This window comes from Phaeobacter sp. S60 (genome assembly GCF_000826845.1).
GTDB classification, from domain to species: Bacteria; Pseudomonadota; Alphaproteobacteria; order Rhodobacterales; family Rhodobacteraceae; genus Phaeobacter; species Phaeobacter piscinae.
The window spans coordinates 1-54,998 of sequence record NZ_JSWJ01000021.1 but is presented as its reverse complement, the minus strand read 5'-3'; the positions used below and the strand labels follow the sequence as shown (position 1 = coordinate 54,998).

Genomic DNA, 54,998 nt, shown 5'->3' with positions numbered 1-54,998 from the left:
GCGTAAGCGGGTGCCGGACCAACCACGGCGTTGGCTGTCGCTGTTTGGTTTTGGTGTCCTGAGCTATGCGGCGCCCTTTGCTTTCTACGCGCTGGGACAGCAGCATATTGCCAGCGGCGTGGCCGGGATCCTCAATGCGTTTACCCCGGCGCTTGCTGTTATGGTGGCGCATTTCTGGCCGGGTGGAGAGCGGGCGACCTGGCAGAAATCACTGGGCGTGGTTTTCGGCTTTCTTGGTATTCTAGTCTTGTCGTGGCCGCTGCTGCATGGCGGACGCCAGTCCGAGGTCTGGGCTGTGCTCGTTACGCTTTGTGCGCCGTTGTGTTACGCGTTTTCGGTCAATATTGCCCGCCAGTTTCGTGACATCGATCCAGTGGTCCTTGTCGCTGTTGCCTTGACCGGGGCCACTGCGGCCATCACGCCGCTGGCGATTTGGGCTGAAGGTCTGCCGGTGATCACTCGATTGGAGACTTGGGGCGCGTTGTTCATCATCGGTTTCATCCTGACGTCCGCAGCTTTCATCCTGTTCTATTGGGTGCTGCCTCGGGTTGGACCGACCAATATCACCTTGCCGACGCTGATCGCGCCGGTTTCCGCCCTGGCGATGGGGGCCTGGATCTTGCAGGAGCCGCTCAAACTGGAGCACCTGACAGGGATGAGCCTGATCCTGATCGGACTGGTGCTGATCGATGGTCGCCTGCTGCGTAAAATTCGGCGTCGACCGGCCCTCTGATAAAATCAACCTTTTGGTTGAATATGGATTTTGACCGGAAAACCGTCGCCTGCTCCTCAGACGTGCAGGAGGTGATGCGGTAGGCTTCAGACATAAATTAATAATTACAATGAGTTGCGCTCGGCGTCGCAGGGCTCTCAGGGTTGTTGACTCTGAGGCGAGGACTCCTTAGCACCGCAACAGAATTCACGTGAGGATGGCGACCGTGTCACAAGAGCCAGACAAGCAGCGCTTGGCGCAGCTAGAGGCCAAGTTGGCAGAGGCGCGTAAGGCCCAAGAGCCCAAGCCGCGCGTGGATGAGCATTATTCGACAGCCAATCAGGCTTGGCGGATGGTGATTGAGTTGGTGGCCGGTCTGATGATCGGCTTTGGTATCGGATACGGGTTGGACCTTCTGCTTGGGACCATACCGATCTTTCTGGTGCTGTTCACGATGCTGGGTCTGGCGGCCGGGGTGAAGACAATGCTCCGCAGCGCGCAAGAGATCCAGGAAAAGAAACTGGCCGAAATGGCCGAACAAGATGCGCAGGACCGGGACTGATCCCCCGGCGACAGGAGAAACGGGACAATGGGCAAACTAATCTTTGGTGCAGCTTTTCTGCTGGTACTTGCGTCTGGGCTGTTCTTTGCCCCCGCTATTCCGGGCCTCCAGATCCATCCGACTGACCAGTTCCTGGTCAAGCCACTGGGTGGCGCAGGTGAGCTGAACTTCTACACTCCGACCAACGTGACCCTCTGGATGGGTCTTGCGATTGTCGCGATCTTCGCGCTGATGGTTCTGGGGTCTGCAAAACGCGCGATTGTCCCCTCGCGCATTCAGTCGGTTGCTGAACTCGCCTATGGCTTCATCTATAAGATGGTCGAAGATGTGACCGGCAAAGACGGTCTGAAGTTTTTCCCCTATATCATGACCCTGTTCATGTTCATCCTGACCGCGAACATGCTGGGCCTGATCCCGGGCAGCTTCACCACCACATCGCATTTTGCCGTGACTGCAGTTCTGGCCATGCTGGTGTTCGTGACCGTGACTGTGACTGGTTTCGTGCTGCACGGGACTAAGTTTCTGGGCCTGTTCTGGGTTGGCTCCGCACCGCTGGCATTGCGCCCGGTGCTCGCGATCATCGAACTGATTTCCTATTTTGTGCGTCCTGTCAGCCACTGCATTCGTCTTGCGGGTAACGTGATGGCGGGCCACGCGGTTCTGAAGGTATTCGCAGGTTTTGCAGGCGCATTGGGCCTGTTCAGCTTCCTGCCGATCTTTGCCATCACCGCGGTTTACGCACTCGAAGTTCTCGTGGCCTTCATTCAGGCCTACGTGTTCACCATTCTGACCTGCGTGTACCTGAAGGACGCGCTGCACCCGTCGCACTAAGACGCGGTCAGGTCCGAACAATAAGATCCTCAACTTCCAATCGTAAGGAGATACACAATGGAAGGCGAACTCGCACACATCGGCGCTGGCCTGGCTGGCATGGGTACTGGTATTGCTGCACTGGGTGTTGGCAACGTTGCTGCTAACTTCCTGGCAGGCGCTCTGCGCAACCCCTCCGCGGCTGCTTCCCAGACCGCAACCCTCTTCATCGGCATCGCATTTGCAGAAGCTCTGGGCATCTTCTCGTTCCTGGTCGCTCTGCTGCTGATGTTCGCCGTCTAAGACCCTTCGGAACCATTTTCCTTACGGCCGGGCGGTGTGGATGACCGCGCCGCCCGGTGTAACGGCAAGTTCCCTAGGAGGACGACATGGCAACTCAGACGCAGGACGCAGGTCACGGTGCCGCAGAGGCCGCCCACGGTTCGGGCGGTATGCCGCAGCTGGACTTCTCGACCTATGCGAACCAGATCTTCTGGCTCGTGGTCACGCTCGTCGTGATCTATTTCATCCTGTCGCGCATCGCGCTGCCCCGCATTGCGGCAGTGTTGGCCGAGCGTCAGGGAACCATTACCAACGACCTCGCCGCGGCTGAAGACCTGAAGGCCAAAGCCGTAGAGGCCGAAACCGCTTATAACCAAGCTCTGGCAGATGCCCGTGCAGAGGCTCAGCGCATCGCTGCTGAAACCCGTGCGGAAATTCAGGCAGATCTGGATGAGGCCATTGCCAAGGCAGACGCACAGATTGCGGCCAAGGCAGCGGAATCAGAAGCCGTCATCGCCGAGATCAAGGCCGGTGCCATCGCCAGCGTCGAAGCCGTCGCTGTTGATACCGCCGCTGAGATCGTCGCCACCTTTGGTGGCAAGGCAGACGAAAAAGCCGTCGCAGCTGCGGTTGCCGACCGGATGAAAGGATAAGAACATGCGCTCTGTACTGGCTCTTGCTCTGACCTTTGGTGCCACCAGCCCCGCATTTGCGGCGTCCGGCCCGTTCCTGTCGATGAGCAACACCGACTTTGTCGTTACGCTCGCGTTCCTGCTGTTCGTCGGCATCCTGCTTTATGCAAAGGTGCCCGGTCTGCTGGGTGGCCAGCTGGACGCCCGCGCCGAAGGCATCAAAAAGGACCTCGAAGAGGCCCGTGCCCTGCGTGAAGAAGCCCAGACCATTCTGGCCTCTTACGAACGCAAGCAGCAGGAAGTTCAGGCGCAGGCTGATCGGATCGTTGCGTCGGCGCGTGAAGATGCTGCGAAAGCAGCTGACCAAGCCAAGGCTGACCTGGAAGTCTCGATTGCGCGTCGCATGACCGCTGCCGAGGAACAGATCACAGCGGCGCAGGACTCCGCGGTGAAAGAAGTGCGCGATCAGGCAATCACCGTTGCAATTGCAGCGGCGGATGCGGTGATTTCGAAACAGATGACAGCGACCGAAGCCAACAAGCTGATCGACGCTGCTATCGCCGACGTGGACGCCAAGCTGCACTAATCTGCTCTTGCATCGACGCTGTTAAAGAACCCGGCCCAAGTGGCCGGGTTTTTTGTATTCAAATGCGTTGCCTGCGATAACCGCGCACATCCTTACTTTCCCTAAAATGGTGGATTGAACGCAGGCTGAGCGATAGAAGAGAGCGCAAGACCCTGCCCGCTGGCGGGGCTTTCGGTTACCAGAGGAGTCACAGATGCGCGCCCATCCGACGGCCATTGTCAGCCCCAAGGCCAAGATCCACCCCAGTGTCGAAATCGGCCCCTTTTCGATCGTTCATGACAACGTCGAAATTGGCGCGGGGACCAACATCGGAAGCAATTGTGAGCTGGGCGTCGCAACCCGTCTGGGGGATGGCTCTCCGTTGCGCATCGGGGAAGAGTCGACGATCCGCTCCCATAGCGTTTTCTACGAAAGCTCAGGCTTCGGTGACGGCCTGGTGACCGGGCATCGGGTCACAGTGCGCGAACTCACCCAGGCTGGGCGCGGGTTTCAGATCGGCACGTTGAGCGATATCCAGGGTCATTGCACTATTGGCGACTACGTGCGGCTGCACAGCAATGTGCACATCGGACAAAAGAGCGTTGTTGAAGACTACGTTTGGATCTTTCCCTACGTCGTGCTGACCAATGATCCGCATCCGCCTAGCGAGGTCTTGCTGGGCGCGCGGATCAAATCATTTTCTGTGATCGCCACGATGACCACTGTTCTGCCGGGAGTCACTGTCGGGGAGGGGGCCCTGGTGGGTGCGTGCAGCGCCGTGACCAAAGATGTTGCAGACCATCGGATCGCAGTCGGAAATCCCGCCGTTGACCGGGGAGATGCCAATCGGGTTCGCTTGAAGGATGGCACTGACCGGGCGGCCTACCCGTGGAAATCCCATTTCCACCGAGGATACCCCGAGGCCGTCGTTGCCGAGTGGATGGCGTCATTGCCCGAGGCCTGATGGGGTTACAGGCTGTTTAAACCTGCGGATGGGCTCTCTCAGGTTTTGCTGATTTCATGCTGCAGACGTTGCTTGGCCACCTCTGCATTGCGCAGGGCGCGCTGATGGTCAGTCAGGGCCTGTTTCACATAGTCCAGATGGGTTTCAACAGCGGCCCGTGCTGCCGAAGGGTCGCGGGCCTGTAGCGCGGCGTTGATGGCGCTGTGCTGGGCCAAGAGGGCATCGCGCGTGGTGTGCTGTTGGAACATAACGCGACGATTATAGAAAACACCTTCACGCAGCAGCTCAAACATCGAGCGCATCATATGCAGCATGACCACATTGTGGCTCGCATCCATGATTGCGGAATGGAACTGGGCGTCGAGCGCGGCTGCCTCTTCTGAGATGGCGGGATCACCAGCCTGCTCCATCTTGTCGAAAATCGTCTGGATCACTTCCAAATCGTAATCGGATCCGTATTTGGCGGCGCGCTCGGCGGCCAGGCCTTCCAAATCTCGGCGAAAGCTGAGGTAGTCGAAAACCGCCTCGTCATGGCTTGCAAACAACTGAACCAAGGCCGGTGAAAACGCAGAGCCAAGCACATCGGCGACAAACACTCCGGCGCCCGCCCGCGAGACCAGTAGACCGCGATCTTGCAATTCGGCCAGCGCATCGCGCAACGAGGGCCGTGAGACCCCCAGACGCTCCGCCAACTCCCGCTCGGCAGGGAGCCGTTCGCCGGGTGTGAGGATGCCGCGCAGGATGAACTGCTCAATCTGGCGCACCACAGACGCAGAGAGTTTTTCGGGCTGTACTTTTTGAAAGGGCATGCTGTCAGTCTTTTGGATGCGCGATTGGTCAAAACATATGACCACGGGGCCAAGGCCATCGCAAGGGGATGTGCGCCCATTCAGCAGACAGCGCGCCTATTCCATGCTAGGTCGAAGGGACGAGCGAAGACACAGTCTCATTCGGCGCAGGGATACAGATGCGTGATTTTTTCAGGCGAGCGGTTCGATTCCGCCCCATTTTTATGTTCCTTCTTGCTGTTCCGCTTACAGCCTGCGATACGGCAAGCCCGCATTTCCGTGGTCAAGCGGTGCAGCGGATCACGGTGGAGGGCAGCGTATTTGAGGTGCGCCTGCGCGGATCACTCGCAGAGGCGGTGCGCGTCAATCCTCAATATGCGCCGCGCCTTGGCCCCATCCGGAAACGCGCGCAACGCGCTATGGAAATGGCAAGCGGCTGCCCGGTGCGCGATGTCCTGGGCGATCAGGCTGTCCTCGTCGGGCGCTTGGACTGCGGGAGCGGCGAAGCCGCGTAATGAAGAGTTATCCACAATATATGGTGGCGATATGACGCTGACCCAGCCGATTTGGGGGGCGGCCACATTGACAGTGGTGTAACAAACCCATGACACTTACATCCCAATGAATCACAGGATATCGGCTTGCGCTTCTCGAAACTCAGACTGAACGGCTTCAAGAGCTTTGTGGACCCAACGGATCTGTTGATCGCAGATGGCCTGACCGGGGTTGTCGGCCCAAACGGCTGTGGCAAATCCAACCTTCTTGAGGCGCTGCGCTGGGTGATGGGCGAAAATCGCCCAAAGGCAATGCGTGGCGGCGGTATGGAAGACGTGATCTTCGCGGGGACCAGTTCCAGGCCAGCCCGCAATTTTGCCGAGGTCAGCCTGCAGATTGACAACAGTGAACGGCTGGCCCCATCTGGTTTCAACGAGAGCGACAATCTGGAAATTCTGCGCCGTATCACCCGTGATGTCGGCAGCGCTTACAAGACCAACGGGAAAGATGTGCGCGCGCGCGATGTGCAGATGCTGTTTGCCGATGCCTCAACTGGCGCGCATTCTCCTGCCCTGGTCCGACAGGGGCAAATTGCTGAGTTGATTAACGCCAAGCCGAAGGCACGGCGGCGTATTCTGGAAGAGGCAGCAGGTATCTCCGGCCTCTACCAGCGGCGGCACGAGGCCGAGCTGAAGCTGAAAAACACCGAACAGAACCTGTTGCGCGTCGACGATGTGATTGAACAGCTCGCAGCACAACTCTCGCAGTTGGCCCGTCAGGCGCGTCAGGCACAGCGGTATCGGGATATCGGTGAACAGCTGCGACGGGCCGAGGGCATGTTGCTCTATCGCCGCTGGCGGGAGGCGGACGACGCGCGGCTGGAAGCTGAAGATATCCTGCGCAGCCGCGAGACCCAGGCGGCCAAGGCAGAGGCGCTGGCCCGTGTTGCCGACGGCAAGCGGCTGGAGGCTGAGAGCGCACTGCCTCCTCTGCGCGAAGAGGAGGCCATTGCTGCCGCGGTGCTGCAACGGTTGTTTGTGCAGCGCGATGCGCTGAGTGATCAGGAGGCGCAGGCGCGTCAGACCATCGAAACGCTGACTAACCGCGTGGCGCAGCTGGGCCGTGATATTGAGCGCGAAAGCGGGCTGAACCGGGATGCCGGCGAAACGATTGAACGGCTGGACTGGGAACAGCGTGAACTGGCGCGGGCCGCCATCGGTCACGATGATCGTATGGCTGAGGCTGCCGAGCGGTCGCGAGAAGCAGTCTCGGTGCTTCAGGCCCGCGAAGAACATCTGACAAGCCTGACAGAGGATGTGGCGCGGCTTGCGGCGCGCCATCAATCAGCGCAGCGTCAGGTCGAGGATTGCCGCCGTGCTTTGCTTCGTGCCGAGGAGGACGGGGGCAGCTCCCGCGACGCGATGGCCGAGGCCCGCGATACGCTGGCTCAGGCAGAGGCCGCGTTTGAAGCCGCGGTCGAGGCCGAGGAGGAAGCGCGCGCTGCTGCTGAGCTCGCGGATGAGGCGCTGGCCGCGGCTGATGAGGCGCGCAATGATACCCAATCGCGCGAGGCTGAGGCCCGCGCCCGCCGCTCTGAGGCGGAGGGCGAATTGGGTGCACTGCGGGCGGAGGTGACGGCGCTTGCGAAGCTTGTGGAGCGCGATACCGCCGAGGGCGGCCATGTTCTGGACGAGATGCGCGTTGCAGCGGGATACGAGAAAGCGCTTGGCGCGGCTCTTGCCGATGACCTGCGTGCGCCCCTGGCGGAGGTTGATGGGCCGAGCGGTTGGGTCACTTTGCCACCATATGACGGAGATGCGCCGCTACCAGCGGGTGCGGTGCCGCTCTCACTGCATGTCAGTTGCCCTGATGCTCTGCATCGTCGGATTTCTCAGGTTGGCCTTGTCGATGGGGATGCCGCGCGTGATCTGCATTCGCGGCTGATGCCAGGGCAGCGTCTGGTTACTCTGGAAGGCGATCTGTGGCGCTGGGATGGGTTCCGGGCTTGGGCTGAGGATGCGCCAAGTGCAGCGGCGTTGCGGCTGGAGCAGATGAACCGCCTTGAAACGCTGAAACAGGATATGGAGCATGTCGGCGCGCGCGCGGATGGGGCCAAGGCTGCGCATGAGGTTCTGATGCGCAAGCTGGCGGAGGTCACCACCGCAGATCAGGCTGCGCGTCAGGCGCGCCGGGTTGCCGATCAACGCGTTGCCGATGCGGCGCGCGCGCTGAGCCGGGCTGAAAGCCATCGCAATCTGTCCGAAGGCAAGCTGGAAACTCTTGGCATCGCGGTTGCCCGACATGAAGAGGACGCCGCCGCTGCGCAGGCACAGCTGACGGAAGCGGAAACCGCTGTCGAAGGGCTGGAAGACCTCGCTGAGGCGCGTGCCAAGGTAGAGGATGTAAAGCAGGCGGTGGAAGCGGCTCGGATCACCATGCTGACCCATCGGTCGACGCAGGATGAGCTGCGGCGTGAGGGAGAGGCCCGCACCGCACGTGGGCAGCAGGTCACCAAGGATCTCTCCGGGTGGCGCCACCGGCTGGAAAGCGCAGACAGGCGGATTGCCGAGTTGACGGAACGGCGTGCCGCAACCGAGGAAGAGCTGCAAGAAGCACATGCGGTGCCTGCCGAGATTGCGGAAACCCACGAGGAACTGAACCTTGCCATTGAAGAGGCAGAAGCGCGCAAAGCGGTTGCCTCAGATGCACTGATTGGTGCCGAATCCGTCCTGCGCGATGCCGTTCAAAACGAGCGTGAATGCGCTCGACTGGCCTCTGAGGCGCGCGAGGCACGGGCCCGGTCAGAGGCGCGTTGTGACGCAGCCCGCGAAGCCGTTGGTCATGCCGAGGCGCGTATTCGCGAAGAACAACAGACGGTACCTGACGATCTGTTGGCCAGCCTTAATGCCACACCTGAAGACATGCCGAACGCGGAGGAGCTGGAGGCAGAGGTCAACCGTCATAAGCGTCAGCGCGACGCGCTGGGAGCGGTCAATCTGCGCGCAGAAGAAGATGCGCGCGCGGTCCAGGACGAGCACGACCAATTGGTGCGCGAGAAGGCAGATCTGGAAGAGGCCGTGAAGACACTAAGGGCGGGTATCGCCAGCCTCAACCGCGAAGGCCGCGAACGGTTGTTGACCGCGTTTGAGGAGGTGAATGCGAGCTTTACCATGCTGTTCACCCACCTCTTCGGCGGCGGGGAGGCCAATCTGGTCATGGTTGAAAGTGATGATCCGCTGGATGCCGGGCTTGAAATCATGTGCCAGCCGCCGGGCAAGAAACTCTCGACGCTGTCACTGCTGTCAGGAGGCGAACAGACATTGACGGCCATGGCCCTGATTTTCGCGGTGTTTCTGTCCAATCCGGCGCCAATCTGTGTGCTGGACGAGGTGGACGCGCCGCTGGACGATGCCAATGTGACTCGCTTCTGCGATTTGCTGGACGAGATGTGCCGCCAAACCGACACGCGCTTTCTTATTATCACGCACCATGCGGTGACGATGGCACGGATGGACCGGCTATTCGGGGTCACGATGCAGGAAAAAGGTGTCAGCCAACTGGTGTCCGTGGACCTCAAGAAAGCCGAGGCGCTGGTCGCCTGACCCCTTGTTCCAATGCGGCGCAGGTTCTATCGTCGGCGCGCCAATGACAGGATTTACAATGAAATTTCTTTCTCTACTGACCGCCGCTGCCCTGTTTGTCCTCCCGGGCCTTGGGCATGCTGAAAACATTCTGGCCAAGGATGCGACCTCCCTCGCGCGTTTCTTCGAGACCGAAGGCGTTGAATTTGAGGTCACCACCGATGATGTCGGCGACCCAAAGCTGAAGGTCGACTACTACGGCAATGATTTCTCAATCTATTTCTACGGCTGCGAAAACAACAAGAACTGTGATGCGATCCAGTTCTTCTCCGGTTATCAGACAGATGGCGGCGTGCGTGTGGTCAAGATCAATGAGTGGAACACCGAAAACCGTTTTGGTCGGGCCTATATTTCGGACGAAGGGTCCGCTCGGGTCGAATTGGATGTGTATCTGGGGGACACCGGCATGAATCCCGACGATTTTGCTGAGCTGCTGGGCTACTGGTCGCGGATCGTTCAGGATTTCGAGGAATTCATCAACTGGTGATCGCGTCTGCCCTGTCACCGAAATGTGAGGTGGGGCTGGGAGAGAATTTCGCTAGGCTGGCAGCATGAGACACCACTTGCTGCTGGTCTTTTTTGTACTTCTCGGATCAATCCAAGTGCCACGTAATGTATTGGCGCAGGATGGGGCAATGCGGGCGGGTGATCAGCCCTACGACGAAGAGGCGCTTGCGGCGCTGCCGGGGCAATCTTTTGTTTTTTATGATGATGGGGAGGCGCTGTTCGGGGACGACGGAGCCTATTCCTACACTTATTCAGCGGCAAATGGCGGTGGCACTGCATGGGGCAGCTATCGTGTCGCGCAGGATGGTCAGGTCTGTGTGACTTTCGTCAATGGTATGTCCCGTTGCGATCAATATGTGACCAACCGGGATCGCACTGTGGTCATTACCTCTGAGGGGCAGAGGTTTCCGGTACGATCATCGCAAATTCCCTGAGACACAATCCTGCGGAAACCGCCCCCGGGGGCGATTTCCTCCAATAGATCAGAGACGCGACAACAGCGCTGGTGTTGGCCAGGCGTCAGCGGGGAGGCCAAGGCGTTTTTGTTCTTTTTGGACAGCAACACGTGTCTTGGCACCCAGGATCCCATCAACATCACCGACGTCATGACCGCGTGCCTGAAGCTTGCGCTGCAACTGTTCCATTTGTTTTGCCGCAAGGCCGGTGTCTGGATTGCCTGCATCGTAGCTCGCAGCGCCCGACAACCGGGTCGCAAAATATGCGGCAGTCAGCACATAGGTAAAGCTCTGGTTCCATTCGAAATAGACGTCGAAATTGGGGTAGGCGAGGAAGGCAGGCCCCTTATGCCCCTGCGGCAGGATCAGCGCGGCCTTTGTGTCATGCTCCGCTAGTCGACCCGCACGAGGGCTTACGCCCAGTGTTTGCCAGTCAGCAACTGTTCTCTTGTGGTGAACACCGCTAAGGCTCAGGTCGAGATCGGCAGGGATCGTCACCTCCTGCAACCAAGGCTCATTCGGGCGCCATCCCAGATGAGAGAGCATCTTTGCGCCGGACATCAATGCATCTGGGGCGGACGTCTTGAGGCTGACATGGCCGTCACCATCGGCATCAACACCGTTTTCCAGAATATCGCCGGGCAGCATCTGGACCATGCCGATTTCACCGGCCCAGGCGCCGGTGGTGCGGCGCGGATCAAAATTGTCCTGACGGAACAATTCCAGTGCGGCAAAGACCTGCGGACGGAACAACTCGGGCCGACGGCAATCATGGGCCAGGGTCACCAGCGCATTCAACGTGTTGAAATTTCCCTGCACGGTGCCGTAGTCGGTTTCAAAGGCCCAGAACGCGAGCAAAACGCTGCGATCAATGCCATAGGTCGTCTCTATCCTGCGGAATGTTGCGTCGTATTTACGCGACATCGCTTGACCACGGTCCAGGCGGCTCTTGGAGATCAACCTGCGCGAAAACTCGATAAAGGGTTTCTGGAACACGCCCTGCGCGCGGTCGGCCTTTAGGACTGCGGGATCTTGGCGCACGTTCTCAAAGAAACGATTGACCGTGGCGCTGTCATAGCCCCCCGTCAGCGCCTCTTCCTTCATCAGCTGAACGAAATTGCGAAACCCGCCACCACATTGCGCATGGGCCTGAAGCGGAAGCAGAAATGAGACAAGGGCGAGAATGCTTGGGCGCAACACAGGTAGCGTGTCCTTTTTGAGAGTGCTGCCCCTTGTTAGCTACAACAGCGCGGCAATGGCAACCGTTAGCGCAAGCCCGAAGGCCCAAGAAGCCCATAGAAGGTGTATGCAGCGCATGATGCTGTGGGCGCTGGCGCTTTTGGAGCCACTGGCGTTGACCCAGGCGAAGTCCTGCAGTTTCCCATCGTAGGATCGCGGACCGGCGAGCGCGATCCGCATCGCGCGCGCCATTGCGGCCTCGGGCCAGCCAGCATTCGGGGAGCGGTGGCAGCGAGCATCCTGAGTAATGTCAGGCCAGCTACGCAAGACCAAGCCAACGGTGGCAATCATCAATGCGGATAGGCGCGCCGGGATTAGGTTCAGCAGGTCATCCAACCTGGCAGCCGCCCAGCCAAATTCTCTGTGACGCGGCGTTCTGTAACCGATCATGCTGTCTGCTGTATTGGTGATCTTATAGATCATCAGGCCCGGGAGGCCGCCGATCAGAAACCAGAACGCAGGGGCGACTACGCCATCGGAAAAGTTCTCTGCCCCGCTTTCGATGGCAGAACGTGCGACCTGCGGCGTGGTCATACCAGAGGTGTCTCGGCTGACAATCAACGCAACCGCCTTGCGGCCTTTTGTCAGATCAAGACGCAGACCATCGGCCACGGCCTCTATGTGGTCGCAGAGCGACCGCTGCGCCAGCAAAATGGCCGCGACCAAGATTTGAACCAAGGGGCCGAACAGAGTCAGCAGCCAGCCAAGCCAGCCCGCTGATACTACAAGAAGCGTTATAGCCAGAACGCCACGCGCTTTGCGGTGCTTTGCGGTGTTCAGCGTCTGATCGACGAGGGACACGGCACGCCCCATCAGAACTGCGGGATGGGGCAACCGTGACCAGAGCCAGCGCGGCTCCCCAAAAATGGCATCCAGCAGCAGCGCCGGGATCAACAGGGCGGCAGTGGTCACAGAGCGGCCTCAAGCCGTGCCCAACCTTCACCCGTCGGCAGACCAAGCCGCAGATAGGTTTTAGAGTATGGGAAAATACGAGTCCAAATTTGAGCGCCGGCGAGCCGGGCCTGCCATGCAGCGGCATCGTCCACTTCATACAGGCGGAATAGATCGGTGCCGCCGACCAGTTTCGCTCCCTTTTCGGTCACTATCTTGTCCAGCCGTTTTGCATCCTGCTGCAACCGCGCCCGCGTGGTGTTTGCCCAGTCCACATCCTGTAGCGCTTGCGCGCCGATACGCAGGGCCGGACCGGAGACAGCCCATGGCCCCTGCCATGCGGCAAGATCGCCTATCAGACATGGATCGCCGATGGCAAATCCCAGCCTCAGCCCTGCGAGGCCCCAGAACTTGCCAAAACTTTTGAGGATGACAACGCCGGGGCGCTCGGCCAGGTGCATCAGACTCTCTGCAGGGCAGACGTCACAGAAGCTCTCATCGATCACGACCAGAGGGGCCTGCACATCTCCGGCGTCCCAGCGGCGGCCATCTGGGTTGTTTGGGTGAACCAGCACGCAGGCCTCTGCCGGGCCGGAAGTGACCGTCTGCCACCCGCGAGCAGTGAACGCGGCGGCGTGTTCGTTGTAGGTCGGTGGCGTTATCTGTACCCAGCGCGGATCTGCCAAGGCCGGAATTGCCGCGATCAGTGCCGAAGCCCCTGGCGCTGCCAGAATTGCCGCTTCTTTTGGTACTTGCCAGAAACTGCGCGCAGCAGTGATCAATCCGTTCAGCGCGGCTTGATCGGGCAGAGCACCCCAGTCTGCGACGGTCAGATCAGCCACCGGGTAGGGCACGGGATTGATCCCGGTCGAGATATCGATCCAGTCGCTGGCTACACCACCATATTCGGAAATTGCGGCGCTGAGGTTGCCGCCGTGGTCCCGCTGGGGGGCCTCTGTCAGATCCAGCATGCCAGTCATCTTGGGCCTTAAACAATGAACTAGAACCGAGGGCCACGCCATATGCTGACCCAGTACTGCCGTATGGAACAGCAGTCACGAGAAAGCAACCATAGCTCCTCGTGATCAACAACTCGCTAATTCCCGCGAGCCTCATGTTGAAGAAACATCTTATGGATGCAATTCGAGGAAGTCAGTATTGGGTGTTCTGCCCAAGTTGATGTGGTTCAGGAATAGAGCAATTGCTGAAGTTTTATTGATTCGAGCGCCTGTGCTTTCCCTATCAGAGTTGGTCGCAAGGGGGCTTCAGGCCAACACTTACAGCGCGTCAGGCGACAATCGCGTCGGACGCGACGGATTGTCGCTGCGGATATGGCGTACCTCGAATGCGTGAACGACCTGATGGCCAACCGGTCACTTTCTTTGGAGGTGGCTACCGAATTTCAGTCACGATGGTGTGGGGCCATCCAGTCGATACGCGGATTGGTTGGTATGATCCGATGAGGATTGATGGTGTCGTGACTGTAGTGATAGTGGCGCACGATATGTTCCCTCCCGACGGTGTCTGACACTCCCGGCCATTGATAAAGCGCACGCGTGTAGGCCCAGAGATGTGGATAATCGATCAAACGTCGACGGTTACACTTAAAATGCAGATGGTAGACAGGATCGAAGCGGACCAATGTGGTAAACAACCGCCAGTCCGCCTCAGTCAGCCTGTCACCCAGAAGGAAGCGGTGCTCTGACAGGATATCTTCCAGCCAGTCCAATGTGTCAAACAAAGGGTCGATCGCGGCATCATACGCTTCCTGTGTGGTGGCAAAACCGCATTTGTAGACACCATTGTTCAAGGTGGAATAGACCCGGCTGTTCACGGCCTCAATCGGTTCTCGCAATTCCTCCGGCCAATAGTCGTCGTGGTTGCCGGTGATCTCGTCAAAGGCGCTGTTGAACATGCGAATGATGTCGGCGCTTTCGTTTGAGACGATGGTATTTTCCTTTTTATCCCAAAGAACTGGAACCGTGACCCGGCCAGAGTATTGCGGGTCGGCGCGGGTGTATATCTGGTGCACATGGTCATATCCGAACAGGTGGTCCCCGGTGGCGCCATGGTGGTCCTTTTCAAAGCTCCAGCCCTTGTCCAGCATGTCCGGGTGGACAACGGAAACGGTGATGTGATCGGTCAGCGCTTTTAGCTGACGGAAGATGAGTGTGCGATGCGCCCAAGGGCAGGCCAGCGAAACATAGAGATGGTAGCGTCCGCTTTCGGCGGCAAAGCCACCTTCGCCGGATGGTCCTGCCTGTCCATCTTTGGTGACCCAGTTCCGAAACTGCGCCTGCGAGCGTTTGAACGCACCACCGGATGACGCAGTGTCGTACCATTGGTCGTGCCAGACGCCATCAATCAAGAGGCCCATCGAAAACTCCTATGCGCTGTGAATACATACTGTTCGCTGTAACCTAGGCGGCGTAGACGCCTGCGCCCATGGCCGTCGGCGCGCAGCTTCCCTGCGCCAACGCACAGGTGGCGGGCCTGCGACGCGACGGGGAAATATCGGCGGTTTACTCAGGTGTATCTAAAGTGGTGCTGCGGCCAACGCGTGGAAATGACTCAAAAAGTTCACTTGATTTTATCCTTTGTGCGTTCACACTTGTAAGGAACAGGGCAAAATGCCCACCTGCTCTGGCAGTCAGTCGCGCGGCGGCCGATGTCGGAGTGGTATCAGATCGAGAGGTCACGGCCATGACGACATTTGTTCCCCAATCGGTACAGGACGCGCTGGATGCCGCGCGGCTGGATGGTATGAAAAACAAGAGCCGCCTGCGGGTGGCTGCCGGTGATCATGTCTTTCCCGTGCTGCGCATGTGGAAAGATGGATTTTCGGTAGAGGCGGCAGATGCCCCGCAGCTGCGCGGGCTGATCGACCTCTACGATGGAACCCGCCATCTTTCGCAGTGTCTGATCGTGGCTTCGGATGAAGAAGCGGGTGAAATGCGCTATGAGTTCAAGCGTGCGACGCCGGCGGCGGATCAGGCCCCACTGGATTTCTACCGCGCACCAGATGCGCCTGTTGCACTGATCGCACGGGACGATATGCGGCTGTAAGCATGGCTGGGCCTTGGCGCTGACCTGACAAACTAAATAAACCAGTGAAATAATTCGAAAGGGGACCACGACTACGTGATCCCCTTTTCTACTTTGCGTTTCTACTCGGCGTTTTGGTCTGACGTGGGCCGGGCCTTTGCCAACCGCAACGCTGCTATTGCAGGTCGGAGAACGCGTCGCGCAGCCGTTCGCAAGCCTCTTCCACCCGCGCGCGTTGCGTGCCGAGGTTGAAGCGCAGGAAAGTGTCGCCACCAGTGCCAAAACTCGGACCGTGATTGGCGGCAATCTTGGCGCTCTGTTCTACCCGCGCCGTAAATTCCTCGCGGCTCATGCCGGTGCCAGAGAAATCGACCCAGGCGAGATAGGTCGCCTCCAGACGGGTGGAGCGTAGACCCGGAATCTCATTCACGGCAGCATCGAAGAGCTGGCGATTGCCATCAAGGTAGGGCACCAGCTCATCCACCCAGGCGGCGCCTTCGGGAGAATAGGCTGCTGCCGTTGCCCATTGGCCAGGGGAATTCGGCGAGAGGGCCAGCGCCAGCATCCGGCGAGAGAATTGCGCACGCAGATCGGGATCCGGAATGATGACCTGACCGGTGTGCATGCCTGCAAAGTTGAAGGTTTTGGACGGCGCGGTCAGCATGAGCAGGCGGTCAGTGATATCCGGCGCCGCGTTCTGCATCGGGATATGTGTGGCACCATCAAAGACCAGATCGTGATGAATTTCGTCCGACAGCAGGATCAGATCGTGCCGTTTGGCAAAATCCGCAACGCCGCGCAGCTCTTCCTCGGTCCAGACACGGCCAACCGGATTATGCGGCGAGCAGAGGATGACCATTTTCTCGGTGCCCGTCATCTGTGCGTCATAAGCCGCGAAATCCATCTCATACCGTCCGTCGTTGACGGTCAGCTCGCATTCCACAACCTCGCGCCCCGCATTGCGGATGACCTTGGCAAAGGCGTGATAGACCGGTGTGAAGAGCACGATCCCGTCGCCCGGTTGTGTGTAGGTGTCCAAGCACATGCCGACGCCGTTCACCAAGCCTGTGGTGGTGAAAATCGCCTCCGGATCGACCGACCATCCGTGGCGGTTCTGCATCCACCAGCATATCGCGGATTTGTAGGGGCGGTCGCAATTTACGTATCCATAGACGCCGTGGTCTGCCATCTCGCGCATCTTGTCGGTCACCACCGATGGAACTGCGAAATCCATATCCGCAACCCACATCGACAGGCCCTCGTCGCGCGGCACATTGTAGAGATCCTCCATCATGTCCCACTTGATGCAATGTGTGTTCCGGCGGTCAATGATCTTGTCAAAATCCATGTCTGAACTCCCGTTGTTCCCGGGCGAAGCTAACGGCAATCCAGCCACGCGCAAGGGGGGCGTTGCAGGGCGGGCGTCAATGGCCTAAATCAGCGGCATGAAACGTCCGATCCTGATCCACCCTGATCCCCGCCTCAAGAAGGTTTGTGCAGCCGTACCGGATATGTCCGATGCGTTGCGTAGGCTGGCCGATGACATGTTGGAAACCATGTACGCTGCGCCGGGTATTGGGCTTGCTGCGCCGCAGATCGGGGTGCTGGATCGGCTGATCGTGCTCGATTGCGTCAAGGAAGAGGACGGTCCGGCGCGCCCGCTGGTCATGTTCAACCCCGAAGTCGTGGCGTCTTCGGACGAGGCGAACGTCTATGAGGAAGGGTGCCTGTCGATTCCCGACCAATATGCCGAGGTGACCCGCCCCAAGGTGGTTGAGGTCGAATGGATGGATCGCGATGGCAATGCTCAGCGGGAGACATTCGACGGGCTTTGGGCCACCTGTGTCCAGCATGAGATCGACCATCTGAATGGCAAGCTGTTCATTGACTACCTGAAACCGCTGAAGCGGCAGATGATCACCCGGAAGATGCAGAAACTGAAACGTGAGCGTGGCCGCGGCTGACAGCGCAGCGGCCCGTTATGAGGCTGAGCGTGGGTCAAAATTTGGTGCGTGTTCTCGGGAAAGGTGAACGAAATGGCAGTTCTCCCTATCAGGGCTTGGCCCGATCCGGTGCTGAGCGCCCCGGCAGCCCCAGTCGCCGCACCGCGAGACGTCGAAACGCTTGCCCGCGATATGCTCGATACCATGTATGCCGCACCGGGGCGTGGGCTGGCTGCGCCACAGGTTGGCGTATTGGCACGGCTGTTCGTGATGGACACCACCTGGAAAGAAGGTGCGCGCGACCCGCTTGTCTGCATCAACCCGGACATTGTCGCGCTGTCGGAGGAGATGGCCACAATGTCTGAGGGCTGTTTGTCGATCAAAGGTGTCAGCCTTGATGTCACGCGCCCGGCCTGGGTCGATCTGGCCTGGACTGATTTGCAAGGGGTCCGCCATCAACGCCGGTTTGAGGGATTCGCCGCCGCCTGCGTGCAACATGAATATGATCACCTTGAGGGGCGCGTGACCTTCGACAGGGTGTCCCCCACGGCACGTGCTGCTGCTGTCGCCACCTATGAAACTTATCTGGAGACAACCCGATGACTGTGCGCCCTTGCCTGCCTTGGCCTGACAAACATCTGCGCAGCCGCGCCGAGGAGGTCAGCGAAATCACCGATGAAACGCTCGCCCTCTGGCAGGACATGATCGACACAATGGAGGCGATGCCCGGCGTCGGTCTGGCCGCCAATCAGATCGGTGTGTTGCAGCGGCTTGCGGTGGTGGATGGGTCCAGCGAGCGCGGGCGGGCAGTCCGTCTGGCCAATCCTGAAATCCTGCATGCCTCGGTCGCGCTGCGTGAGCATGAGGAAGCCAGTCCGAACCTGCCCGGCGTCGCGGCCAAGATCAAACGCCCCCGTGCGGTCACTGTGCGCTACATGGATGAAACCGGTGCCACGGTTGAGCGGGATTTCGTTGGGATTGAAGCCACCAGCGTGCAACACCAGATCGATCACCTGAACGGCAAGATGTATTTCGACAAGCTGTCGAAGGTGAAGCGCGATATGTTGATCCGCAAGGCGAAGAAGCTGAGCGGCTGAAAATCAATCGGGGTTTCCCCAAGTTAGAGCCTGTTTCGGGCGGGCAAATTCAGAGTGAAGGGGCGACATATGCGTATTGTTTTTATGGGGACACCAGATTTCTCTGTCCCGGTGCTCAATGCGCTGGTTGAGGCGGGCCATGAGATTGCTGCCGTTTATTGTCAGCCACCTCGCCCGGCAGGGCGCGGCAAGAAGGATCGGCCCACACCGGTTCACGCCCGGGCGGAGGCGCTGGGGCTTGAGGTCCGTCACCCGGTCAGCCTGAAGGAGGCGCAGCAGCAGGCCGAGTTTGCAGCGCTAAACGCCGATGTGGCGGTTGTGGTTGCCTATGGTTTGATCCTGCCGCAGGCCGTGCTGGACGCGCCACGTCAAGGGTGCCTCAACATCCATGCAAGCCTTTTGCCGCGCTGGCGTGGGGCGGCGCCGATCCACCGTGCGATCATGGCGGGGGATGCGCAGACCGGGGTTTGTATCATGCAGATGGAGGCCGGGTTGGACACCGGGCCAGTTCTGATGCGCGAGGCGACAGATATCGGCGCAGAGGAAACCACGGCTGAGTTACATGACCGCCTGTCCGAAATGGGTGCGAACCTGATCGTGCGGGCGTTGACACAATTGCCGGGGCTAACACCAGAGGTGCAGCCGGACGATGGTGTGACCTACGCCCACAAGATCGACAAGGCGGAGGCCCGGGTGGATTGGACCCGCCCGGCGAGCGAGGTTGATCAGCAGATCCGCGGGCTATCCCCATTTCCCGGTGCCTGGTGCGAGATTGACGGCCAGCGCGTGAAACTTCTGGCGTCACGTGTTGTCGATGGTGCCGGGGCGGCGGGCAAAGTTCTGGATGACACCTTGCGGGTCGCCTGCGGTGAGGGCGCGGTTGAGCTGCTGAAGTTGCAGCGCGCGGGCAAGGGTGCACAGGCGCGAGAGATCTTTTTGCGCGGCTTTTCTGTCACTGCTGGCACACAGCTTTAAGGGGGGGCAGGTGATGTTTCTAGCTCTTTTCGGCAGCGTGGTGATTGCTGGGATTGTTGGCTACCTTGCGGAGAAAACTGGCTTCACCCAGAACGGCTATCTGTCTTCCATCATCATCTGTGTCAGCGGCGCGTTCCTGTTTCATTTTGCGGTTATCATGTTCGGAATAGGATTTCGGGCGCCGGGATGGAACGCAATCGCTGCCTCAATCGGTGCGCTGATCATAGTGCCGTTTCATTGGCGCCGCTAAGGGGCTGAGAGGCGGGATCAGCTACGTGGCGGGCGCGAGCGATAGACCGGCAGATGCCAACCAAAGGTGATGGAACCTGCCCGCAGAACCCAACACACCACTGCACAGGCCACCAAGGCCCAGCGGGTCGGCAGGCCAAAGGCGATGCTGATCACGGCGGTGATCGCGCCAGCCATCGCGCAGGAAATATAAAGCTCCCCCTGCTTCAAAACCAGCGGCACCTCATTGCAGACCACATCCCGCATGAGCCCACCCAGCGTGCCGGTTGCCATGCCCATCAGCACCACGATCACGGGCGGCTGTTCTGTCAGAATGGCCGCGCCGGTACCGGCAGACACCGCCACTGCCAGAGCAAAACTGTCAAGCCAGACAACCCAGCGCAACCGGCTCTCCACCAGATGGGCGGTAAAAAATACCAGCACCGCAGCAGCGGCCGCCAGCAGGATGTTGGTGGAATCCCCGATCCAGAACACCGGATGCCGATCCAGCAGGAGATCCCGCACCGTGCCCCCGCCGACAGCGGTCAGACAGGCCACGAAGGCAAAGCCAACGATATCCAGCTGCGCCCGACTGGCCACCAGCGCGCCAGAGGCGGCGAAGACCAGAACGGAGGCGTAGTCCAGAAGGGTGAGGATGGTCATGCTTTGGCTTTGCCGGGTTTGAAGGGGGCCATGCCTGCGCGCGCCAGCTCATCAGCGCGTTCGTTCTCGGGGTGGCCTGCGTGGCCCTTGACCCATTCCCACGTGACATCATGCCGACGCTGAGCCTCGTCAAGTCGCTGCCACAGCTCGACGTTTTTCACCGGTTTCTTGGAGGCGGTTTTCCAACCGTTGCGCTTCCAGCCGTGAATCCACCCGGTAACACCGTTCTTCACATATGCGGAATCGGTGACAACCGTCAGCGTCGACGGTCGCGCCAGGCTTTCAAGCGCGTTGATTGCCGCCAGCAGTTCCATCCGGTTATTGGTGGTTTCGGCCTCGCCGCCGCTCAGCTCCTTTTCCTTGACGATGGTCTCGCCATCCATTGCCCGCAGCAACACACCCCATCCGCCGGGGCCGGGGTTGCCGGAGCACGCACCATCGGTGTAGGCGAACAGCTCAGCCATGACAGGCCACCGAAATCCAGCGTGCCATTGCCCCGTCCAATCCGGCGCTTTCGCCTGTGGTGCTGTTGGTGGGTGTGAAGCCGGCTGAGCGCAGCAGATCCTTCAATTCGTCGTCCTCATAATAGGTGTAGAGCCGCCCAATGGCGTCCCGGGCCTCGCCCTTACCGAGCTTCAGCGCAATGTAAAAGGGGCCACCGGATCGCAATGTCCGCCGGATGGCGCGCAGATGGCGGGGAAAGTCGGCGCGCGGGGCATGCAGCAGGCTGAAATTGGCCCAGACACCATCGTAGATGTCGATGCCGGAGAGGTCATCAAAGCTGGCGAGCTGGGTCTGAACTCCGGGGAGCTGATCCGCCAGCGCGATCATTTCAGCCGAAGCATCCATCGCCAGGGGCCGCAGGCCGGCGGATGCCATAACTGCGCTGGACGTGCCCGGACCGCAGCCCAGATCCAACACCTGACCACCGGGCAGACAAGCGGCGATGAACTCCCCAAGACGTGGATCCTGCCGCAAGTGGATCTCGTTGCGGTCTGCATACTCCGCAGCCTTGCTGTTGTAGATTTCCAGTGTCGTGCGGTCCGGTTCGCTCATAGGTACACGCCTACGGCCAGGCTGGCGATCACGATAGATGTGAGCAGCAGTCGCAGTTGCATCCACCATGATGGCGTCAGACGCCAGACGGAAAAAGCATAATCCAGCAGCAACAGCCCGGCGAAGCCGTAGATCAGATTGATGCCCGCACTGGTTGGACCACCGCCTGTCATAAAGAATGCCCAGAGTGCGGGCAGCACCGACAGCGCATAGCCCGTTGTCGCCCGCATTCCAGATGTCTTGGTCGCAAATCCCCACAGCACACCGGACATGAAGCTGAGGATTACGGAGCCGTAGAACAGCTGCACATAGGGGCCGACAAACCGCGGGCCAAGATGACTGGCCCCCCAGGCCTGTAGGGACGGGGACTGCGTCGTCAGCGCCCCCCAAACAAAAGGTATCACCCCGGCGAGACCCAGGATCAGTGGTGCGGGCGGGATCCGACTCATGCGCGCTCCATCGCAAGCCTTGCTGCCAAAGCGGCAAACAGACCGGCAAAGCTGCGGTTGAACCATTTCACCACGATGTCGGATCCCAGGATCAGGTTGCGGGCTTGGGCTGCGAACAGGCCATAGAGAACAAAAACCGCAAAGGTCATCGCCATGAAGATAAGTCCAAGGATCACCATTTCCTGCGTTGCGGTCTCAGGCGTGCCCGAGAGGAAGGGGGGAAGAAGAGCCAGAAAAAACACCGAGAGCTTCGGGTTGAGAATGTTGATCATTGCCCCGCGCTTGGCAATTTTCACGCCCCGGTCTCGCGCTGTGGGCGCATTGGACAGCGACAGGGCACCATCCGCCTTCAGCATCTGCCACGCGAGATAGAGAAGATAGAGAACGCCAGCAATCTTCACGGCTTGGAACAACAGTGCCGATGTGTGCAGAACCGCAGCCAAACCTAATGTGGCGGCCGCAAGATGGGGCAGGATGCCAAAGGTGCAGCCAATTGCGGCCCAGATTGCGGCGCGCCGTCCCTGACCAAGGCCAAGCGCCAGCGTGTAGAGCACCCCTGTTCCAGGTGCGAGGACAACGACAAATGCGGTGATCAGAAATTGCAGTGAAATCAATCGACCAACTCCTTGGGCAGACAATATAGCTCTGGCCAAGGGTAATCGGCTATTGATCAGTTGCAAGGCAAAGAAACCCTGCAGACATGTAAAGCGGCTGCAGGGGCAAGTTGCGATTGCGTCAGGCGGGTTCGCGCAGAACCCGGGGAACCTTGAACTCGACCCGCTCAATTGCGGTTTCGACCAACTCAACGGTGACCTCGAACCGCTCTTTGAAGGCGTCGATCACCTCATTCACCAGCAATTCAGGGGCTGAGGCTCCGGCAGTGATGGCCACCGAGGAAATCCCTTCAAGTGCGCGCCAGTCGATGTTTTCGGCGCGCTGCACCAGCTGTGCATATTGGCAGCCAGCCTTTGCGCCGACTTCGACAAGACGGCGGGAGTTCGACGAATTCGGCGCGCCGACCACCAGCAGGGCATCTGCCTTGGGGGCGACTTCCTTGACCGCTTCCTGACGGTTGGTGGTGGCGTAGCAGATATCTTCCTTGTGCGGCCCGACGATATTGGGGAAGCGTGCCTGCAGCGCTGCGACAATATCCTTGGTGTCATCCACTGACAGGGTCGTCTGGGTGACATAGGCCAGATTGTCGGGGTCACGTACCGCCACGGTGGCCACATCATCCGGCGTTTCAACCAACAGCACTTCTCCATCGGGCAGCTGCCCCATAGTGCCGATAGTCTCCGGATGGCCCTTGTGACCAATCATGATCATCTGGAGGCCGTTTTCAGCATGACGCTGGGCCTCTATGTGGACCTTTGAAACCAGCGGGCATGTCGCATCGACATAGATCATCTGGCGCCGATCAGCTTCTGCTGGGATAGACTTCGGCACACCATGGGCGGAGAAGATCACCGGACGGTCATCGGGGCATTCGTCCAGTTCCTCGACAAAAACGGCGCCCTTATCCCGCAGCCCATCGACCACATATTTGTTGTGGACGATCTCATGGCGCACATAGACCGGCGCCCCCCATTTCTCGAGCGCCATTTCAACGATTTTGATGGCCCGGTCGACACCGGCACAGAAACCGCGTGGTGCGGCTAGATATAGCGTCAGGGGTGGCTTGGTCATCGCGGTCTCCTTACGGCTCAGAGCTAGGACTTTCTGTCGGCAAGGTCCAGTGCTGCACAACGGACTTGTGCTGCTGATGCGTCAAATGGCGCGCGCTGCGCAAACGAAAGCCCGCAGCCAGTGGGGAGCACTGCTGCGGGCTATGTCTGCCATGTCCGAAGCGCGTCGTCGGCACCAGATTGATATCAGCCGCTTGCGGCCGACACCGAACGCGGATCGCTTTGTTCGCGGGGGGGGCGACCAATCACGTCCTTCAACTCTTCCAATTCGATGAAATTGTCGGCCTGGCGGCGCAACTCGTCCGAGATCATCGGTGGCTGGCTGCGAATGGTAGAGACCACGGATACCCGTACGCCCTGCCGCTGCAAACTGGCGATCAGAGGGCGAAAATCGCCATCACCGGAAAACAGCACGATATGATCGACGCGCGGCGCCAGTTCCATGGCATCGACCGTCAGTTCGATATCCATATTCCCCTTCACCTTTCGGCGGCCCATGCTGTCGGTGTATTCCTTGGCCGGTTTGGTCACCATGGTGAAGCCGTTGTAATGCAGCCAGTCCACCAAAGGCCGGATGGGAGAGTACTCATCATTTTCCAGCAGGGCTGTGTAGTAAAAGGCGCGCAGAAGTTTGCCCCGGCGCATAAATTCCTGCCTGAGCAACTTGTAATCGATGTCAAACCCCAGCGCCTTTGCGGCGGCATAAAGGTTCGAGCCATCGATGAACAGCGCAAGCCGTTCGTCCTTGTAAAACATCAAATATGTCCTTCCGGTAGGTCCGTCCCAGCAGTGAGGTTCCGTGAGTGAATGCTGAAATACGCTAAAACGGGTGGACTTAATGTAGGTTATTTGACATTTGCCGCAAGTGTGTCGGGATTAAGAAACGAGGGCAAAAATGACCGAAATCCGGTCAGAGGCGCTTATTGCCATGGGGGGGAACCTGCCTATCGGCGAGCAGTCGGTGGTCCATACCCTCATAGGGGCTGTTGAGCAGTTGTCCGAATCAGACATCCGGCTGACGGCGGTGTCGCGGTTCTATCGTACGCCTTGTTTTCCGGCCGGGTCCGACCCTGACTATGTGAACGCGGCGATTGCCATACGCACTAATCTGTCGCCGCGTGCCTTACTGGATCTGTTGCATCAGGTTGAGGCAGACTTTGCCCGCCGCCGTGTGCAGCGCTGGGGGATGCGGACGCTTGATCTGGACCTGATCGCCTATGATGATCTGATCTGTCCCGATGTGGCCACCTTCGAACGTTGGAAAGATCTGCCGCTTGATCAGCAAATGCAGGAGGCGCCGGGTCAGATGCTGATACCGCACCCACGGCTTCAGGATCGCGGCTTTGTTCTCGTCCCGTTGCGGGATATCGCACCGGATTGGCGGCACCCGATTCTCGGTCAGACGGTCCGTGAGCTCTGCGCTGCGCTGCCAATGTCGGATTTGAGTGAGATTTCCCCGGTCTGAGCCGCCAATGCGCCCCATTCGGCGCTTGTCAAGAGAAAGCTTTGGTTTTAGAAGTCACCCTTCTGGACTTATTTTGATTTGGAGAGTCGCCTATGGCCCGCGTGACGGTTGAAGACTGCGTAGACAAGGTTCCCAACCGCTTTGAGCTGGTGATGCTCGCCGCGCACCGCGCGCGTGAGATTTCGGCTGGCGCCGCGCTGACGGTTGAACGGGACAACGACAAAAACCCTGTCGTATCCCTGCGTGAAATCGCTGACGAAACCCAGAGCGCCGACTCTCTGCGCGAGCGTCTGATCGAAAGCAATCAGACCCAGATCGAAGTGGATGAGCCGGAAGATGATTCCATGGCCCTGCTGATGGGTGCGGAGAATGACAAACCCGCCACCGATGACATGTCGGAAGAGAAACTGCTGCGTGCGCTGATGGAGGCGCAAGGGCAGGGCTGAGACGTCGCAAGACATAGTGAGCTGAGGCTGCGGACCGGAAATGATTTCACCAGAAGACCTGATTGCTCTGGTCCGCAACTACAATCCCCGGACCAATGCGGACAGGATCGCCGATGCATATGCGTTCGGTGAGCAGATGCACGATGGGCAGTTTCGCCATTCGGGCGAACCCTATTTCACCCATCCCGTAGCAGTCGCGGCCATCCTGACCGAACAGCGGCTGGATGATGCCACCATCATCACCGCCCTGCTGCACGACACCATCGAAGATACCAAAGCCTCCTACGACGAAATCTCCACGCGGTTCGGGGATGAGGTGGCAATGCTGGTTGATGGTGTGACCAAGCTGACAAACCTGCAGCTGTCCAGCCGCGAGACCAAACAGGCCGAGAACTTCCGTAAGCTGTTTATGGCGATGTCGAAAGACCTGCGGGTCATTCTCGTCAAGCTCGCGGACCGTCTGCATAATATGCGGACCATCAAGGCGATGCGCCCGGACAAACAGGCCCAAAAGGCGCGCGAGACCATGGACATCTATGCGCCGCTGGCTGGCCGCATGGGGATGCAATGGATGCGCGAGGAGCTGGAAGATCTGGCCTTTCGTGTGCTCAATCCTGAAGGGCGCCAATCGATTATCCGCCGCTTCGTCACGTTGCAGCGCGAAACAGGTGACGTGATCCACCGCATCACCGGCGACATGCGGGCGGAGCTTGAAAAGACCGGGATTGAAGCCGAAGTATTTGGCCGCGCGAAGAAACCCTATTCCATCTGGCGTAAGATGCAGGAAAAAGATCAGGGCTTTTCGCGGCTCTCTGATATCTACGGGTTCCGCATCATCACGGCGAGCGAGGAAGACTGCTACCGCGCGCTGGGAGCCATCCATCAGCGCTGGCGGGCGGTCCCCGGCCGTTTCAAAGACTATATCAGCCAGCCAAAATCCAACGGGTATCGGTCAATCCACGCGACCGTTTCCGGGCGTGATGGCAAGCGGGTCGAGGTGCAGATCCGCACCCGCCAGATGCATGATGTGGCCGAAACCGGTGTAGCGGCACATTGGTCCTATCGCGATGGTGTGCGGTCCGAGAATCCCTTTGCCGTTGATCCCGCAAAATGGATTGCGTCCCTCACGGAACAGTTCGACGCGGAGGAGGATCACGATGAGTTCCTCGAAGCGGTCAAGCTGGAGATGTATTCGGATCAGGTGTTCTGCTTCACACCCAAGGGGGATGTGATCAAACTGCCCAAAGGGGCGACGCCGATTGATTATGCCTATGCAATCCACACCCGCATCGGGCATGCCTGCGTGGGGGCCAAGGTGGATGCAATCCGCGTGCCGCTCTGGACCCGTTTGCGCAATGGCCAGTCGGTTGAGATCATCACTGCTGAGGGGCAGACCCCGCAGGTGAGTTGGCTGGACATTGCGACCACCGGCAAGGCGCGTACCGCGATCCGCCGCGCCCTGCGTGAAGCGGACCGGGCCAGGTTTGTGAAACTGGGCCATGAGCTGGCGCGCTCCGCCTTTGAACATGTCGGCCGCAAGGCCACGGATAAGGCGCTGGAAACAGCGGCGCGCGCTCTCCGTGTCAGTACGGTGGATGAGTTGCTGGCCCGTCTCGGGGCAGCCGTTCTCACGGCTCATGATGTGGTTCAGGCCGTTTACCCGGAGCTGGCCGCAGACGACAGTGATGAAGTGCCTCCTCGCCGGGCAGTGATTGGTCTTGAGCCGGGGCAGAGCTTTGAGCGTGCGCCCTGTTGCCAGCCCTTGCCGGGCGAGCGGATCATTGGGATCACCTACCGGGGGCGTGGCGTTGTGGTGCATGCCGCAGATTGTGACGCGTTGGGAGAGGTGGAGGACCAGCCCGAACGCTGGGTCGACCTGCATTGGCATAGCGGAACCCACCCGGCGGTCTATGGTGTGACGCTGGAGCTGACCATCGGCAATGACGCCGGTGTGCTGGGACGCATTTGCACATTGATCGGTGAGAAAAAGGCCAATATCTCAGACCTTGAATTTGTCGATCGGAAACCAGACTTTTACCGGCTGATGATTAATGTCGAACTGCGGGATGTGGAGCAGCTGCATTCGCTGATGTTGATGCTGGAAGCCGAGAGCGATGTCGCTGCCGTTGCTCGGTTCCGCGATTTGCCGGAAAGCCGCCCAAAGCTCGGGTAGCCGTTCAGTAGGATTTGGGAAGGACGCGTATCTTTGGTATTCAGGCGCCGTGATAGACGTCCGCCTCTGCGCGCGGTTGCCGATTTTTTGTGGCCACGTGGCGGCTGGGGGCGCGCATTTCACTACGTGAAGCACCGTGTCCGCCGCCTGCCCGATTCGCCGGAGCGGATCGCCCGCGGCGTTTGGGCTGGCGTCTTCACCACATTTACCCCGTTCTACGGCATGCACTTCGTTGTGGCTGCAATCATCGCACGGCTGATGAACGGCAATATCCTGGCGGCGCTCAGCGGAACATTCTTTGGCAATCCGTTGACATATGTGCCGATTGGCGTTGCCTCGCTGCAGACCGGACATTGGATTCTGGGAACCGAATTCGATGCCGACGTGGACAAGTCTCTGGTCGGGAAATTCCTGGCGGCGGGTGATGATCTGTTTGACAATCTGATTGCGCTGGTCACCGATCGCCCGGCGGATTGGCAGGGCCTGACCCTGTTCTACCACGAGGTGTTTTACCCCTATCTTGTCGGTGGCGTTATTCCGGGTATCATTACGGCAACGGTTTGCTATGTGCTCAGCGTGCCGGTGATCCGGGCCTATCAGCAGCGCCGCCGTGCCAAGATCAAGGCGAAGTTCGATATTATCAAGAAACGCGCCTCTCTGGACGCTGAAAGCGACAGTGGCAGCTGAGCCGTCACGCCAAGGCACAATTTGGTGGTTTCCGGGCTTGCCCTTGCCTCCGCAGCGCCTAGTCTCAGGCGAAAGGCACTCTAGTAGGAAATTGAACCCATGGCACAGACGTCCTTGCAAACTGCCGGGCTGCGGCTTGGTGTGAATATCGACCACGTGGCCACCGTGCGCAACGCGCGCGGCGGCTTGGCGCCGGATCCGGTACGGGCGGCCAAACTGGCCGAGGAGGCCGGCGCTGACGGGATCACGGCGCATCTGCGAGAGGATCGTCGCCACATCACCGATGCCGATATCGACGGGCTGATGGACGCCCTGAGCGTGCCATTGAACTTTGAAATGGCGGCAACGGAAGAGATGCAGAAAATCGCTCTGCGACATAAACCCCATGCGGTATGCATCGTGCCGGAAAAACGCGAAGAGCGCACCACCGAGGGGGGGCTGGAAGTGGCCCGCGAGGAGAATAAGCTGGCCCATTATATTGCGCCGCTACGGGAGGCCGGGTGCCGGGTGTCAATCTTCATCGCTGCGGATCAGCGCCAGATTGAGGCCGCCCACCGCATCGGGGCCGAGGTCATTGAGCTGCACACCGGGGCCTATTGCGATGCCCACGCGGAGGGCGATTTTGCCAAACGCGACGCCGAGTTGGCCGCCCTGCGCGAGATGTCGAGCTTTGCGCATTCACTGGGGCTGGAGGTCCACGCCGGACACGGCCTGACATATGATTGTGTACAGCCTATCGCCGCTTTCCCCGAGGTGCGTGAATTGAACATCGGTCATTTCCTTATTGGCGAGTCGATCTTCAGAGGGTTGACCCCAGCCATTGCCGAAATGCGCCGCCTGATGGACGAGGCGCGAGGTTAGCACCTCCTCAGGCCACCATGGCCCTTGCCAGTGTCAGTCAGATCGCCTTTGATCGGGGCATGATCTTGGGTGTAGGCACTGACCTGGCAAATATTGAGCGTATTCAGCGCACTTTGGACCGGTTTGGCGACCGGTTCAAAAACCGTGTTTTCACAAATACCGAACAGCGCAAGGCCGAGCGGCGGATGGATGTTGCGGGCACCTATGCCAAACGCTGGGCTGCAAAGGAGGCCTGTTCCAAGGCGCTTGGTACTGGTCTGCGCATGGGGATCGCTTGGAAAGATATGGCGGTTTCCAACTTGCGCACAGGCCAGCCTGTTATGCATGTTACGGGCTGGGCCGCCGATCGGTTGGCCAGGATGACGCCGCCGGAGCACGAGGCCATCATTCATGTGACATTGACCGACGACCACCCCTGGGCGCAGGCCTTTGTGGTGATTGAGGCGCGTCCCATCGCTCGTGATCCGCTTGCGACGCCGGGCGATGCTTGACTTACCCGGATCGGCCCCGCATGTAGCGCCGGACCCATGTTTACAGTTAGACCGGAGAGCCTGATGACGGCCAAAGCAACAGTCGGAAGTTCGATCCTTGAGACGGTCAAGACCATCGTCTACGCCCTGCTGATTGCAGGTGTGTTCCGCACGCTGTTCTTTCAGCCGTTCTGGATTCCCTCCGGCTCAATGAAGGAAACGCTGCTGATCGGCGACTTTCTGTTCGTAAACAAGATGGCCTATGGCTATTCCTCCGCCTCCTGTCCGAGCCTGAAATTCCCCAGCGTCGGCATCGATATCGACAGCAGTGATATCTGTGGCTTCCTTGATGGGGATAACTCACGGATTTGGGCCGGTGATCCCGAACGCGGTGATGTTGTAGTCTTCCGCCACCCGGTCAACCAGAACGACTTCATCAAGCGGCTGATCGGTCTGCCGGGCGATAAGGTTCAGGTCAAAAACGGGGTGCTGCATATCAACGGCGCTGCTGTTGCGCTGCAGGACGCGGGCGAGTTCGAGGAGCTGATGGCGCCACAGGGGCCCGCCGGGTCCTACCCGCTGTGCGAGAATGCACCGGTGGGTGAAGGCGCGATGTGTAAAAAATCCCGCCAGATCGAAACTTTGCCAGGCGGCAGCCAGCATGTTGTGCTCAATATTGGCAATCAGGGGATGGATCACACCGGGGTCTATCAGGTCCCCGAAGGTCATTATTTCTTCATGGGGGACAACCGCGACAATTCCTCCGACAGCCGTTTGCCGCAATCGGCAGGGGGCGTCGGCTATGTGCCTTATGAAAACCTCATTGGTCGCGCGGATCGTATCATGTTTTCCTCGGCTGGCCGGTCGATGCTGTTCTTCTGGACCTGGCGCGGGGATCGCTTCTTTAAGGGGATCGAGTGAAACTCTCCAAGGATATGCGCGCGTTTGAGACGCGGATCGGCTATAGTTTCTCCCAGCCGGCACTTTTGGTGCGGGCGCTGACGCACGCCTCGGTGTCGTCTCCCAACCGTCAGGACAACCAGCGGCTGGAGTTTCTGGGCGACCGGGTGTTGGGGCTGGTGATGGCCACGGCGCTTCTGGACACCGATAAGGCCGCGACAGAGGGGCAGCTTGCCCCGCGGTTCAATGCGCTGGTGCGCAAGGAAACCTGCGCGGATGTGGCCCGTGATATCGATCTGGGGGCGGTGCTGAAATTGGGCCGCTCCGAGACCATGTCCGGTGGGCGGCGCAAACTGGCGCTTCTGGGCGACGCGATGGAGGCGGTGATTGCCGCCGTCTATAAGGATGGCGGGTTTGAGGCGGCACAGGAGTTGATCCTGCGGCTCTGGGGCAATCGGATCGGTCGGGTTGAGGCGGATGCCCGCGACCCCAAGACCACCTTGCAGGAATTTGCTCAGGCGCGGGGGGAACAGCCCCCGGCCTATGTGCTGGTGGAGCGGAAAGGCCCGGATCATCAGCCGGAATTTACAATTTCCGTGCAGTTGCAGGATGGCACCGAAGGCCGCGCAACTGCTGGATCGAAACGTCAGGCCGAACAGGCCGCTGCCAAATTACTGTTGGCACGATTGGAGCAAGAAAAATGACCACACGCGCCGGCTTTGTTGCCCTGATTGGTGAACCCAACGCAGGCAAATCCACGCTTCTCAACCGCATGGTTGGGGCCAAGGTGTCGATTGTGACCCATAAGGTGCAGACCACTCGCGCCCGCATCCGCGGCGTTGCGATGGAAGGCGAGAGCCAAATCGTGTTTGTCGATACGCCTGGCCTGTTCCAGCCGCGTCGTCGGCTTGACCGCGCGATGGTCGCAGCCGCCTGGGGCGGTGCTGCAGATGCCGATGTTGTCGTGCTGATGGTCGAGGCGCACAGGGGGATCACCGAAGGTGTCGAGCGTATTCTGGAAGGTCTTGAGAATATCGGCGAAGGGCGCAAGATTGCTCTTGCGATTAACAAGATCGACCGCGTTCAATCCGAAGTCCTGCTAGGGCTGACCAAGGAACTGAATGAGCGCTATGCCTTTGCGGATACCTTTATGATTTCCGCGGAAAAGGGGCATGGGGTCGAGCACTTGCGCGGCTGGCTGGCAGAGCAATTGCCGGAGGGGCCGTGGCTTTATCCTGAGGATCAGATTGCCGACCTGCCGATGCGGATGATCGCGGCTGAAATGACCCGTGAGAAACTGACCCTGCGGCTGCATCAGGAACTGCCCTACCAGCTGACCGTAGAAACCGAGAACTGGGAAGAGCGTAAGGATGGGTCCGCCAAAATCGATCAGCTGATTTACGTTATGCGTGACGGTCACAAGGGCATCGTGCTCGGCAAGCGCGGTGAAACCATCAAGGCCGTGAGCCAGGCAGCCCGCGCTGAGCTGGAAGAGTTTCTCGACCGTAAGGTACATCTCTTCCTGCAGGTGAAGGTGCGCCCGAACTGGCTGGAAGAGTCTGAACGTTATTCCGAGATGGGTCTCGATTTCAAAGACGGGAACTGATCCCATATGGCACGGCTGACGGCCAGTTTCTGGGTGCAGGCTTATCTCACCCGTTTGCGGTTGGCCGATATCCCCGCCTTTGTCACCGCGCATGGGGATGACACGGCGGGCGCCGTCTTGATCAAGCTGAACACGTTGGACCGCCGCGCGCAGGCCCTGCATCGCTCTTACGATCTGATGAGCGGGGCGCGAAGCTGGGTGACGCTGGCCGAAGGTGATGAGGCTGAGGTTGACGCCGCCATCGCCAAACAGCGCAGTTTTGATCCTGATCTCTGGGTGATCGAGGTCGAGGATCGCCATGGCCGTCACCTGCTGGATGAACCGGGGCTGGAGTGATCATGGAATGGCGCGACGAGGGCATATTGCTGACGATGCGCCGTCATGGAGAAAGCGCGGCCATTGTCGATGCATTCACTGCCGAACATGGACGTCATGCCGGGATCGTACGCGGCGGCGCAGGGCGCAGGATGGCCCCAGTGTTGCAGCCCGGTGCGCAGCTGGATCTGACCTGGCGTGCCCGGCTTGAAGACCACCTTGGCAGCTATCAGGCTGAATTGATCCGCAGCCGTGCCGCGACTGCCATGTCCAGCCGGTTGGCGCTTGCTGGATTGAACGCGGTGACTGCGTTGCTGGCCTTCTGCCTGCCGGAACGTGAAGCCCATCCAGAGCTTTACGCGCGCAGCACGCAGATCCTGGACCTTCTGGGCCGCGACGATATCTGGCCATTGGCCTATCTGCGTTGGGAGTTGGCTCTTCTGGAAGACATGGGGTTTGGCCTGGATTTCGAGCACTGCGCCGTCACCGGCAGCCGTCTCGATCTGGTCTATGTCTCCCCCAAAAGCGGGCGCGCCGTTTCACGCGCAGGGGCAGGCGAATGGGCTGATCGGATGTTGCCCTTACCGCCAGTGTTGATGGGGCGTGGTGGGGCGGAGAATAGTGAGATTGTGACAGCCCTCACGACGACGGGTTTCTTCCTGCAAAACCGACTGGCGCCATCGCTTGGCAACCATCCGCTGCCGGAGGCCCGCGGGCGGCTCATTGATGTTCTCAGTCGGCAGCCGTGAAAATCATCTCGCGTCCAGCTTGGTTCGACAGGATCATCACCGCGCCTTTGATCTCTACGATCTCCATCGCCTGCAAGGCAGCGAGGACATCGGTTTCTTCCTGCAAGGCGGCGCACACCATACGGGTCGTGGCGAGGTTTTCGACCTCAAACCAGGGATAGGGCGCGGTGAGTTGTCCGGTCACCCGGTTGCAGGGCAACTCACCGGTCAGCGCGCCGGGACGGGGGAAGCTCAGCGTTGTGACTGCTGAGACCGCGTCGCCGTCAACCTCCCGTAGCTGCCATGAGGTACTTTTGCCGCCATATGCCCGCAGTGTTTCATCACCAAGGCAGGCACTGAGGATACCGGCGCAGAGCATTGCAAGTGTCAGAAAATACGTCTGTTTCATGATGGCACGCTAACTTCTGATGGCGATACGTCAAGGTGAAGACAACGAAAAACCCGGCACAAGGGTGCCGGGTTGGTTGCAAATTGAAATCTGCCCGATGATCGGGCCGTGATCAGGCCAGCAGGCGGCGTGCGATCACCTGTGCCTGAATTTCTGCGGCACCCTCAAAGATATTGAGGATACGGGCATCACACAGAATCCGGCTGATTTTGTATTCCAGCGCAAAGCCATTGCCACCATGGATTTGCAAACCGTTGTCAGCCGCCGCCCAGGCGACGCGCGCACCCAGCAGTTTGGCCATACCAGCTTCGAGGTCGCAGCGGTGGCCGTTATCCTTTTCCCAAGCAGAGAAATAAGTCAGCTGACGCGCGATCATGATCTCCACCGCCATCATCGCCAGCTTAGAGGCCACACGCGGGAAGGCGATCAGCGGTTTGCCGAACTGCTTGCGATCCTGCGCATATTGCATCGCAATATCGAGGGCGGATTGGGCAACACCGATGGCACGGGCGGCGGTCTGGATCCGCGCAGACTCGAAGGTCTCCATTAATTGCTTGAAGCCCTTGCCCTCATCTCCACCGAGGAGGTTTTCACGCTTCACGTGAAACCCGTCAAAGCCCAACTCGTATTCCTTCATGCCGCGATAGCCCAGAACCTCAATTTCGCCACCGGTCATACCTTCGGTCGGGAACGGGTTTTCATCCGTGCCCGGTGTTTTTTCGGCCAGGAACATCGACAGGCCACGGTGATCGGTCGTGTTGGGGTCCGTCCGCGCCAGAAGCGTCATAACATGGGTGCGGGCGGCATGGGTGATCCAGGTCTTGTTGCCGGTGATCCGGTAGTCGCCATTGTCGTCCTGTACGGCACGGGTGCGCAGGGCGCCGAGATCGGAACCTGTGTTTGGTTCTGTGAACACAGCGGTTGGCAGGATTTCTGCGCTGGCAATCCTGGGCAGCCAACTGGCTTTCTGTTCCTCGGTGCCACCGGCTATGATCAGCTCAGCCGCGATTTCCGACCGGGTGCCAAGGCTGCCAACACCGATATAGCCACGCGACAGCTCCTCTGAGACCACGCACATCGAGGCCTTGGAGAGGCCAAACCCGCCGTATTCTTCGGGAATGGTCAGGCCAAAAACACCCATTTCGGCCAGATCTTCGATGATCTCCATCGGGATCAGCTCATCCTTCAGGTGCCAGTCGTGGGCGTTTGGCTCGACCTTTTCGAGCGCGTAGCGGCGGAACTGGTCCCGGATCATCTCCAGTTCTTCGTCAAGACCGGAGGCGCCAAACATCACGGAACCGGCCTGTTCCTGCATCAGCTCGACGAGCCGCAGGCGTGCGGCCTGAGTATTTCCGCTATCGCAGAGCGTCATCACAGCAGGCGCCATCAGCATCCGCTGGCTGTCCTGCGACAGGCCAAGATCCTGCAGACGCAGGATTTCACCCTGATTCATCTGAATGCCACCGTAGATCTGCCAGAGGTATTCGCCAAAACCGATCTGAAGCATCAACTGCTCCATCTCGCCAAACTTACCATCTGTCTGTAGCTGCGCGGCCCAACGATGCATCTGACGCAGGCTGTAAGCATAGGTCGCAAGCCAAGCGAGCCCATGGGCAGCCGTCTGATGCGCCTCTACCAACGCCCCGGAGACGCGCCCGTCCTCGCTGACCTGTTCGCGTACTGTCGCGCGCGCTGCCTCCAGCAGCTGGTCCACCGGCTCCAGCGCAGCAGCGGTCAGTGTCAGCACGTCAGAGATACGCGTCGGTTGCATTTGCGGGTCCTGTCCATCGTGGGCCATGAATCACATCCTTTTCAGCTGCGTATGTGGTAAATCATTTTGCAGCTGCAGCGCAACAAAAATACCCTGTGACATTATGTTTGGACCAAAAATTACGTAGCGATTTAGCGCACGCAGCGACGGAAACCTGTGCTAAGGGTCTGATCATGTCAGATAATTCATTTGTTATACTTTTCCTCCCGGCAGAGCTTGCCTCTTTAAACCTGCTAGCGGCCTTTGCGATTGCAGCGCTTGCCGGCGCCGTGAAGGGAATGGTCGGCTTCGCTATGCCGATGATCCTCGTGTCCGGCCTTAGCCTGTTCTTGCCGCCGGATATTGCTTTGGCGGGGCTGATCCTCCCCACTTTGGTGACCAATGGAATGCAGGCCCTGCGACAGGGCGCGCAGGCGGCCTGGCAGTCGATGAAACGGTTCAGGATCTTCCTGTTGGTTGGTCTCGTTTTTCTCTTGGCAAGCGCGCAACTTGTCCGGGTTTTGCCACAGGATGTTATGCTGATCCTGATTGGTGCCCCGATCACCATATTTGCCCTGCTACAACTGTTTGGGATCGCCATCCCTATCTCCCGCGCCACGCCGCGCGTTGAGGCGATAGTCGCGGCCTTCGCGGGGTTCATCGGTGGGTTCTCCGGGATTTGGGGGCCGCCGACAGTGGCCTATCTGACCGCCCTCGGCACTGAAAAACGTGAACAGATGCGGGTACAGGGTGTGATTTACGGGCTGGGCGCGGTGGCGCTGCTGATCGCGCATATCGGGTCAGGTGTGATGCGTGCAGATACAGCGCCGTTTTCGTTCCTGCTGATCCCGCCGGCTATTTTGGGCATGTGGATCGGTGGACGCTTGCAGGACCGGATCAATCAGGTCACCTTTCGACGTGCAACGCTGTTTGTACTGCTGGTCGCCGGGGCGAATTTGCTGCGGCGCGGACTGATGTATTAGGGCCTAACAAGCGTGTTAGGGTCGGTATGGGGCGAAAAACGCGCAGAAAGGGCCGCAGATGCCAAAGCGATTGACTGCGGAACAACTGGCCACCGCATCCATTGCGGTCGCACTTCTGGTGCTTGCAGCAAAGGTGCTGGCCTGGTGGTTGACCGGCTCAATTGCGCTGTTTTCCGATGCGATGGAGTCTCTGGTCAATATTGGTGGTGCAATCATTGCCTGGTTTGCGGTCCGCTACGCCAATCGCCCGGCTGATGCAGGCCATCCCTTTGGGCACCACAAGGCGGAGTATTTCTCGGCTGTTGTGGAGGGGATCATGATCATCGTGGCGGCGCTGTTGATCCTTCAGGAGGCGGTCAGCGCCTTGGTCGCGCCGACGCCTTTGGTTTGGAATACCGCCGGATTGTGGGTGAATGCAGCCGCGATGGTGATCAATCTTCTTTGGGCGCGGGTGCTGATCGCACGGGGGGCGGCCCTTAAATCTCCGGCATTGGCCGCGGGCGGCCGCCATCTGATGAGTGATGTCTGGACCTCCGCAGGAGTTCTGGTCGGGTTGGTTCTTGCGATGGGGACGGGCTGGCCTTTGCTGGATCCAATCCTGGCCCTGTTGGTCGCGGTCAATATTCTGCGCGAGGGCTATCTGGTTGTGGCCTCATCAGTTGGGGGGCTGATGGATCAGGCCGCACCCCAGAATGAACGGGACGAGATTGCCGCGATTATTCACAGAACCGCGCAAGGCGCGTTGCAGGTGCATGGGCTGAAAACCCGCAGAGCCGGGCGGGCGGTGTTTGTCGAATTTCATATGGTCGTCGCAGGAGACATGACCGTGCGGACATCTCATGCGATCTGTGATCGGATCGAAGAAGCGATCCGTGCCTCGCTGTCAACGGCGCAAGTCACGATCCACGTGGAACCGGAGCACAAGCTGGAAGACAGCGGGATTCAGCTGGGGCAGTGAGGTATGGTCTCTCCTGAGACAAAAAAGCCCCGATCCGAGGATCAGGGCTTTTCGTGTTTCGAAGCTGTGCAGCTCAGCTGATCGCAGCGGCTTTCACATCATCATCAATGTAGGGCAGGTACTGTTCGAAATTGTTAGAGAACATCTGAACCAGCTTCGCAGCCTGCGTGTCATAGGCGGCCTGATCGTCCCAGGTGCGGCGCGGATCCAGCAGGACTTCGGCCACACCGGGCACTGTGACGGGCACATCAAAGCCAAAGTTGCCATCCTTGCGGAACTCTGCCTCGGCGAGGGAGCCGTCCAGCGCGGCGGTCAGCAGGGCACGGGTGGCACGGATCGGCATGCGGGAGCCGATGCCATAGGCACCGCCGGTCCAACCGGTGTTGACCAGCCAGCAGGTCGCACCGTGCTCGGCAATCTTTTCACGCAGGAGGTTGCCGTACACTTCCGGGCGGCGCGGCATGAAGGGGGCACCAAAGCAGGTGGAGAAGGTCGGTTCCGGCTCGGTCACGCCGCGCTCGGTGCCTGCCACCTTAGAGGTGAAACCGGACAGGAAGTGATACATCGCCTGCGCCGGGGTCAGCCGCGCGATCGGAGGCAGCACCCCAAAGGCATCACATGTCAGCATGATGATGTTCTTGGGGTGGCCGCCGCGGGCGCTTTCTGAAGCATTGGAGATATAATGCAGCGGGTAGGCGCAGCGCATGTTCGCAGTCAGGCTGTCATCGTTGAAATCCAGCTCCTTGGTCTCTGGGTCGAACACCATGTTTTCAATCACGGTGCCGAATTTGGACGTCGTTGCGTAAATTTCCGGCTCTGCCTCGGCATTCAGATTGATGGTCTTGGCATAGCAGCCACCTTCAAAGTTGAAGGTGCCATTGTCAGCCCAGCCGTGTTCATCATCGCCGATCAGCACGCGGTCCGGGTCGGCAGACAGGGTGGTTTTACCAGTGCCCGACAGGCCGAAGAACACGGCGGTGTCGACCGGGTTGCCCTTGGCGTGGTTGGCGGAGCAGTGCATCGGCATGATGCCCTTCTCCGGCAGCAGGTAGTTTAGCAGCGAGAAGACGGATTTCTTGTTTTCGCCCGCATATTCGGTGCCGCCGATCAGGATCATCTTGCGATCAAAGTTCATTGCGATCACAGTCTCGCTGCGGCAGTTGTGGCGCTCCGGATTGGCCAGAAAGCTGGGGCAGTTGATGACAGTGAAATCCGCGATGAAGTCGTTCAGATCTTCGCGGTCAGGGCGGCGCAGCATGGTCCGAATGAACAGACCGTGCCAGGCCAGTTCGGTCACCATGCGGACGTTGATCGCATGGGCGGGATCCGCACCACCGACGAGGTCCTGAACATAGTATTCCTTGCCCTGCATATGGGCGAGCATATCCTCATAGAGCGCGTCAAAGCCCTCGGGGCTCATCTCGGCATTGTTTTCCCACCAAATGGTCTTGGCCACACTGTCGGTTTTAACGACATGTTTGTCCTTGGGAGAGCGGCCGGTGAACTTGCCGGTGGTGACCAGAAAGGCACCGCCATTGCCAAGCGTGCCTTCGTCGCGCTTCAGGGCCGCCTCGATCAGGGCTGGCTCCATGAGGTTATAATAGACGTTCCCCAGTCCTTCGATACCTTGATCTTCGAGGCGGAATTGCGGGTTAACCCGTCCAGATACCATGTGTTCTTTCTCCTGTGTCGACCATCAAAGGCCGCAAACAATAAAAGCCGCGCCCTGGGGCAGAAATCGGCACAACCGGCCGATGTGGCTGGTCTTAACATGAGGGTTTGCACGCTGAACAGAACGGTTTGACGCAGTTAGCGCCATCAAGGCGATGTTTAGCGCAACCATTTTTTTTAAAGACAATTTGCAGGGGTGGCTGCCGGAATCTTCAGCACCTGCTAAGGTATTTTTGTCTCAATTGAGGCGAAACTGTGTCCGAATTCTTCAATTGGCATTGATTCGCCGAGGCAGAACGGCGATGAACGTCTAAAAAACGCAAAAAGAGCAGATTAGGGGCCACTCAGATGTCTAAGATTGCTTTAGTCGATGATGATCGGAATATCCTGACTTCGGTCTCGATGACGCTGGAGGCTGAAGGCTTCGAGGTCGAGACCTATAACGACGGGCAGGCTGCGTTGGATGCGTTCAACAAAAAACTGCCGGATATGGCCGTTCTCGATATCAAGATGCCGCGCATGGACGGCATGGATCTGTTGCAGCGGCTGCGGCAGAAAACCCAGATGCCGGTGATCTTTCTCACCTCCAAGGATGATGAGATTGACGAGGTGCTGGGCCTGCGCATGGGCGCCGACGACTACGTCAAAAAACCGTTCTCGCAGAGGCTGTTGGTCGAGCGGATCCGTGCCCTGCTGCGCCGTCAGGAAGCAATCAGCGGTGATGCGGTCGCGACGACCACTGAAAACAAGGTGATGGAACGCGGCAACCTGCGGATGGATCCGCTGCGCCATTCGGTTAGCTGGAAGGGGCAGGATGTGTCACTGACCGTGACCGAATTCCTGCTGCTGCAAGCGCTGGCGCAACGCCCCGGATTTGTCAAAAGCCGCGATCAACTGATGGATGTCGCCTACGATGATCAGGTCTATGTCGACGACCGGACCATCGACAGCCACATCAAGCGCCTGCGCAAGAAGATGCGCAGCGCTGACTCCGAATTCTCGGCGATTGAGACGCTTTACGGTATCGGGTACCGTTATAATGAAGAGTAACCCCCGTCTGGGGGCAGGCGGAGTAAAACGCCGATGCGCGATTCCGGCATAAGCCGTTCACAGCGGGATAATGATGTTGTTCTGGGCGACGACTGGGTCGCACCGGACCAAAACGTCACGCGTGAACTGCAGGACAAGCGCGCGCGCCGTGGTGTGCTGTCGCTGCGGGGCTCTCCGCTGACGCGCAAGATCATCACGCTGAACCTCATCGCGCTGATCATTCTGGTCTCGGGTATTCTTTATCTCAATTCCTCACGCCAGAGCCTGGTATTGCAGCGCGCCGGTGCCCTTGCGGCAGAGGCGATGCTGATCTCAGATGTATTTGAGGCGCAGTTGCCAGAGGTCGGGACGGTCAGCCTGGCTGTTGGCGATGGCATTGATCCGGTGACGACTTTGCAGAATATCAGCCTGCGAGCCGGGGCTGAGGTCTTTGTTTTTGATACCGCCGGTACGCTGATCGCGCAGACCAAAGGGGTTGAACAAGGCGGCGCGCTGGATCTGCTGACGGATGACAACCCGTCAGCCACGCTAATCAGCGATGGGCTCGCCGCACTCTGGTCGGCGGCAGGCGGTTTGCTCAAATCGGATACGCCGGAGCCTGCGGCTCAGCCGTTGGAAGACCAGCTGCGCGGGATGGTGCAGCAGGCCCTGGCTGGCGGAACCGAGGTGAAGGCCGTTGTCGACACCAGCGGTGGTACGGTATTCTCCGCAGCCACGCCGATCCTCTTTCAGGGGCAGGCCATCGGTGTTGTGACACTTGCGTCGCCTACGGGGGAGATCGACGCCCTGGTGCGTGGTGAACAAGAACGCGTCTTGCAGATGTTTGTTGTGGCCCTGGTGGTCTCTATCGGTTTGAGCTTGGTCCTCGCCTCCACCATCGCGAACCCGCTCGCGGATCTGGCCGAAGCGGCTGAGCTGGGCCGGGATGGGGATTCCCGAAAATCCAAACCGGGGCGTATCCGTATACCCGATTTGAGTGCGCGTCCCGATGAAATCGGCCGCCTCAGTCGGGCGCTACGCGGCATGGTGAAAGCACTCTACAACCGCATCGACAGCAATGAGCAGTTTGCGGCGGACGTCGCGCATGAGATCAAGAACCCGCTGGCGAGCCTGCAATCTGCCGTGGGAACGCTGCGGATGATCAAACGCGAAGACCAGCGTGAGAAGCTGTTGGACGTCATCGAACATGATGTGCGGCGTCTGGACAGGCTGGTCAGCGATATTTCCAACGCGTCGCGGCTGGATGCGGAATTGGTCAAAGAAGATGAAGAGAGTTTTGACCTGCTGCATATGCTCGGCAACCTGAACCAATTCCTCGGCGAGGACGCCCGCGGGAAGGGCATTGATTACATCACCGATTTGCCGAAAACCCCGATCACAATCCAGGGGCTGGAGGCACGACTGGCCCAGGTTTTTGTCAACCTGATTACAAATGCGATTTCGTTTTGCGAGGATGGCGATGCGATCCGGGTCTGGGCGCGCCGCCGCGACAATCGCGTTTTGGTCGTGGTGGAGGACACCGGTCCCGGCATCCCCGATCAGGCCCTGAGCAAAGTGTTCAAGCGTTTCTATTCGCAGCGCCCTGTTGAGCATTTCGGCAATAACTCCGGCCTCGGCCTGGCGATTTCCAAACAGATTGTCGAAGCACACGGTGGTGTGATCTGGGCCGAAAACATTCGCCCAACCGAAGCCGACATCACCTCGGAGCCTTTGGGGGCGCGGTTCGTCGTCGGCCTGCCGGTCTGAGTGATGATCGCAGCCCCAACCTGCCGATTGCACGCCAGCTGCGTCGACGTCACAGGGCATGGGGTGCTGATAACCGGCCGATCCGGCAGTGGAAAATCGACATTGGCCTTGCAGTTGATGGCCCTTGGTGCAGCGCTTGTCTCCGATGATCAGGTGATCGTGACTGCACATGATCAGGGGTTGGAAGCCACAGCCCCTGATGCCTTGCATGGCATGATCGAGGCACGCGGCATGGGCCTGCTGCGGGCCAGCGCCTGTTCGCGATCCCGACTGACAGCGGTGGTCGATCTGGAGCAGCTTGAAACAGATCGCCTGCCACCCCAGCTGGAAACCATGATCTTGAACCAACCAATCCGCCTGTTGCGCCGCGTCGATGGTCCGCAGTTCGCGCCTGCCCTGATACAGTTGCTCAAATACGGAAGCGTTAATCCCGATGCGTGACCCGGATATTGCCTGCGACCCGACGGCGGTGCCGATCGTCCTGGTGACAGGCCCGTCTGGTGCGGGGCGCACCACGGCGATCAATGTGTTGGAGGATCTCGGGTTTGAGGCGATTGACAACCTGCCGCTTCGGTTGCTGCCTGGACTGGTTGAGGCCAACAGCCTGACCCGCCCGATGGCGCTTGGGCTCGATAGTCGCAACCGCGACTTCTCCCCGGCGGCGCTGCTTGATGTCATTGATATGCTGTCCGCGCGCCAGGATCTTGATCTGACCGTGCTCTATCTTGATGCGGACCGCGATGTTCTGCTGCGGCGCTATTCGGAAACCCGCAGACGGCACCCGCTTGCCCCGGCAGAAGATCCTGAGGTTGGTGTTTTGCGCGAGATCGATCTGATGCTGCCGATCCGCGACCGGGCTGACCTGTTGCTGGATACTTCTGAAATGAACATCCATCAACTCAAGGCGGATATCGAACGGCGCTTCGCCCCCGGCGGGCGTTCTCTGGCGGTGTCCTTGCAGAGCTTTTCCTACAAACGCGGCGTGCCGCGCAGCATTGATATGGTGTTCGACTGTCGATTTCTGCGGAACCCTTATTGGGAGCAGAGCCTGCGCACCCTGGATGGGCGCGATGCGGCGGTACAGTCCTACGTGCGTGAGGACAGCCGCTATCAGCCGTTTTTCGACCGGGTGCTTGATCTGATCCGCTTGTTGTTGCCTGCTTACCGAGAAGAAGGTAAGTCGCATCTCTCTATAGCATTTGGATGCACCGGAGGGCAGCACCGCTCGGTCACATTGGCAGAAACCCTGGCCAAGGATCTTGCGGAAGACGGGCAGCAGGTGTCAATTAGACACCGCGAGCTGCATGGCCAGCGACAGAAGTGAGGGACCGGCTTGATCGGAATCGTGATCGTTGCACATGGGGGGTTGGCCAGAGAGTATCTGGCCGCCGTGGAGCATGTCGTGGGTCCTCAGGTCTACCTTGAGGCCATCAGTATCGGTCCGGAAGATAACCGGGACGAGAAACAGCGCGAGATCTGTGGGGCCGCTGATGCGGTCGACAGCGGCGGCGGCGTGGTGGTGGTCACGGATCTTTTTGGCGGGTCTCCGTCCAATCTCAGTCTGTTGGCCTGTACCCCCGCAAACCGACGCATTCTCTACGGGGCCAATCTTCCGATGCTGATCAAACTGGCAAAATCTCGCCATTTGCCGGTGGCCGATGCGGTCCGGCATGCCATGGAGGCGGGACGCAAGTACATTAACGCCCAAAACATCAACCCCGAAGGGGAGCAAGCGCATTAAATGGTTCAGAAAACGCTGAAAATAGTCAACGAAAAAGGACTGCACGCGCGCGCATCGGCCAAGCTGGTGGAAGTGGTTGAAGGCTTTGATGCCACGGCCGAGGTGTCGCGGGATGGGCTGTCAGCCTCGGGAGACAGCATCATGGGGCTTTTGATGTTGGCAGCCTCAAAAGGAACGACTATTGACATCGAAACTTCGGGCCCGGATGCAGAGGCGCTGGCCTCCGCGCTGGATACGCTTCTTGCCGACAAGTTCGGCGAAGGCTACTGAGGCTCATTCACGACTACGGAACAGGACAAGGCACTTGGCGGATACAGCGCATGATCGGGACACTGGCGTGACGCCAGGGACCGAAGAGACCGGCGAGATCTATGACCGCCGCACGCTCACCTACGCCAATTCCTTTGACGATCGCTGGACGTCGCTTGCGATCCGGGCCATCGAGTGGTGCACGGGGAAGCTGACCATCCTGCGTATGGTGCGCCGTTTTGAACGCAGCAATGCTGAATACCGTGGCCAGAAATTCTGGCGCGGCGCCCTGAATGTGATGGGCATTGATCTCGAAACCCCCATGGAGCAGATCCAGCGTATCCCCGGTGAGGGACCAGTGGTTGTGGTTGCGAACCACCCCCATGGGATGGTTGATGGCATGATCTTCGCAGACCTCATTGGCCGCGTGAGGCAGGACTACCGAATTCTGACCCGTTCGGTGCTGACCGGGCTGGATGAGGCGGCGACCTCTTTCATGATCCCGGTGCCATTCCCCCATGACCCCGAAGCGCAAAGCAAAATGGTTGAGATGCGGGCCAAGACTATGGCTCATCTGAAGGAGGGTGGGGTGGTCGCGCTGTTCCCCTCTGGCGTGGTGATGTCCTCGGAGACATGGTTCGGTCCCGCGATTGAGCAGGAGTGGAACGTCTTCACAGCGCAGCTCATCCGTCGGTCCGGCGCGCGAGTAGTGCCAATTTTCTTCCCGGGCAGCAACTCCCGTTGGTACCAGATTGCCAACCGGGTTTCGCCGATCCTGCGACAGGGGTTGCTGCTGCATGAAATTGTGCGGTCCTGCAACAAACCGCAAAGCCCGGTGGTCGGCGAACCGCTGACCGAGGCACAGATGGAAAAACTGCAGAGCGATCCGCGCGGCTTTATGGCCTGGCTGCGGGAGCATACGCTCAGCCTCGGCAAAGACAGTTGATCAAACTCTCATTTTTTCTTCTGGCTAAACATATCCAAGGGGTAAATTGGCCATCAGGCCAAGAGGGGGCAGCGCCCCCTCCGCTCTTTCAAGATCAGCGCGTCGGCACCGGGGTTTCGCCGCGATAATCATAGAACCCGCGCTGTGTCTTGCGGCCAAGCCAGCCAGCTTCCACATATTTTGTCAGCAGCGGGCAGGGGCGATATTTGGTATCCGCCAGACCGTCATGCAGCACATTCATGATCGCCAGACAGGTATCCAGGCCGATGAAGTCAGCCAATTCAAGCGGACCCATCGGGTGGTTGGCGCCCAGTTTCATGGATTCGTCGATGGATTTCACCGATCCCACGCCCTCATAGAGGGTATAAACCGCTTCATTGATCATCGGCATCAGAATGCGGTTCACGATGAAAGCCGGGAAATCTTCGGCGCTGGCAGCAGTCTTGCCCAGCTTTTCCACCACGGCATGACAGGCTGAGAAGGTGGCTTCATCAGTGGCGATGCCACGGATCAGCTCGACCAGCTGCATCACCGGCACCGGGTTCATGAAATGGAACCCCATGAACCGCTCTGGGCGGTCGGTGCGGCTGGCCAGTCGGGTGATGGAAATTGACGAGGTGTTGGACGTGAGAATCGTATGCGGCAGCAGATGCGGGAGCAGATCCTCGAAAATGGCCTGCTTAACGGTCTCCCGCTCTGTCGCCGCCTCGATCACCAGATCGGTCTGGCCAATGTCGGCCAGCGTCAGTGTTGTTGAAATACGCCCCAGCGCGGCCTCAACTTCGGTCTGATCGATCTTGCCTTTGCTGGCTTGACGGGTCAGGTTTTTCTGGATCGCGCTTACGGCCGCGTCCAGTGCCTGCTGGCTTATATCATTAAGAACAACGTCATAGCCCGCCAAGGCCATCACGTGAGCGATGCCGTTGCCCATCTGGCCTGCACCAATCACGCCTATTTTCTGGATGTCCATCGCTCATGCCTCTTGAGAGTTTTCCGGCGGATCATACTGGCGGGTCTGTGGACGGCACAAGGCCGATTGGGTGGCTTTTTAGGCAAAGTTTAGCATTAGCATTTCGTCAACGGATCTCGGGTTAGGTGAGTCTCGGGTGAAATTTGGTGGGTATGATGAGCTATGAACTCAAGAGCGCGACAGCGCTTGCGGGCGAGCCTTGCAGCTATGCGGGTTCGAAATTATTGGTCCGCGGGCCGGCGCGTAATCTGACTGAACCATATTTGGCATTTATTGGCGGCACAGAGGTCTTCGGACGCTTTGTCGAACGACCGTTTGTTACTGAAACTGAGGCGTTGCTTGATCGTATTTGCGTAAATCTGGGCAGTGTGAACGCCGGAGTCGACAGTTTCCTGAGCGACGCTGATATTCTGGAGATCGCGGGCCGGGCCGAAACAACGCTCTTGCAGGTGCTTGGGGCACAAAATATCTCCAACGGCTATTACAAGGTGCATCCACGACGTAATGACAGGTTCCTCTGTGCACATGACCCATTGTTGGAGCTCTACCCGGAAGTGGATTTTACCGAATATCACTTTAACAAGCATTTGCTGAACGCGCTCAGATCTTGCTGCACAACCCGTTACGAAACGGTTCGCGATCATCTGCAGGATACGTGGGTTGAACGTATGGGGGAGTTGATCTCCGCACTGAACGGTGCAGTGACGCTGCTGTGGGTGCACTACGACGTCGACCAGCAGGTTTTATTCGGTCACGAACCTGCCCTCGTGGACCGGCCCATGGTGGATGCGCTACGCGCCCGCGTCCTCGGGGTGTTGGAAATCCCCGTGCATACCGCGCGGGATGCAGCTGATATTGACGGCATGTTTTATGGCCAGCTTGATCTGCCTTCGGCGCAGCGCATGCTGGGACCAAAGGAGCATCTGCGGATAGCGCAACAGGTGGCGCAGTATCTGCGACCCCGTCTGAAAACCTAAGGTCTACACTACTGGACCACAGGCCCGAAGGGTGGCCACGAAAAAAGCCCGCAACACTAGTTGCGGGCTTCCTCATGAGATATCTGCGAAGCCTACAGCTTCTCGATCAGCTCGGGCACAGCCTGAAACAGGTCCGCGACCAGACCATAGTCGGCTACTTGGAAGATCGGGGCCTCTTCGTCTTTGTTGATCGCGACAATGATCTTGGAGTCTTTCATGCCTGCCAGGTGCTGAATTGCACCGGAGATGCCAACCGCAACATACAACTCAGGTGCGACGACCTTACCGGTCTGACCCACCTGCCAGTCGTTTGGCGCATAGCCTGAATCGACAGCCGCGCGGGATGCACCAACTGCGGCCCCCAGCTTGTCTGCGAGGCTTTCGATCAGTTTGAAGTCTTCCTCGGAGCCAACACCGCGACCACCGGACACAACCACACCGGCCGAGGTCAGCTCGGGGCGATCGCTGGCAGCGACTTTGTCCTCAACCCATTCGGACAGGCCGGGGTTTTCGGCGGCGGAGATGGTGTCAACAGAGGCAGAGCCGCCGTCGCCAGCCGCGTCAAAGGTGGAGGTCCGGAAGGAGATCACCTTTTTCGCATCGCGCGACTTCACGGTCTGTACCGCGTTGCCCGCGTAGATCGGGCGCTCAAACGTGTCGCCGTCGACAACGCCGGACACATCCGAGATCACCATAACATCCAAGAGCGCCGCCACGCGCGGCAGGACGTTCTTGGCGTCTGTGGTCGCGGGCGCAACGATGTGTTCGTAGTCGGATGCCAGCGACGCGATCAGCGCTGCAGTCGGCTCCGCCAGGCGGTGACCCAGCGACGCATCTTCGGCGACCAGAACCTTGGCGACGCCTGCGATCTTCGCGGCTTCTTCGCCAGCGGCGGCTGCGGATGCACCAGCGGCCAGCACTGTCACATCGCCCAGTTTGCCCGCAGCGGTAACCGCTTTTGCAGTTGCGTCCAGTGCCAGGGCACCATCGGTCACTTCGGCAAGGAGAAGAACAGCCATTACACAGCCCCCGCTTCTTTGAGTTTCCCAACCAGCTCATCGACCGAGCCCACAATGATGCCAGCGGCACGGGCTTCGGGTTCTTTGGTGGAGATGATTTCCAAGCGCGGCGAGACGTCGACGCCGTAGTCGGCGGCGGTTTTCTCGTCGAGCGGCTTTTTCTTCGCTTTCATGATGTTCGGAAGCGAGGCGTAGCGCGGCTCGTTCAGGCGCAGGTCCACGGTGACGATGGCGGGCATCTTCACTTTGATGGTCTGCAGGCCGCCGTCCACTTCGCGGGTCACAACAGCGTTATCGCCATCGACATCCAGCTCAGAGGCAAAGGTGCCTTGCGACCAACCCAAGAGCGCAGACAGCATCTGACCGGTTGCGTTCATGTCGTTGTCGATCGCTTGCTTGCCGGCCAGAACCAGACCGGGCTGCTCTTCCTCGACCACTTTGGCGAGGATCTTGGCGACGGCCAGCGGCTCGATGTCGGTGTGGACATCTTCAGCGGCGTTGACCAGGATCGCGCGGTCGGCGCCCATGGCCAATGCGGTCCGCAGGGTCTCCTGCGCCTGCTTCACACCGATGGAGACAACGACGATCTCATCAGCTTTGCCGGCTTCCTTGAGGCGGATGGCCTCTTCGACGGCGATTTCGTCGAACGGGTTCATCGACATTTTGACGTTGGCGAGATCGACACCGCTGCCGTCCGCTTTGACGCGGACCTTCACGTTGTAGTCAATCACGCGCTTGACAGGCACGAGTACCTTCATTTTGCGTTCTCTCCTTAACAAACGGCAAGCCGCCGAGGCGACTCTCCTCCATGCTCTCGCGATGTTGATAGCGGCTTAGATTGCGCCGCAACAGGGCAAAATCGTCACGTTACCGCCCTCCGACGTCGCGTCTGACGGTTTGCATCAGCAGTTTTGCAGGAATGTTGCGACGCAAGATGCTGCACTGCCGCAAGGGAAGCAGATCACACCGTAGAATCATGGCGCGGCGGCGGAGCGATCCGGGCGCGGGTGTGTCCATCAGTCAACGTCGGGCAGATGACGCGCCGTACGGGCCGATCAGACCTGCACGGCGCGATAGACGCGCTCCGGGGGGGCTAGCGATTGGCGCCTGGCACCCACAGAACATCGCGGGCCCCATTGTCATTGGCAGCGCGCGATGCGACGAAGAACCAGTCCGAGAGCCGGTTGAGATACTTCACCGCCGCTGGATTGATGTCCTCCTGCGTCGCCAGGTCGGTCGCCAAACGTTCAGCACGCCGCGCCACAGTGCGGCAAACATGCAAATGCGCGGAGAGTGCAGCCCCGCCCGGCAGCACGAAGCTGCGCAGCGGCGAGAGTTCCGCGTTCATCGTATCAATTTCCGCTTCCAGCCGCGCGACCTGCGCATCGGCAACCCGCAAGGGCGGGTAGTCAGCATCTGCATCCTTGTCCATTTCCGGCCGACACAGATCTGCGCCAAGATCAAAAAGGTCATTCTGAATGCGGGCCAGCGCGGCATCCATCTCATCCTTGGCCTCAAGCCGGGCCACCCCTACAAAGGCGTTCAGCTCATCCGAGGTGCCATAGGCGTTCACCCGCGCGGAATGTTTGGCGACACGGTCGCCATTGCCAAGCGCAGTGTCCCCTTTGTCGCCGGTGCGGGTGTAGATTTTGTTCAATACGACCATGGCTTACTGACCTCCCTGAGCGCGAAGATAGACGTAGCCAAGGATGAACACCACGGCGAGAAACTGAAACAGGATGCGCAGACGCATCATCTTATTGGCGTTTCTGGCATTGAAGGCACCGCCGGCGCCGAACCCACCAATGCCGATCACCAGCACGATAACAGTTGCTGCGATGGCAGCAATTGCCAGGATGTAGAGCGGATCGCCCATCTTCTCATATTCCTTGTTTCTTGTCGCGCCAGCCGCTGCCCCCATGGCAGGTCTGGCCGCGCATCAGCTATCTAAGCCGCGCGAGGATGCGGTCAATCGCGCGCGTTGTCAGGATGCGTTTTAGCACACCACCAATATGGGTCGGTACGGTGACATAGTAACGCGGATGCGGGCGTCGGCTCTCGCAGGCATGAACCAGCTTGGCCGTAACAGCGGAGGCGGGGAGCTCAAACCTGTCTGGCCCGGTGCTTTCATAGAGACGTTTCAGCAAACTCGCCTCATAGCGGTCACGCAGGGCGGAGTTTTCCCAGTCGACGTATTTCTCGAAATGCGGAATGGCTTTTTCGCGGATCTTCGATGTAACGGGGCCGGGTTCGATCAGGATGACATGGATCCCGCTGTCCCGCAGTTCCACCCGCATGGTGTCGGTCAGCCCCTCAATTGCGTGTTTGGTGGCGACATAGGCCCCGCGCCAAGGGAAGCTCACAAATCCGAGGATCGAGGAATTCTGCACGATGCGCCCGTGCCCCTGTGCGCGCATCACCGGGATGACGTTGCGGGTCAGCTCGTGCCAGCCAAAGACATTGCTTTCAAAGATGCTGCGCAGCCCGTCGGTGGAGACATCTTCGACCGCACCGGGCAGACCATGGGCGCCGTTGTTGAACAGAACATCCAATGTGCCGCCGGTGTGCTCCAGCACCTCGCCCAGGCCACTGCGGAGTGTCTCGGCATCTGTGTAGTCCATCAGTGGGCTGATGAACCCTTGGGCACGCAACCTGTCGCAATCGACGCGCTGACGGCAGGAGGCAAAAACAGTCCAGCCGCGCTCGCGCATCCCATGCGCTGCATCCAGGCCGATCCCGGAGGAGCAGCCTGTCATCAGGATCGTTTTTTGCATAAAGCCCCTCGCGCGGTCACCTGTACCGACGCTTTATGGGCGTTTCTGGCTCACCAGGGAAGCTGCAATCCAGCCAACTTTGCCGTCTTTTACGGTGCGCAGGTGCAACCAGCCGGTGCCGATATCTTCAAATACCGCAACTTCTTCACCGTTGCTCAGCCGGTCAACGATTGGATAGACCGTGCCCGGACCGGAGCGCATATTGACGCGCGTCGCCGTGATGGAGCGAATGTCAGCCTTTGGCTCCACGATGTCCTGCGGGTCGGTCTCAAGAGCGGCCTGGACCAGTGGTTGTGCCGATAGCCCGTCTGTGAGCGAGGCCAGCTGCACCGCTCCAGATGTTGCCGGGGACGTTTGGAAGCTCGCCTGAGACGCCGAGGTGGCCGAAAATGCGGTATCACTGTTGCTAAGGCCTGCGCCGACAGCGGCGATCTGCTCCATCGCGACCCGAGAACGCAGCGCGGGGTCGGCGGCTGGTCGGGCCGGTTTCGTGTTTGCCGCTTGTGTTGTGTCATTTTGCGGGACGCGCAGGGCCACCTTGCTGACCAGCGACTCAGCGGTCACCTGAGTGCTGCGCACGGATGTAGTCGATGGGCTGCTGTCGCTGCCAAAGGCTGCTTTGGCGATATCAATTGCTGCCGACGGACCCTTCGGCGGTTCAAAATCGGCGCCGCCACTGGCCTCGTAGAAGCCCCAGCCCAAGAATAGAAACGATGCGATAACAAAGCGTGACATATACAAATCCCCCCCAGGATCAGCCTGAAAATCTGTGCAAATTCACGAGTGGCGAGCGTCCGCCCGCATGCAGATAATACGCAGCTGCAGCACAGTTTGTTCCGGCGTCTTTCAATCCTACAGCAGTTTCGCGAGTCGCAATAGGGGAGAGGTGGCCGCTTTCTCCCCCGAGTGAGCGACGGTGCACACGAGGAGATGTCGGCGTTCGCCCCCCCCCCTCGCATGTGGTTGTGGTCGGGCCGATATATGGGGGTAACTCCGCATTTTCTCACGGCCCCGCTTTACCAAGGCTGGAGGGGGCAGTATCACCAATACATGACCGACCTGGTAGATGATCAAGACACCCCCGATTCCCCCGCATCCGGAGAAGTATTGGAACCGTTGCGCCGCGCGATTGGCGAGCGTTACCTGACCTATGCTCTCAGCACCATCATGCACAGGGCCTTGCCCGATGCGCGTGATGGTCTGAAACCGGTGCATCGCCGTATTCTCTACGCCATGAGCCGTCTGCGGCTCACCTCCACTGGCGGCTTTCTGAAATCGGCGAAGATTTCCGGTGACACCATGGGGGATTTCCACCCTCACGGCGATGCCGCGATTTATGATGCTATGGCGCGTCTGGCGCAGGACTTCAACGTCCGCTACCCGCTGGTCGACGGTCAGGGCAACTTTGGCAATATCGACGGCGATAACCCTGCGGCCTCGCGCTACACCGAAGCGCGGATGACCTTCGTTGCCGAGGCGATGCTGGAAGGTCTGAGTGAAAACGCTGTTGATTTCCGTGATAACTATGACGGACGTCTGACCGAACCGGCGGTGCTGCCTGCGACATTCCCGAATATCCTTGCCAATGGGGCGGCCGGTATCGCGGTGGGCATGGCAACCAATATCCCGCCGCACAACATCAGCGAACTGATCGATGCCTGCCTGCATCTGATCAAGACCCCTGATGCGCGCGATGACACTCTGCTAAATTATGTGCCCGGGCCGGACTTCCCCACGGGCGGCATTATTGTTGAGCCCAAGGAGAACATCGCCAAGGCGTATACCACGGGGCGCGGGTCTTTCCGTCTGCGCTGCACCCATGAGGTCGAGGATCTGGGCCGCGGCCAATGGCAGATCGTGATCACCGAAATCCCCTATCAGGTGCAGAAATCGAAGCTGATCGAAAAGATCGCGGAACTGATCCAGACCAAGAAGATCCCCATTCTGGGTGATGTGCGCGACGAGTCGGCGGAGGATATCCGCATCATTCTTGAGCCGAAGTCCAAGAATGTGGACCCCGAAGTGCTGATGAACATGATGTTCCGCAACTCGGATCTGGAAATTCGCTTCAGCCTCAACATGAACGTCCTGATCGACGGCGTCACGCCCAAGGTCTGTTCGATGAAGGAGGTGCTGCGCGCCTTCCTTGATCACCGTCGCGACGTCTTGCAGCGCCGCTCGCAGCACCGGATGGACAAGATCGATCACCGTCTTGAGGTGCTCGAAGGCTTCATCATCGCCTTCCTCAATCTGGACCGCGTGATTGATATCATCCGCTATGATGATGATCCCAAAGCGGCGTTGATGCGGGAAAACTGGTCGCAGGATCACCCGCGCGCCTATACCGAAGCTGACTACGTTTCGCCTGCTACCGGTGCCGGGGAGTTGAGCGAGGTGCAGGCCGAGGCGATCCTCAATATGCGCCTGCGCAGCTTGCGCCGCTTGGAAGAGATCGAACTGGTGCGCGAACGTGACGCCCTGCGCGAAGAACGCGCCGGGCTGGTTGAATTGTTGGCGTCGGAAGACCTGCAATGGTCCCGCATCGCGGAACAGCTGAAGGACACCAAGAAGCAGTTCGGCAAAACCTATGAGGGCGGCCCGCGCCGCACCCGCTTTGCTGAGGCGGGAGAGGTCGAAGAGGTGCCGCTGGAAGCCATGATCGACCGCGAGCCGATCACTGTGGTTTGCTCGCAAATGGGCTGGATCCGGGCAATGACCGGCCATATCGATCTGGGGCGCGAATTGAAGTTCAAGGACGGCGACGGCCCGCGCTTCATCTTCCACGCCGAAACCACAGACCGGTTGCTGGTCTTCGCCTCCAACGGGCGGTTTTATACGATTTCCGCATCCAATCTGCCCGGCGGGCGTGGCATGGGAGAGCCATTGCGGCTGATGGTTGACCTGCCGAACGAGGTCGAAATCGTCGATATCCTGATCCACAATCCGGAAGGCCGCCTGCTGGTCGCTTCGGATGCGGGCAATGGTTTCATCTGCGCCGAGAAAGATATCGTGGCCCAGACCCGCAGCGGCAAACAGGTGCTGAACGTCAAAGACGACGACCGCGCCAAGATCTGTATCCCGGTGACGGGCGACCATGTTGCGGTGGTGTCCGAGAACGGCAAATTCCTTGTCTTCGCGGTTGAGGAAATGCCGGAACTGACCCGTGGCAAAGGCGTGCGTCTGCAGAAATACAACATGGCGCGTGGCAAGCAGGGCTCGTTGGAACTGGATGGCGGGCTGAGCGATGTCACCACCTTCAACTGGGATGATGGCCTCAGTTGGGAAATGGGTGGCGGCAAGACGCGGCACGAAACTGACTTGGGGCAATGGCTGGGCAAACGCGCCGGTATCGGCAAGCGGCCGCCGTATGGTTTCCCGCGCAACTACAAATTCAAATAAGGCACATCTTGCGGCCACGCACCTGTGGCCTCAGCGCCACCCGTCGGAACCACGGGGCCATCATGGCTTTACCGGTTCCGCACCGGGCGGCTATCTGAAGGCGCATGTTAATTGAAATGAGACTGCTATGATCCGGATCTTCGCTCTCCTGGCCGCCATGGTCGCCGTTGCCGCCTGTACCGCAGCCGCGCCTGACGAACCGCTGGAGGATCTTGGAACCTTCAAGCTGGGCCATAATATCGTCATCGCCTCCAAGGTGCAGATGGTGCCGGGATCGCGCGAGGTGTCCAAGCAAGAGTGGGTCGATATCCTCACCAATGAGGTCGATGCCCGGTTCAACCAGTATGACGGCGACAAGATCTATCACTTTGGCATCAGTGTTGAGGGCTATTTTGTTGCTCCCGGCGGTGTGCCGCTTGTGCTTAGCCCGAAATCTGTTCTGGCGATCAATGTGACTGTCTGGGATGACGCCGCAGGCACCAAACTGAACAAGGTCGTGAAGAAATTCACCGTCTTCGAGACGACAACCGCAGACAGCTTCTTGGTTGGATCGGGCCACGCCCGCACCCGGGAAGAGCAGATGCGGGGGCTTGCGCGCAATGCTGTTGGCCAGATCGAAGACTGGCTTGTTGAGCAGCGCAAGGACAACGGCTGGTTTGAGCCGGAGCAGAGTGGTGCTGCAGACCTCAGCGAAGATGCCAGCGCCGCAAGCGCTGGGCCCGCGGCGGTGGGTGGCTAACGGTCCAAGATCGCAGTTTTTATCGCGTTATAGGCGGCAGTAATTCGCGCGCATAGCGCACGCATTGGCGGCTTCGGCCTGACATCAGGCCAACTGCGATGAGCCGGGCACGCGGGCTGTGGGGTCTTGCCTACGATCTTGTGGGGATTTGCGCGCCGACGTGCCGGAACGGGTTGATTTTCACCCGCAAACCAAATAAGCCGCGCGCGCAGAGGAAATTCGGGTCGGGTTCCGACCCCCAATTCAAAAGGGCGCCTACAGAATGGCTAAGGAAAAGTTTGA

The 54,998-nt window shown here is 59.3% G+C and carries 63 protein-coding genes (1 of these 63 running past the window's edge); 40 read left to right on the top strand and 23 right to left on the bottom strand.

Features of this window, described 5'->3' with window-relative positions:
• From OO25_RS18055 to OO25_RS18025, 7 genes are all read left to right on the top strand, one after another.
• On the top strand, positions 1-733 hold the 3' portion of the coding sequence (locus OO25_RS18055; protein ID WP_040181753.1) for a DMT family transporter. The gene continues 161 nt to the left of window position 1, outside the view; only the last 733 of its 894 coding nucleotides appear in the window; its start codon lies beyond the left edge, outside the window; it ends in the stop codon at positions 731-733.
• Between the two features lie 196 nt (positions 734-929).
• Entirely contained in the window at positions 930-1,274 is a 345-nt protein-coding gene (locus tag OO25_RS18050) for an AtpZ/AtpI family protein (RefSeq protein ID WP_014876092.1), read from the top strand.
• Positions 1,275-1,301: 27 nt separating this feature from the next.
• Positions 1,302-2,105, top strand: a complete 804-nt coding sequence (locus tag OO25_RS18045; RefSeq protein ID WP_040176175.1) for a F0F1 ATP synthase subunit A — start codon at positions 1,302-1,304, stop codon at positions 2,103-2,105.
• A 57-nt stretch (positions 2,106-2,162) separates the two neighbouring features.
• A complete protein-coding gene (locus OO25_RS18040; RefSeq protein ID WP_008562443.1) occupies positions 2,163-2,387 on the top strand; it encodes a F0F1 ATP synthase subunit C in 225 nt (74 codons plus the stop codon).
• 86 nt (positions 2,388-2,473) lie between these two features.
• The gene (locus OO25_RS18035; RefSeq protein WP_014876090.1) at positions 2,474-3,019 is read left to right on the top strand and encodes a F0F1 ATP synthase subunit B'; all 546 of its coding nucleotides are present in this window, start codon (positions 2,474-2,476) and stop codon (positions 3,017-3,019) included.
• Positions 3,020-3,023: 4 nt separating this feature from the next.
• On the top strand, positions 3,024-3,584 hold the full coding sequence (locus OO25_RS18030; protein ID WP_024095749.1) for a F0F1 ATP synthase subunit B: 561 nt from the start codon (positions 3,024-3,026) through the stop codon (positions 3,582-3,584).
• A 193-nt stretch (positions 3,585-3,777) separates the two neighbouring features.
• A complete protein-coding gene (locus tag OO25_RS18025; RefSeq protein WP_040181752.1) occupies positions 3,778-4,527 on the top strand; it encodes an acyltransferase in 750 nt (249 codons plus the stop codon).
• A 38-nt stretch (positions 4,528-4,565) separates the two neighbouring features.
• On the opposite strand, the gene OO25_RS18020 is transcribed toward OO25_RS18025, so the two are convergent.
• Positions 4,566-5,336 carry a FadR/GntR family transcriptional regulator gene (locus tag OO25_RS18020; protein WP_040176181.1) on the bottom strand — a complete coding sequence of 257 codons (771 nt, stop codon included), beginning with the start codon at positions 5,334-5,336 and terminating at the stop codon, positions 4,566-4,568.
• A gap of 203 nt (positions 5,337-5,539) precedes the next feature.
• Between OO25_RS18020 and OO25_RS18015 the strand changes: the two genes are divergently transcribed.
• From OO25_RS18015 to OO25_RS18000, 4 genes are all read left to right on the top strand, one after another.
• Positions 5,540-5,830, top strand: coding sequence for a hypothetical protein (locus OO25_RS18015; protein ID WP_040181751.1), 291 nt, complete (start codon positions 5,540-5,542; stop codon positions 5,828-5,830).
• 126 nt (positions 5,831-5,956) lie between these two features.
• Positions 5,957-9,412 (top strand): chromosome segregation SMC family protein, encoded by a 3,456-nt coding sequence (locus tag OO25_RS18010; protein WP_040181749.1) that lies wholly within the window; start codon positions 5,957-5,959, stop codon positions 9,410-9,412.
• A gap of 58 nt (positions 9,413-9,470) precedes the next feature.
• Complete coding sequence (locus tag OO25_RS18005) at positions 9,471-9,938, top strand: YbjN domain-containing protein (RefSeq protein ID WP_040181748.1); 468 nt, start codon at positions 9,471-9,473, stop codon at positions 9,936-9,938.
• A gap of 64 nt (positions 9,939-10,002) precedes the next feature.
• A complete protein-coding gene (locus OO25_RS18000; RefSeq protein ID WP_040181747.1) occupies positions 10,003-10,392 on the top strand; it encodes a hypothetical protein in 390 nt (129 codons plus the stop codon).
• A 48-nt stretch (positions 10,393-10,440) separates the two neighbouring features.
• Here the strand turns inward: OO25_RS18000 and OO25_RS17995 are convergent, their stop codons facing one another.
• The 4 genes from OO25_RS17995 to OO25_RS17980 form a co-directional block, all read right to left on the bottom strand.
• Positions 10,441-11,613 (bottom strand): lytic murein transglycosylase, encoded by a 1,173-nt coding sequence (locus OO25_RS17995; protein WP_040181745.1) that lies wholly within the window; start codon positions 11,611-11,613, stop codon positions 10,441-10,443.
• 39 nt (positions 11,614-11,652) lie between these two features.
• Positions 11,653-12,564, bottom strand: coding sequence for an adenosylcobinamide-phosphate synthase CbiB (cbiB, locus tag OO25_RS17990; protein WP_040176001.1), 912 nt, complete (start codon positions 12,562-12,564; stop codon positions 11,653-11,655).
• Complete coding sequence (locus OO25_RS17985) at positions 12,561-13,514, bottom strand: threonine-phosphate decarboxylase (protein WP_082035360.1); 954 nt, start codon at positions 13,512-13,514, stop codon at positions 12,561-12,563. The genes cbiB and OO25_RS17985 overlap by 4 nt, the downstream gene beginning before the upstream one ends.
• Before the next feature lie 431 nt (positions 13,515-13,945).
• The gene (locus OO25_RS17980; protein WP_040181743.1) at positions 13,946-14,920 is read right to left on the bottom strand and encodes a glutathione S-transferase family protein; all 975 of its coding nucleotides are present in this window, start codon (positions 14,918-14,920) and stop codon (positions 13,946-13,948) included.
• A 326-nt stretch (positions 14,921-15,246) separates the two neighbouring features.
• Between OO25_RS17980 and OO25_RS17975 the strand changes: the two genes are divergently transcribed.
• Entirely contained in the window at positions 15,247-15,609 is a 363-nt protein-coding gene (locus OO25_RS17975; protein WP_040181741.1) for a hypothetical protein, read from the top strand.
• A gap of 154 nt (positions 15,610-15,763) precedes the next feature.
• On the opposite strand, the gene OO25_RS17970 is transcribed toward OO25_RS17975, so the two are convergent.
• Positions 15,764-16,936, bottom strand: a complete 1,173-nt coding sequence (locus OO25_RS17970) for a MalY/PatB family protein (protein ID WP_040181739.1) — start codon at positions 16,934-16,936, stop codon at positions 15,764-15,766.
• Positions 16,937-17,033: 97 nt separating this feature from the next.
• Here OO25_RS17970 and def (OO25_RS17965) point away from each other — a divergent pair, with 97 nt between their 5' ends.
• The 5 genes from def (OO25_RS17965) (at position 17,034) to OO25_RS17945 (ending at position 19,853) form a co-directional block, all read left to right on the top strand.
• A complete protein-coding gene (def, locus tag OO25_RS17965; protein ID WP_040176010.1) occupies positions 17,034-17,552 on the top strand; it encodes a peptide deformylase in 519 nt (172 codons plus the stop codon).
• 72 nt (positions 17,553-17,624) lie between these two features.
• The gene (gene def, locus OO25_RS17960) at positions 17,625-18,134 is read left to right on the top strand and encodes a peptide deformylase (RefSeq protein WP_040181736.1); all 510 of its coding nucleotides are present in this window, start codon (positions 17,625-17,627) and stop codon (positions 18,132-18,134) included.
• Positions 18,131-18,628: a peptide deformylase gene (gene def, locus OO25_RS17955; RefSeq protein WP_040176014.1), complete on the top strand. Its 498-nt coding sequence runs from the start codon at positions 18,131-18,133 to the stop codon at positions 18,626-18,628. Before def (OO25_RS17960) ends, def (OO25_RS17955) begins: the two co-directional genes overlap by 4 nt.
• A gap of 69 nt (positions 18,629-18,697) precedes the next feature.
• Positions 18,698-19,603, top strand: coding sequence for a methionyl-tRNA formyltransferase (fmt, locus tag OO25_RS17950; RefSeq protein WP_040181734.1), 906 nt, complete (start codon positions 18,698-18,700; stop codon positions 19,601-19,603).
• 13 nt (positions 19,604-19,616) lie between these two features.
• A complete protein-coding gene (locus OO25_RS17945; RefSeq protein ID WP_040181732.1) occupies positions 19,617-19,853 on the top strand; it encodes a hypothetical protein in 237 nt (78 codons plus the stop codon).
• 17 nt (positions 19,854-19,870) lie between these two features.
• Here OO25_RS17945 and OO25_RS17940 read toward each other — a convergent pair whose 3' ends face one another.
• The 7 genes from OO25_RS17940 to OO25_RS17910 form a co-directional block, all read right to left on the bottom strand.
• Complete coding sequence (locus OO25_RS17940) at positions 19,871-20,494, bottom strand: trimeric intracellular cation channel family protein (protein WP_040176019.1); 624 nt, start codon at positions 20,492-20,494, stop codon at positions 19,871-19,873.
• Positions 20,491-20,958 (bottom strand): ribonuclease HI, encoded by a 468-nt coding sequence (rnhA, locus tag OO25_RS17935; protein ID WP_024095768.1) that lies wholly within the window; start codon positions 20,956-20,958, stop codon positions 20,491-20,493. The genes OO25_RS17940 and rnhA overlap by 4 nt, the downstream gene beginning before the upstream one ends.
• Complete coding sequence (locus OO25_RS17930) at positions 20,951-21,550, bottom strand: bifunctional 2-polyprenyl-6-hydroxyphenol methylase/3-demethylubiquinol 3-O-methyltransferase UbiG (RefSeq protein ID WP_040181730.1); 600 nt, start codon at positions 21,548-21,550, stop codon at positions 20,951-20,953. The genes rnhA and OO25_RS17930 overlap by 8 nt, the downstream gene beginning before the upstream one ends.
• Entirely contained in the window at positions 21,547-21,999 is a 453-nt protein-coding gene (locus OO25_RS17925) for a DUF3429 domain-containing protein (RefSeq protein WP_040176023.1), read from the bottom strand. Before OO25_RS17925 ends, OO25_RS17930 begins: the two co-directional genes overlap by 4 nt.
• Complete coding sequence (locus OO25_RS17920) at positions 21,996-22,613, bottom strand: LysE family translocator (RefSeq protein WP_040181729.1); 618 nt, start codon at positions 22,611-22,613, stop codon at positions 21,996-21,998. The genes OO25_RS17925 and OO25_RS17920 overlap by 4 nt, the downstream gene beginning before the upstream one ends.
• Before the next feature lie 121 nt (positions 22,614-22,734).
• A complete protein-coding gene (ispH, locus tag OO25_RS17915; protein ID WP_040176027.1) occupies positions 22,735-23,685 on the bottom strand; it encodes a 4-hydroxy-3-methylbut-2-enyl diphosphate reductase in 951 nt (316 codons plus the stop codon).
• A 185-nt stretch (positions 23,686-23,870) separates the two neighbouring features.
• Complete coding sequence (locus OO25_RS17910) at positions 23,871-24,440, bottom strand: NYN domain-containing protein (protein ID WP_014876066.1); 570 nt, start codon at positions 24,438-24,440, stop codon at positions 23,871-23,873.
• 139 nt (positions 24,441-24,579) lie between these two features.
• Here OO25_RS17910 and folK point away from each other — a divergent pair, with 139 nt between their 5' ends.
• The 11 genes from folK to recO all read left to right on the top strand — a co-directional run bounded on the left by folK (position 24,580) and on the right by recO (position 33,356).
• On the top strand, positions 24,580-25,149 hold the full coding sequence (gene folK, locus OO25_RS17905; RefSeq protein ID WP_040181728.1) for a 2-amino-4-hydroxy-6-hydroxymethyldihydropteridine diphosphokinase: 570 nt from the start codon (positions 24,580-24,582) through the stop codon (positions 25,147-25,149).
• Between the two features lie 92 nt (positions 25,150-25,241).
• A complete protein-coding gene (gene rpoZ / locus OO25_RS17900; protein WP_014876064.1) occupies positions 25,242-25,595 on the top strand; it encodes a DNA-directed RNA polymerase subunit omega in 354 nt (117 codons plus the stop codon).
• 40 nt (positions 25,596-25,635) lie between these two features.
• Positions 25,636-27,768, top strand: a complete 2,133-nt coding sequence (locus OO25_RS17895) for a bifunctional (p)ppGpp synthetase/guanosine-3',5'-bis(diphosphate) 3'-pyrophosphohydrolase (protein ID WP_040176031.1) — start codon at positions 25,636-25,638, stop codon at positions 27,766-27,768.
• Positions 27,769-27,801: 33 nt separating this feature from the next.
• The gene (locus OO25_RS17890; RefSeq protein WP_040176032.1) at positions 27,802-28,455 is read left to right on the top strand and encodes a DUF2062 domain-containing protein; all 654 of its coding nucleotides are present in this window, start codon (positions 27,802-27,804) and stop codon (positions 28,453-28,455) included.
• Between the two features lie 99 nt (positions 28,456-28,554).
• Positions 28,555-29,316: a pyridoxine 5'-phosphate synthase gene (locus OO25_RS17885; protein ID WP_040176034.1), complete on the top strand. Its 762-nt coding sequence runs from the start codon at positions 28,555-28,557 to the stop codon at positions 29,314-29,316.
• A gap of 59 nt (positions 29,317-29,375) precedes the next feature.
• A complete protein-coding gene (gene acpS, locus OO25_RS17880) occupies positions 29,376-29,807 on the top strand; it encodes a holo-ACP synthase (protein WP_040176077.1) in 432 nt (143 codons plus the stop codon).
• A 63-nt stretch (positions 29,808-29,870) separates the two neighbouring features.
• Positions 29,871-30,707, top strand: coding sequence for a signal peptidase I (gene lepB / locus OO25_RS17875; RefSeq protein ID WP_040176035.1), 837 nt, complete (start codon positions 29,871-29,873; stop codon positions 30,705-30,707).
• A complete protein-coding gene (gene rnc, locus OO25_RS17870) occupies positions 30,704-31,390 on the top strand; it encodes a ribonuclease III (RefSeq protein ID WP_040181726.1) in 687 nt (228 codons plus the stop codon). The genes lepB and rnc overlap by 4 nt, the downstream gene beginning before the upstream one ends.
• Positions 31,387-32,292 carry a GTPase Era gene (gene era, locus OO25_RS17865; protein WP_040176039.1) on the top strand — a complete coding sequence of 302 codons (906 nt, stop codon included), beginning with the start codon at positions 31,387-31,389 and terminating at the stop codon, positions 32,290-32,292. Before rnc ends, era begins: the two co-directional genes overlap by 4 nt.
• Before the next feature lie 6 nt (positions 32,293-32,298).
• Positions 32,299-32,628, top strand: a complete 330-nt coding sequence (locus OO25_RS17860; RefSeq protein WP_040181724.1) for a DUF1491 family protein — start codon at positions 32,299-32,301, stop codon at positions 32,626-32,628.
• 2 nt (positions 32,629-32,630) lie between these two features.
• Entirely contained in the window at positions 32,631-33,356 is a 726-nt protein-coding gene (gene recO / locus OO25_RS17855; protein WP_040176041.1) for a DNA repair protein RecO, read from the top strand.
• On the opposite strand, the gene OO25_RS17850 is transcribed toward recO, so the two are convergent.
• Both OO25_RS17850 and OO25_RS17845 read right to left on the bottom strand, forming a co-directional pair.
• Positions 33,340-33,744 carry an META domain-containing protein gene (locus tag OO25_RS17850; RefSeq protein ID WP_040176043.1) on the bottom strand — a complete coding sequence of 135 codons (405 nt, stop codon included), beginning with the start codon at positions 33,742-33,744 and terminating at the stop codon, positions 33,340-33,342. The genes recO and OO25_RS17850 overlap by 17 nt on opposite strands.
• A gap of 112 nt (positions 33,745-33,856) precedes the next feature.
• Entirely contained in the window at positions 33,857-35,542 is a 1,686-nt protein-coding gene (locus tag OO25_RS17845; RefSeq protein WP_040181722.1) for an acyl-CoA dehydrogenase family protein, read from the bottom strand.
• A gap of 146 nt (positions 35,543-35,688) precedes the next feature.
• Here OO25_RS17845 and OO25_RS17840 point away from each other — a divergent pair, with 146 nt between their 5' ends.
• Together OO25_RS17840 and OO25_RS17835 are read left to right on the top strand one after the other, a co-directional pair.
• On the top strand, positions 35,689-36,477 hold the full coding sequence (locus OO25_RS17840; protein ID WP_040181720.1) for a sulfite exporter TauE/SafE family protein: 789 nt from the start codon (positions 35,689-35,691) through the stop codon (positions 36,475-36,477).
• Between the two features lie 58 nt (positions 36,478-36,535).
• Positions 36,536-37,435, top strand: coding sequence for a cation diffusion facilitator family transporter (locus tag OO25_RS17835; RefSeq protein ID WP_040181718.1), 900 nt, complete (start codon positions 36,536-36,538; stop codon positions 37,433-37,435).
• A gap of 73 nt (positions 37,436-37,508) precedes the next feature.
• Here the strand turns inward: OO25_RS17835 and OO25_RS17830 are convergent, their stop codons facing one another.
• Complete coding sequence (locus OO25_RS17830; protein WP_040181716.1) at positions 37,509-39,107, bottom strand: phosphoenolpyruvate carboxykinase; 1,599 nt, start codon at positions 39,105-39,107, stop codon at positions 37,509-37,511.
• 347 nt (positions 39,108-39,454) lie between these two features.
• Between OO25_RS17830 and OO25_RS17825 the strand changes: the two genes are divergently transcribed.
• The 7 genes from OO25_RS17825 to OO25_RS17795 all read left to right on the top strand — a co-directional run bounded on the left by OO25_RS17825 (position 39,455) and on the right by OO25_RS17795 (position 44,838).
• A complete protein-coding gene (locus OO25_RS17825) occupies positions 39,455-40,156 on the top strand; it encodes a response regulator transcription factor (RefSeq protein WP_014876049.1) in 702 nt (233 codons plus the stop codon).
• 33 nt (positions 40,157-40,189) lie between these two features.
• On the top strand, positions 40,190-41,902 hold the full coding sequence (locus OO25_RS17820; protein ID WP_040176053.1) for a sensor histidine kinase: 1,713 nt from the start codon (positions 40,190-40,192) through the stop codon (positions 41,900-41,902).
• 66 nt (positions 41,903-41,968) lie between these two features.
• Positions 41,969-42,343 carry an HPr kinase/phosphorylase gene (locus tag OO25_RS17815; protein ID WP_040181845.1) on the top strand — a complete coding sequence of 125 codons (375 nt, stop codon included), beginning with the start codon at positions 41,969-41,971 and terminating at the stop codon, positions 42,341-42,343.
• Positions 42,336-43,226 (top strand): RNase adapter RapZ, encoded by an 891-nt coding sequence (rapZ, locus tag OO25_RS17810; protein WP_040181714.1) that lies wholly within the window; start codon positions 42,336-42,338, stop codon positions 43,224-43,226. Before OO25_RS17815 ends, rapZ begins: the two co-directional genes overlap by 8 nt.
• A 9-nt stretch (positions 43,227-43,235) precedes the next feature.
• The gene (locus OO25_RS17805) at positions 43,236-43,643 is read left to right on the top strand and encodes a PTS sugar transporter subunit IIA (protein WP_040176058.1); all 408 of its coding nucleotides are present in this window, start codon (positions 43,236-43,238) and stop codon (positions 43,641-43,643) included.
• The gene (locus OO25_RS17800; protein ID WP_040181712.1) at positions 43,644-43,913 is read left to right on the top strand and encodes an HPr family phosphocarrier protein; all 270 of its coding nucleotides are present in this window, start codon (positions 43,644-43,646) and stop codon (positions 43,911-43,913) included.
• Between the two features lie 34 nt (positions 43,914-43,947).
• Positions 43,948-44,838: a lysophospholipid acyltransferase family protein gene (locus OO25_RS17795; protein ID WP_040176060.1), complete on the top strand. Its 891-nt coding sequence runs from the start codon at positions 43,948-43,950 to the stop codon at positions 44,836-44,838.
• Positions 44,839-44,932: 94 nt separating this feature from the next.
• On the opposite strand, the gene OO25_RS17790 is transcribed toward OO25_RS17795, so the two are convergent.
• Positions 44,933-45,808, bottom strand: coding sequence for a 3-hydroxybutyryl-CoA dehydrogenase (locus OO25_RS17790; protein ID WP_040181710.1), 876 nt, complete (start codon positions 45,806-45,808; stop codon positions 44,933-44,935).
• 155 nt (positions 45,809-45,963) lie between these two features.
• Here OO25_RS17790 and OO25_RS17785 point away from each other — a divergent pair, with 155 nt between their 5' ends.
• A complete protein-coding gene (locus OO25_RS17785; protein WP_040181842.1) occupies positions 45,964-46,785 on the top strand; it encodes a DUF6473 family protein in 822 nt (273 codons plus the stop codon).
• A gap of 92 nt (positions 46,786-46,877) precedes the next feature.
• On the opposite strand, the gene OO25_RS17780 is transcribed toward OO25_RS17785, so the two are convergent.
• From OO25_RS17780 to OO25_RS17755, 6 genes are all read right to left on the bottom strand, one after another.
• Positions 46,878-47,804 (bottom strand): electron transfer flavoprotein subunit alpha/FixB family protein, encoded by a 927-nt coding sequence (locus OO25_RS17780; protein ID WP_014876040.1) that lies wholly within the window; start codon positions 47,802-47,804, stop codon positions 46,878-46,880.
• Complete coding sequence (locus OO25_RS17775) at positions 47,804-48,562, bottom strand: electron transfer flavoprotein subunit beta/FixA family protein (RefSeq protein ID WP_040176066.1); 759 nt, start codon at positions 48,560-48,562, stop codon at positions 47,804-47,806. Before OO25_RS17775 ends, OO25_RS17780 begins: the two co-directional genes overlap by 1 nt.
• A 335-nt stretch (positions 48,563-48,897) precedes the next feature.
• Positions 48,898-49,470: a cob(I)yrinic acid a,c-diamide adenosyltransferase gene (locus OO25_RS17770; protein WP_040181708.1), complete on the bottom strand. Its 573-nt coding sequence runs from the start codon at positions 49,468-49,470 to the stop codon at positions 48,898-48,900.
• 3 nt (positions 49,471-49,473) lie between these two features.
• On the bottom strand, positions 49,474-49,680 hold the full coding sequence (locus OO25_RS17765) for a twin transmembrane helix small protein (protein ID WP_040176068.1): 207 nt from the start codon (positions 49,678-49,680) through the stop codon (positions 49,474-49,476).
• 67 nt (positions 49,681-49,747) lie between these two features.
• Positions 49,748-50,578: an SDR family NAD(P)-dependent oxidoreductase gene (locus OO25_RS17760; protein ID WP_040181705.1), complete on the bottom strand. Its 831-nt coding sequence runs from the start codon at positions 50,576-50,578 to the stop codon at positions 49,748-49,750.
• Positions 50,579-50,611: 33 nt separating this feature from the next.
• Complete coding sequence (locus OO25_RS17755) at positions 50,612-51,313, bottom strand: SH3 domain-containing protein (RefSeq protein ID WP_040181702.1); 702 nt, start codon at positions 51,311-51,313, stop codon at positions 50,612-50,614.
• Between the two features lie 315 nt (positions 51,314-51,628).
• On the opposite strand from OO25_RS17755, the gene OO25_RS17750 reads away from it, so the two are divergent.
• A complete protein-coding gene (locus OO25_RS17750; RefSeq protein WP_040181700.1) occupies positions 51,629-53,977 on the top strand; it encodes a DNA topoisomerase IV subunit A in 2,349 nt (782 codons plus the stop codon).
• A 127-nt stretch (positions 53,978-54,104) separates the two neighbouring features.
• Entirely contained in the window at positions 54,105-54,716 is a 612-nt protein-coding gene (locus OO25_RS17745; RefSeq protein ID WP_040181697.1) for a hypothetical protein, read from the top strand.
• Positions 54,717-54,998 lie beyond the last annotated feature (282 nt).

Coding starts and splice junctions, on each gene's coding strand:
- def (WP_040176010.1), top strand. CDS start 17,034: ATGAAACGTCCGATCCTGATCCACCCTGATCCCCGCCTCAAGAAGGTT.
- OO25_RS17755 (WP_040181702.1), bottom strand. CDS start 51,313: ATGTCACGCTTTGTTATCGCATCGTTTCTATTCTTGGGCTGGGGCTTC.
- rapZ (WP_040181714.1), top strand. CDS start 42,336: ATGCGTGACCCGGATATTGCCTGCGACCCGACGGCGGTGCCGATCGTC.
- OO25_RS17860 (WP_040181724.1), top strand. CDS start 32,299: ATGGCACGGCTGACGGCCAGTTTCTGGGTGCAGGCTTATCTCACCCGT.
- OO25_RS17745 (WP_040181697.1), top strand. CDS start 54,105: ATGATCCGGATCTTCGCTCTCCTGGCCGCCATGGTCGCCGTTGCCGCC.
- OO25_RS18025 (WP_040181752.1), top strand. CDS start 3,778: ATGCGCGCCCATCCGACGGCCATTGTCAGCCCCAAGGCCAAGATCCAC.
- OO25_RS17975 (WP_040181741.1), top strand. CDS start 15,247: ATGACGACATTTGTTCCCCAATCGGTACAGGACGCGCTGGATGCCGCG.
- OO25_RS17840 (WP_040181720.1), top strand. CDS start 35,689: ATGTCAGATAATTCATTTGTTATACTTTTCCTCCCGGCAGAGCTTGCC.
- OO25_RS17910 (WP_014876066.1), bottom strand. CDS start 24,440: ATGTTTTACAAGGACGAACGGCTTGCGCTGTTCATCGATGGCTCGAAC.
- OO25_RS17770 (WP_040181708.1), bottom strand. CDS start 49,470: ATGGTCGTATTGAACAAAATCTACACCCGCACCGGCGACAAAGGGGAC.
- acpS (WP_040176077.1), top strand. CDS start 29,376: ATGATCTTGGGTGTAGGCACTGACCTGGCAAATATTGAGCGTATTCAG.
- OO25_RS17895 (WP_040176031.1), top strand. CDS start 25,636: ATGATTTCACCAGAAGACCTGATTGCTCTGGTCCGCAACTACAATCCC.
- OO25_RS17940 (WP_040176019.1), bottom strand. CDS start 20,494: ATGACCATCCTCACCCTTCTGGACTACGCCTCCGTTCTGGTCTTCGCC.
- OO25_RS17830 (WP_040181716.1), bottom strand. CDS start 39,107: ATGGTATCTGGACGGGTTAACCCGCAATTCCGCCTCGAAGATCAAGGT.
- OO25_RS18005 (WP_040181748.1), top strand. CDS start 9,471: ATGAAATTTCTTTCTCTACTGACCGCCGCTGCCCTGTTTGTCCTCCCG.
- recO (WP_040176041.1), top strand. CDS start 32,631: ATGGAATGGCGCGACGAGGGCATATTGCTGACGATGCGCCGTCATGGA.
- lepB (WP_040176035.1), top strand. CDS start 29,871: ATGACGGCCAAAGCAACAGTCGGAAGTTCGATCCTTGAGACGGTCAAG.
- OO25_RS17785 (WP_040181842.1), top strand. CDS start 45,964: ATGAGCTATGAACTCAAGAGCGCGACAGCGCTTGCGGGCGAGCCTTGC.
- OO25_RS17930 (WP_040181730.1), bottom strand. CDS start 21,550: ATGAGCGAACCGGACCGCACGACACTGGAAATCTACAACAGCAAGGCT.
- era (WP_040176039.1), top strand. CDS start 31,387: ATGACCACACGCGCCGGCTTTGTTGCCCTGATTGGTGAACCCAACGCA.
- OO25_RS18020 (WP_040176181.1), bottom strand. CDS start 5,336: ATGCCCTTTCAAAAAGTACAGCCCGAAAAACTCTCTGCGTCTGTGGTG.
- OO25_RS18030 (WP_024095749.1), top strand. CDS start 3,024: ATGCGCTCTGTACTGGCTCTTGCTCTGACCTTTGGTGCCACCAGCCCC.
- OO25_RS18015 (WP_040181751.1), top strand. CDS start 5,540: ATGTTCCTTCTTGCTGTTCCGCTTACAGCCTGCGATACGGCAAGCCCG.
- OO25_RS17775 (WP_040176066.1), bottom strand. CDS start 48,562: ATGAAGGTACTCGTGCCTGTCAAGCGCGTGATTGACTACAACGTGAAG.
- OO25_RS17850 (WP_040176043.1), bottom strand. CDS start 33,744: ATGAAACAGACGTATTTTCTGACACTTGCAATGCTCTGCGCCGGTATC.
- OO25_RS17765 (WP_040176068.1), bottom strand. CDS start 49,680: ATGGGCGATCCGCTCTACATCCTGGCAATTGCTGCCATCGCAGCAACT.
- OO25_RS17970 (WP_040181739.1), bottom strand. CDS start 16,936: ATGGATTTTGACAAGATCATTGACCGCCGGAACACACATTGCATCAAG.
- OO25_RS17845 (WP_040181722.1), bottom strand. CDS start 35,542: ATGGCCCACGATGGACAGGACCCGCAAATGCAACCGACGCGTATCTCT.
- OO25_RS17985 (WP_082035360.1), bottom strand. CDS start 13,514: ATGCTGGATCTGACAGAGGCCCCCCAGCGGGACCACGGCGGCAACCTC.
- OO25_RS17780 (WP_014876040.1), bottom strand. CDS start 47,804: ATGGCTGTTCTTCTCCTTGCCGAAGTGACCGATGGTGCCCTGGCACTG.
- fmt (WP_040181734.1), top strand. CDS start 18,698: ATGCGTATTGTTTTTATGGGGACACCAGATTTCTCTGTCCCGGTGCTC.
- OO25_RS17945 (WP_040181732.1), top strand. CDS start 19,617: ATGTTTCTAGCTCTTTTCGGCAGCGTGGTGATTGCTGGGATTGTTGGC.
- OO25_RS17980 (WP_040181743.1), bottom strand. CDS start 14,920: ATGGGCCTCTTGATTGATGGCGTCTGGCACGACCAATGGTACGACACT.
- OO25_RS18045 (WP_040176175.1), top strand. CDS start 1,302: ATGGGCAAACTAATCTTTGGTGCAGCTTTTCTGCTGGTACTTGCGTCT.
- OO25_RS17885 (WP_040176034.1), top strand. CDS start 28,555: ATGGCACAGACGTCCTTGCAAACTGCCGGGCTGCGGCTTGGTGTGAAT.
- OO25_RS17925 (WP_040176023.1), bottom strand. CDS start 21,999: ATGAGTCGGATCCCGCCCGCACCACTGATCCTGGGTCTCGCCGGGGTG.
- OO25_RS17835 (WP_040181718.1), top strand. CDS start 36,536: ATGCCAAAGCGATTGACTGCGGAACAACTGGCCACCGCATCCATTGCG.
- def (WP_040176014.1), top strand. CDS start 18,131: ATGACTGTGCGCCCTTGCCTGCCTTGGCCTGACAAACATCTGCGCAGC.
- OO25_RS18040 (WP_008562443.1), top strand. CDS start 2,163: ATGGAAGGCGAACTCGCACACATCGGCGCTGGCCTGGCTGGCATGGGT.
- OO25_RS18050 (WP_014876092.1), top strand. CDS start 930: ATGGCGACCGTGTCACAAGAGCCAGACAAGCAGCGCTTGGCGCAGCTA.
- OO25_RS17800 (WP_040181712.1), top strand. CDS start 43,644: ATGGTTCAGAAAACGCTGAAAATAGTCAACGAAAAAGGACTGCACGCG.
- OO25_RS18000 (WP_040181747.1), top strand. CDS start 10,003: ATGAGACACCACTTGCTGCTGGTCTTTTTTGTACTTCTCGGATCAATC.
- ispH (WP_040176027.1), bottom strand. CDS start 23,685: ATGACCAAGCCACCCCTGACGCTATATCTAGCCGCACCACGCGGTTTC.
- def (WP_040181736.1), top strand. CDS start 17,625: ATGGCAGTTCTCCCTATCAGGGCTTGGCCCGATCCGGTGCTGAGCGCC.
- OO25_RS17825 (WP_014876049.1), top strand. CDS start 39,455: ATGTCTAAGATTGCTTTAGTCGATGATGATCGGAATATCCTGACTTCG.
- folK (WP_040181728.1), top strand. CDS start 24,580: ATGACCGAAATCCGGTCAGAGGCGCTTATTGCCATGGGGGGGAACCTG.
- OO25_RS18035 (WP_014876090.1), top strand. CDS start 2,474: ATGGCAACTCAGACGCAGGACGCAGGTCACGGTGCCGCAGAGGCCGCC.
- OO25_RS17750 (WP_040181700.1), top strand. CDS start 51,629: ATGACCGACCTGGTAGATGATCAAGACACCCCCGATTCCCCCGCATCC.
- OO25_RS17790 (WP_040181710.1), bottom strand. CDS start 45,808: ATGGACATCCAGAAAATAGGCGTGATTGGTGCAGGCCAGATGGGCAAC.
- OO25_RS17760 (WP_040181705.1), bottom strand. CDS start 50,578: ATGCAAAAAACGATCCTGATGACAGGCTGCTCCTCCGGGATCGGCCTG.
- rnhA (WP_024095768.1), bottom strand. CDS start 20,958: ATGGCTGAGCTGTTCGCCTACACCGATGGTGCGTGCTCCGGCAACCCC.
- OO25_RS17820 (WP_040176053.1), top strand. CDS start 40,190: ATGCGCGATTCCGGCATAAGCCGTTCACAGCGGGATAATGATGTTGTT.
- rpoZ (WP_014876064.1), top strand. CDS start 25,242: ATGGCCCGCGTGACGGTTGAAGACTGCGTAGACAAGGTTCCCAACCGC.